This window comes from Streptomyces sp. NPDC048462, from assembly GCF_043200175.1.
In the GTDB taxonomy this organism is placed as follows: Bacteria; Actinomycetota; Actinomycetes; order Streptomycetales; family Streptomycetaceae; genus Streptomyces.
The window spans coordinates 57,672-114,985 of the sequence record NZ_JBICXG010000007.1 but is presented as its reverse complement, the minus strand read 5'-3'; the positions used below and the strand labels follow the sequence as shown (position 1 = coordinate 114,985).

The window sequence follows — 57,314 nt, the reverse complement described above, 5'->3', positions numbered from 1 at the left end:
AGCCAGTTCAACCGGCCGGGCGCCCCTTCGCGTACGTGTCTACGGCGCAGCCGTCACGCCGACTTCTCGTGCCGCCCGTCGTCGCCCTTGCCGATCGTCCGCGGCTCGCGCGGGACCAGGGTGGGGTTGACGTTGTTGCGGACCACGTCCGCCGTGATGACGACTCGGGCGACGTCCTTGCGGGACGGGACCTCGTACATCACGGACTGGAGGACTTCCTCCATGATGGCGCGCAGCCCGCGCGCGCCGGTCTGGCGCAGGATCGCCTGGTCGGCGATGGCCTCCAGGGCCTCGCGCTCGAACTCCAGCTCCACACCGTCAAGTTCGAACAGCCGCTGGTACTGCTTCACCAGCGCGTTGCGCGGCTCGATGAGGATCTGGAGCAGGGCCTCGCGGTCCAGGTTGTGGACCGAGGTCAGGACCGGGAGGCGGCCGATGAACTCGGGGATCATCCCGAACTTCACCAGGTCCTCCGGCATGACCTCCTGGAACTGGTCGCTCGCCTGGATCTCCCGCTTGGAGCGGATCGTGGCGCCGAAGCCGATGCCCTTGGCGCCGGCCCGGGACTCGATGATCTTCTCCAGGCCGGAGAACGCGCCGCCCACGATGAACAGCACGTTCGTCGTGTCGATCTGGATGAACTCCTGGTGCGGGTGCTTCCGGCCGCCCTGCGGCGGTACGGAGGCGGTGGTGCCCTCCAGGATCTTCAGCAGGGCCTGCTGGACGCCTTCGCCCGATACATCGCGGGTGATCGACGGGTTCTCGCTCTTGCGGGCGACCTTGTCGATCTCGTCGATGTAGATGATCCCGGTCTCGGCCTTCTTGACGTCGTAGTCAGCGGCCTGGATGAGCTTCAGCAGGATGTTCTCGACGTCCTCGCCGACATAGCCGGCCTCCGTCAGTGCCGTCGCGTCCGCGATGGCGAACGGGACGTTGAGCATGCGGGCCAGTGTCTGCGCGAGGAGGGTCTTGCCCGAGCCCGTGGGGCCCAGCAGCAGGATGTTGGACTTGGCGAGCTCGATCGCGTCGTCGCGGCTCGCCCCGCCGCCGTTCTCCCCGGCCTGGACCCGCTTGTAGTGGTTGTACACAGCGACCGAGAGAGCCTTCTTCGCGGGCTCCTGGCCTACGACGTACCCCTCGAGGAACTCGTAGATCTCGCGCGGCTTGGGAAGTTCCTCCCACCGCACCTCGGAGGTCTCCGCGAGCTCCTCCTCGATGATCTCGTTGCAGAGATCAATGCACTCGTCGCAGATGTACACACCGGGTCCCGCGATGAGCTTCTTCACCTGCTTCTGGCTCTTTCCGCAGAACGAGCACTTGAGCAGGTCGCCGCCATCACCGATGCGTGCCACGAGGTGCTTCCCCTTCGCCTGGGAGACGCCTGGTTCAGCGGCTCCTGTGCCTCTATCCGACGGTACCTTGCCTGGCCCCCCGTTCGGGCCCCCCTTGGCACGGTTCACACGGCCGGGGCCGGGTGACCCTGCCGTACCAAGGGGTAAAGGCCGACGTCAGGCGGCCGCTCCGGCCGCACTCTTGCGGGTCGCGACGATCTGGTCGACCAGACCGTAGGCCAGGGCGTCATCGGCGGTCAGGATCTTGTCCCGCTCGATGTCGTCGCGGATCTTCTCGATCGGCGTGGTGGAGTGCTTGGCCAGCAGCTCCTCCAGCTGGGTCCGCATCCGCAGGATCTCGTTGGCCGCGATCTCCAGGTCGGAGAGCTGCTCACGGCCGGTCTGCGAAGACGGCTGGTGGATCAGGATACGCGCGTTCGGCAGCGCCAGGCGCTTGCCCGGGGTGCCGGCCGCGAGCAGCACGGCCGCGGCGGAGGCCGCCTGGCCCATGCAGACCGTCTGGATGTCCGGCTTCACGAACTGCATCGTGTCGTAGATCGCGGTGAGCGCGGTGAACGAGCCGCCGGGGCTGTTGATGTAGATCGAGATGTCCCGGTCCGGGTCCATCGACTCCAGGCACAGCAGCTGCGCCATGACGTCGTTGGCGGAGGCGTCGTCGATCTGCACTCCGAGGAAGATCACGCGCTCCTCGAAGAGCTTCGCGTACGGGTCGTACTCACGCACGCCCTGCGAGGTTCGCTCCACGAAGCGCGGCACGATGTAGCGGTTGTCCACCTGCGGGCCGGTGTAGAGGCCGCTCGCGGAGGCGCCGGAGAAGTTGTTCATGTGGGTGTTCACCATCCTGGTGGCGTTCGTCTGGCTGGGTGTCTCGGCGTACGAGAGATGCGGTGCGGTACGGCGCGGTCCGGTGGGAGCCGGATCAGGCGCCGGTGCCGCCGCCGCCCGGAACGCCCGACGCGATCGTGATGATCTCGTCGATGAGGCCGTAGTCCTTGGCCTCCTCCGCGGTGTACCAGCGGTCGCGGTCGCCGTCGCGGATGATCGTCTCCACGGTCTGGCCGGAGTGGCGGGCGGTGATCTCCGCCATCCGCTGCTTGGTGCGCAGCAGGTACTGGGCCTGGATCTTGATGTCCGAGGCCGTACCACCGATACCGGCCGAACCCTGGTGCATGAGGATGTCGGTGTTCGGGAGCGCGAAGCGCTTGCCGGCGGTGCCGCCGGTGAGCAGGAACTGGCCCATCGAGGCCGCCATGCCCATACCGATGGTGACCACGTCGTTCGGGATGTACTGCATGGTGTCGTAGACCGCCATGCCGGCCGTCACCGAACCACCGGGGCTGTTGATGTAGAGGTAGATGTCCTTGTCGGGGTCGGCGGCAAGGAGAAGCAGCTGCGCGGTGATCTTGTTGGCGATGTCATCGTCGACCTGCTGGCCGAGGAAGATGATGCGCTCGCCGAGCAGTCGGCTGTAGACCTGGTCACCGAGGCCTCCACCGAGGGACGGCTCTCCGGCGGCGTAGGGCATCAGATTCGTCACGTATCCACCTGCTCGTCTCTGACGGCTCCGGCCGTCTCAGCGTCTTCGTACCGGGTGGGCCGGGACTCCCCGACCCTTCCTATTCATGGACCCTAACGCGCAGGTGGGACAACGCCATCCCGCTTCCCCAACTGTTCGCTGGGAGCGCAAGCTCCGCAGTCCGCACACGGGTTGTGGGGAGTGTCCACCGATACGACGACGGGCTCCGGACGCGATTGCGTCCGGAGCCCGTCTGCGGGTTCAGCGCGAGGCTCAGGCCTCGGTCTTCTCCTCGGCCGCGGCGTCGGTGGTGCCCTCGGCGGTCTCGACCGCCTCGGTGCCCTCCTCCTCGTCGTCCTCCAGCTCGACGACCTCACCGTTGGTGTCGACGACCTTGGCGGCCTCGACGACCACGGCCAGCGCCTTGCCGCGGGCGACCTCGCCGACGAGCATCGGCACCTGGCCACCCTCGACGACGGCCTGGGCGAACTGGTCGGGGCTCATGCCGGAGGACTGTGCACGCCGCATGAGGTGCTCGGTGAGCTCCTCCTGGTTGACGTTCAGCTTCTCCTTGTTGACGAGCTCGTCAAGGATGAACTGGGTCTTGATGCCCTTGACGGCCTGCTCGGACGTCTCCGCCTCGAACTCCTCGAGGGTCTTGCCCTGGATCTCCAGGTACTTCTCCAGGTCGAGACCCATCTGGCCGAGCTGGTGGTGCTCCAGGTTGTGCTTGCGGGTCTGGACCTCGTCCGCGAGCAGCTTCTCGGGGATCGGGACCTCGGCGAGCTTCAGGAGCTCCTCCAGGACCCGCTCCTGGGCCTGGGTGGCCTGGTCGTACTGCTTGGTGCTCTCCAGCCGCTTGCGGCTGTCGGCCTTGAGCTCGTCGAGCGTGTCGAACTCGCTCGCCATCTGGGCGAACTCGTCGTCCAGCTCCGGAAGCTCACGGGCGGCGACCGCGGTGACCTTGACGGCGACCTCGGCCTCCTTGCCCTCGGCCGAGCCGCCCTTCAGCTCGGAGGTGAAGGTGGCCTCGCCACCCGCCTCCAGGCCGGTCACGGCGTCGTCGATGCCCTCGAGGAGCTCGCCGGAACCGATGGTGTACGAAACACCCTCGGCCACGCCGTCCTCCAGGACCTCGCCCTCGACCTTGGCGGTCAGGTCGATCGTCACGACGTCGCCTTCGGCGGCGGCGCGCTCGACCGGGTTGGTCGAGGCGAAGCGCTCACGGAGCTGCTCCACGGCCTTCTCGACGTCCTCGTCGCTGACCTCGAGGGCGTCGACGGTGACCTCGATGCCGGAGTAGTCCGGAATCTCGATCTCGGGGCGTACGTCAACCTCGGCGGTGAAGGCCAGCAGTTCGCCGTCCTTCAGCTCCGTGATGTCGACCTCCGGCTGGCCGAGGACGTTGAGCTCTCCCTCGTTGACGGCCTCGGTGTAGAACTTCGGGAGCGCGTCGTTGACGGCCTCCTCCAGCACTGCACCACGGCCGAACCGCTGGTCGATGACCCGGTTGGGGATCTTGCCCTTGCGGAACCCCTTCACCGTGACCTGCTGGTTGATCTTCTTGTACGCCGCGTCGAGGCTGTCCTTGAGCTCCTCGAAGGGCACCTCAATGCTGAGCCGAACCCGGGTCGGGTTCAGGGTCTCCACGGCGCTCTTCACGGTTCGGTCTCCTTGTGGCTGACTTCTTGGGGTTCTGCTCCACCGCACACGAGGCGGCTTCGCGGACCGAGCCCGGTACATCAGACACACGGGCACGCATTTTGCATAGTAACGGCAAGGTGGAGAACTCCCACAATGCGATCTTGCCGGTGGTCGGGGTGGCCGGATTCGAACCGACGACCTTCCGCTCCCAAAGCGGACGCGCTACCAAGCTGCGCCACACCCCGTCGGTGCGACACGTAGGGTACATGCAGACCGGCGGTGCATCGGCCGCTTTTCCAAGGGCGTCGCCCGATGCGGCACCGGGTGCGGGATCGGGTGTGCGGGCAGCGCCCGCGACCCGCTACGATGCTTCTCGTGCCGCGGTCCACGTGACCTGCGGTGCGATGCATGCGGGCGTAGCTCAATGGTAGAGCCCTAGTCTTCCAAACTAGCTACGCGGGTTCGATTCCCGTCGCCCGCTCCATGGCTCGGGCCCGGCCCGGCGTCATCCTCTTCGGATGACTGCCGGACCGGGCCTTCTGCATTCCCCGCTCCCCGCGCGCGACGGGGTTCCCCGCATCGCGTCCCGGGCCGGCGTGCGGGCCGGGACGCGATGCGGGTCAGAAGCTGATCTGGTTGATGCTCTGCGCTATCGAGTCCATGAACTTCTGGATCGACGGCGCCATGCCGGTCGACGCCAGGAAGAAGCCGAAGAGCACCGCGACGAGCGCGGGTCCGGCCTTGATGGAGCCGCCTCGGATCAGGACCACCAGGATGATCGCCAAAAGAAGCACCACAGACAGTGAAATGGCCACGACTGATCACACCCTCGGTCGGTCCGCCTTGCCGGCCCGGAAGCATGCGGCCGCGCACACCTCCGTTGTCGTCCATCGTGCCACCAACTCCCCTGTGGTCGCTGCCGCCTGACGAAGCGACCAGTCGGTATCGCGCCATCTTGCGCCGGTTGTGCACCGGCTCGCGGCATCCGGGGGCGGCCGCCGGCCCAGTGCCCGCACGGCGGGTGCGGGACGCGTGCGGAGTAATGATCCGATGAACGGAAATGATCTGCGACGGTGATCGTTTCCTTACCCACACACTTTATTCACATGCAATTTCCGGGACCGATTGCGACGTAATTCTCTGTCGCCAACTGCCTGACGATATGCACCATTTAAGGAGGATTAACACGCCCATACCGGGCAAAAAGAAGGGTTTGCCTTTTGAGCGAACGGGAACACGCGATATCCGATGGCGGTTTTACGAAATGCAATCGAGACGTCTAGGGTGTTTGAGATGTTCCACGCTCCGAACGTATTCCAGAGGGCCCCGCTCCCCCCGGCGACCCGGGAGTCGGAGCCCAGACGCCAAGAGCCGGGCCGGACCCCGGACGCATCTTCCTCGGTGGCGGTGGCGGAACGGCCCGTACAGGCCCCGCCCGCCAAGAAGCGTGACGCCTACTTCGACAACGCCAAGTACCTGGCCATCGTGCTCGTCGCGGTGGCGCACTCATGGGTGCCGGTCATGGAGGGCAGCAGAGCGGCCCGCGCGCTGTACATGGTCACGTACACCTTCCACATGCCGGCCTTCATCATCATTTCTGGTTACTTCTCACGTTCGTTCAGCCTGACCCCCGCCAAGGTGAAGCGCCTGGTGACGGGGGTCGCCGTGCCGTACATCGTGTTCGAGACGGCGTACTCGCTGTTCCGCCGGTACGCGAACGACTCGCCCGACGTGGCGATCAGCCTGCTCGAACCCTGGTACCTCACCTGGTTCCTGGCCGCGCTGTTCATCTGGCGGCTCACCACGCCGATCTGGCAGAACCTGCGCCACCCGCTGGCGGTCTCGCTCGTGATCGCGGTCCTCGCCTCGTTCGCACCCAGCATCGGCGACGACCTCGACCTGCCGCGCGTCCTGCAGTTCCTGCCGTTCTTCGTACTCGGACTCCAGCTCAAGCCCGAACACTTCCGGATGATCAAGCGCCGCGAGGTCCGGCTGCTCGCCCTGCCGCTGTTCGCCGCCGCCGCGGTGTTCGCCTACTGGGCCGCGCCCCGGATGCAGCTGGGCTGGTTCCTGCGTGACTCCAGCGCCCAGGACATGGACGCCCCGTGGTGGTCCGGGGCCGTGATGACCCTCGCCCTTTTCGGCTGCGCCACGCTGCTCACCATCGGGTTCCTGGCCCTGGTGCCGCGCCGCCACATGTGGTTCACGGTGCTGGGCGCCGGGACGATCTGCGGCTATCTGCTGCACGGGTTCCTGGTGAAGGGCGCCGACTACGCGGGCCTCTTCGACAAGAACGACTGGCTGATCTCGCCGACCGGTCTGGTGCTCGTCACCGTGGCCGCCTCGGTCGGGGTGACCCTGCTGTGCACGCCGCCGGTACGGCGGGTCATGCGATGCGTGACCGAACCGGACATGAACTGGGCGTTCCGACGGGACGCCGCCAAGATCTGAGACGGCGGGATTGAGCCAACACGGCGGAGCCGGACCCAGCTGGGTCCGGCTCCGCCGTGTTGGCTCAATCCCGCCGTTCGGTGGGTGATTCCGGTGCGGTGAGCCCGAGCAGGCTCCGTACCTGCGCATACTTCTCTGCCAGCCGGGTACGGGTCGCCGGCTCCAGCACCGCGAGGCGGGCCGGGTCGGCGTTGTGCGCGAGGTCGGACTCCTTGATCAGCAGCGCCCCCGGGGTAGCCAGGATGCGGCGGGCGTACGCCGGCAGCTCCTCGCCGTCGCGCTTGCTGACCGCGAGGACCATGTCCCTGACCTGCTGCGGCAGCGCGGCCGCCGCCAGCCAGTCCTCCGACAGCGCGTCGTCCTCGACCGCGTCGTGCAGCCAGGCGGCGGCGATCTGGTCGTCGCTGCCGCCCCGGGCCCGTACGCCACCGGCGACGGCCGCGAGGTGTTCGGCGTAGGGGCGGCCCGCCTTGTCACGCTGGCCCTCGTGCGCCGCACGGGCGATGCGCTCGACTTCGGCCAGGGTCAGTTGTGCGCGGGGTGGCGTCATGGCCCGACTCTACGGACGGGCCGCGGTCCGGCTCAGGGCGGCGCGGGCCGGCACCAGGGCGGCGGCGAGGCCGAGGCCCAAGGTGGCCGCCAGGAACGATCCGTACAGCGCCGGCGGGACGTACGGGGACTCGCCGGTCAGGCCCCTCATCATCGGGATGAGCGTGGCCAGCGCGATGGCCGTGCCGAGCGCGGCCCCGGCCACGGTGACCAGAAGGGCCTCCCACCGGATCATGCGCATGACCTGGCGGCGGGTGGAGCCGACGAGCCGGAGCATGATCAGTTCCCCGCGGCGGTCCAGCACGGTCATCACCAGCGTGTTGACCGCGGCGACGGCGGCGAATCCGCCGAGGACCGCGGCCATGACGGTGTTGGCCCAGGCGTTCAGCTCGCGGTCCCGGCTCTGCGCGGTGGCATAGCCGGCGGCGTCGGTGACGGTGCCGAGTGCGGCGAGCCGCTCCGCAGCCGCCGGATTGGCCCGTACGAGCACCTCGGAGGCGTACGGCGAGGTGACGTGGCCCCGCAGATCGGCGGCGGGCAGGGTGACGAGGCCGGTGCCCAGGCCCCTGCCGTAGACCGCGACGATCCTCGGCGACGCCTTCGTGCCGTCCGGCAGGCGAAGCGCGAGGCGGTCGCCGGTGTGCCGCTCCGCCGAGCCCGCGAGCGTGGTGTCGATCGCGACGGTGCCGGGGGCCAGGGCGTCGAGCGATCCGGTGCGGACGTCGAGGTCCTGGACCTCGGCCAGTTCACGCCCTGAGCCGATGACTCCCTGCGCGGGCGCGCTCTGCAGCCAGGTGTCGCCGCCCGATCCGGCGGGGACGAGCACGGAGGTCCGGAGCAGTCCGACCGCGGTGGAGACGCCGGGGGTCGCGCCGGCGCGCTCGGTGGCGTCGGAGGCGAGGCCGGCCGGAGCGGAGACTATGCGGTCGGCGGTGACGGCGTCCCGCTGCTGGTGCTCGGTCGCCCGGTCCTCGCTGGTGTGCATGAAGACCAGGGTCGAGGAGAAGGCCATGGCGAGCACGATCGGTGTGATCGCGGAGGCCATCCGCCGGGAGTTGGCGCGGGAGTTGGCCGCGGCCAGCGACGCAGACGGACCGCCGGCCCGTAGCGGGAGGCCGAGCACCGAGGCGCAGATCCGGGCGATCAGCGGGCCGAGCAGGCCGACCGCGAGCATGAAGAGCATGACCACACCGAGTGCGGCGTTCGCCGCGTCCTCGCCGGTCTGCGAGGCGGCGACGCCCGCGAAGACGCCGCCGCCGGCCAGCGCGGCGATGCCCAGCGGGGTGCGGATCCAGCCGACCGGCGGGCGTTCCACGGCGGACTGGGCGAGCGCGAGGCCCGGCTTCGTCCTCGCCGGGCGGCGCGCGGCGATGTATCCGGCGCCCAGCGCGGTGAGCATCGTGGCGGCGACGGCGACCGTCAGCGGCAGCCAGGAGATCCGCAGCCCGACGGCTTCCGGGACGGCGCCCTTCTCCTTGAGCTGCCCGAACCACCAGCCGGCCAGGGCGATTCCGGGCAGGCAGCCGAGCGCCGCGGCTAGCGGTGCGACGAGCAGTGACTCGGTGGCGACGGTGCGGCGCAGCTGGCGCGGGGTGGCGCCGATCGCGCGCAGCAGGGCGAACTCGCGGCTGCGCTGGCCGACGGAGAGCGCGACTGTGCCGGCGGCGGTGAAGACGGCGACCATCGTGGCGATGCCCCCGAAGGATCCGCCGAGCCCGGTGAGGAGTTCCCTGGCGTCCGCGAGGCCCGGATCCTCGACCGCGCCTCGGTCGCTCCCGGTGCTGACCCGCACGCCCGGGGCGTGACCGACCGCGTCGGCGACCTGGCGGGCCAGGACGGACGGGTGGGCGCCGTCGGCGGCGAGCACGGCGATGGCGTCGACCCGGCCGGGGTGGCCGGAGAGCGCCACGGCCTCGCGGTCGGTGAACCACACGGTGGCGTCGTCGGTGGTGGTGCCGGAGACCCGGAAGTCCTTCGGGCCCGCCGGGGTGTCCAGCGTGACGCGGTCGCCGGGGCGGGCCTCGTGGCTGCCGGTGCCGTTGCCGGCCCCGTCGCTGGTCCTGGCGCCGGTGGCATTGCCGGTGCCGGCCGGGACGACGACCTCGCCGGTGCGCGGCGCGTCGCCGGACGCGAGCCGGGTGCCGGTGAGGGCGGCGGAGCCCCAGCCGTGCGCGGTGAGGGGTGCGGCGCCCCGGTGCACGGGGGTGGTTCCGCGCCGGGCGGGCTTCGCGTGCCGCCCGCACGCTCTCCTGCGCTCCCTGCCTGGTGCGCCGAAGCCCCATGTCGTCCGCCTTCCGTAGTCATGCTCAGTCATCCGTGATCGATACCTCGAACGTACGGATCAGCGCGTCTCCGGGGCCATGGCGGCTGCTGGCGGATCGGGGGTGGGGGAAACCCCAGGGTGCCCCGGGCGCGTCTCCGGATCGGCCTCGATACTTGCAACGTCAATCATTCGGTAAACTAATTACTGACGATTTCTTGACGCTCTCTTGACCAAGCGAAGGACTGGGCTCATCGGACACGCAGACACCCTCATCGCCATGGGCGGGGCCTTCCTCGCCGCCGCCGTTCTCGCCCGCGTCGGCAGCCGCATCGGGCTGCCGACCATCCCCCTGTTCATCCTGGCCGGGATCCTGCTCGGCCCGCACACCCCCGGCATCGTCCTCGTCGCCGACCCGCACGACCTGGAGATGCTCTCCGCGCTCGGCCTGGTGCTGCTGCTCTTCTACCTCGGCCTGGAGTTCCACCTCGACGACCTCAAGGCGGGCGGGCGCAGGATGGCGCTCGCCGGGGGCGCCTATCTCGTCCTGAACGTCGGCGCCGGACTCGGCTTCGGCTTCGCGCTGGGCTGGGGTACGTCGGAGGCGCTGGTGCTGGCCGGGGTGCTCGGCATCTCCTCGTCGGCCATCGTGACCAAGGTGCTGGTCGACCTGGGCCGGATCGGCAATCCGGAGACCAAGCCGATCCTCGGCATCATCGTCGTCGAGGACGTGTTCCTCGCGCTGTACCTGGCCGCCCTCCAGCCCATCCTCTCGGGCGCGGACAGCCTCGCGGCGGCGGCGGTCGACGGCGGAAAGGCCTTCGGCTTCCTGCTGGCGCTGGCCCTGGCCGCCCGGTTCGGCACCAGGCTCATCAGCAAGCTGATCAACACGAAGGACGACGAGCTGCTCGTCATCTCCTTCCTCGGTGCCGCGGTCCTGGTGGCCGGCATCTCGGAGTGGTTCGGGGTCGCGGACGCCATCGGCGCCTTCATGGTGGGACTGATGCTCGGCAGCACGTCATCCGGTGAGCGGATCCTCAAACTGGTCCACCCGCTGCGGGACGCCTTCGGCGCGATCTTCTTCTTCGCCTTCGGCCTCTCCATCAACCCCGGCGATCTGCCGGTCGTGCTGTGGGCGGTGCTGGCCGCCGTCGCGGTGACCCTCGCCATGAACGTCCTCGCGGGGATCGCCACCGCCAAGCTGTACGGGTTCGGCCCGCAGGCCACGGCGAACATCTCCACCACCCTGGTGGCGCGCGGCGAGTTCGCGCTGATCCTCGCCACGATGGCGGCGGGCGCGGGACTCGACGAACGGCTCGCTCCGTTCATCGCCGGTTACGTACTCGTCCTCGCGGTCCTGGCCCCGCTGGTGGCCGGACGATCGCACTGGCTGGCCAGGATCCTGCCGGGCGGGCGCGACGCCGCGCCGGCCCCGATCCGGTGACGGGCCGCAAGCTGTTGACGTACGCCCGGTTCGGTCCGGTTGCGTACGGTTCAGGATCTGCGTGACAGCAGGAGCAGTGCCCGGTCGTCGTTGACGTCCTTGGCACACGCCTCGATGAGGTGCCAGGCGGCTCCCTCGAAGCCCGTCGAGACATAGCGGTCGGCCTCGCCGGTCAGCCGGTCGATGCCCTCCGCCATGTCCCGCTCGGACGTCTCGACGAGTCCGTCGGTGAACAGCATCAGCACGTCACCGGGGGCCAGCGAGCCCTTCACGGCGTCGAACTGCGCCCCGTCGTACACCCCGAGCAGAGGGCCCTCCGCCGCCTTCTCCTCCCACCGGCCGCTGCCGGCGTGGAGCTGGAGGGCGGGGGGATGGCCGGCCGAGAGGAGTTCGTAGTCGCCGGATTCGAGGTCCAGGACCAGATGGATCGAGGTCGCGAAGCCCTCGTCCCAGTCCTGGCGCAGCAGATAGCCGTTGGCCGCGGGCAGGAAGCCGTGCGGCGGCAGCGATCCGAGGAGCCCGCCGAAGGCGCCGGACAGCAGCAGGGCGCGGGAGCCCGCGTCCATGCCCTTGCCGGAGACGTCGGTGAGCACGGCCTCCAGGGTGCGGCCGCCGTTGGTCCTGGCCGCCACGACGAAGTCACCGGAGAAGGACTGACCGCCCGCCGGGCGGAGCGACATCTCCCGGTGCCAGCCCTGCGGGAGCCGGGGCAGCGCGCTCTGGACCCGGATGCGTTCGCGCAGGTCGAAGAGCATGGTGCCGCCGCGCCGCCACGGCACGCCGACCCTGGCCCGGAACTGGGCGAGCACCAGCCCGAAGAAGCCGCAGGCCGCGACCGTCAGCACGGTTCCGGGTGTGACCCCCACCGTGCCGTCCTTGAACGGGCCGAGCCAGATGGACTCGACGATCAGAGCGGCGGCGGCCGCCGCGTACAGGCCGAGCAGACTGGCGGGCCGCAGCACCAGACCGCCGGCGACGATCGGCAGCACGAGCGCCGTCGGTGAACACCACACCGGGTTCAGGAGGGTGCCGCAGGTGATGGCCGGGATGATCAGCAACAGGGCGGCCAGGGCGATCCAGTCGGAGCCGTCACCCCGGAAGTAGTCGACGCCGGATCTGCGCAGCGTGCTGCGTACCCGGTGCGCCGATTTCCGCAATCGGGCCGGGTAGGTGTCTGCTCCTGCGCGTCGGGCCATTGCGGGGACCTTATCCACCCGACGGCCTCCGGTGCAGGGGGACCCCTGTGACAATGCGTTCGAAATCGGGTCGCCTGTCCGTCGCGCCCCTGGTAGGCATGGCATATGACTACAGAGCTCCGCGTATTGCGGCCGTCCGAATGGAACGAATGGTTCGAGTGCCTGGAGCTCGCCTTCGGAGGAGTCGCGGAACCGCCTGAGCAGCGTGAGCTGGAGGCGGCGCTGACCGAGCACGAGCGGTCGCTCGGGATCTGGGACGGCCCGGATGTGGTCGCCACCTCGGGGGCGTTCAGCTTCCGGCTGGCCGTTCCGGGCGGTGCGCTGGTGCCGGCCGCGGGCGTGACGATGGTCAGCGTCGCGGCCACCCACCGCAGGCGCGGGCTGCTGACCTCGATGATGCGCCGGCAGCTCGACGACGTACGGGCGCTGGGTGAACCGCTCGCCGTGCTCACGGCGTCGGAGCCGGCGATCTACGGCCGCTACGGGTACGGGGCGGCGAGCCGCCAGATGACGCTGTCGATCGATACGGACCGGGTGCGGCTGGACGTCCCCGAGGGCACGGACGGGATCCGGCTGCGGCACGCCAAGAAGGACGAGGCGGTCGCGGCCTGCGAGGGCGTGTACGCCCGCCTGGTGCCGGGCCGTCCCGGCACCCCGGCCCACGGTCCGGGCTGGGAGCGCAAGTCGCTGGTCGACCCGGTGAGTTCGCGGCAGGGCGGTTCGGCGCTGCAGTGTGTGCTGGCCGAGCGGGACTGCGAGGTGGTGGGGTACGCCAACTTCCACATCAAACCGGACTGGGAGCTGTCGGGCCCCAAGGGCCGGGTCTCGGTGAGCGATCTGGCCGCGCTGGACCCGGCGGCGTACGCGGCTCTGTGGCGGTTCCTCTTCGGCATCGACCTGACGACGACCATCGAGGCGCGGAACCGGCCGGTGGACGACGCGGTGCTGCACCTGGTGTCGGACGTGCGGCGGTGCGAGATCCGGGTCCGGGACTCGCTGTACGTGCGGCTGGTGGACGTGGGCGCGGCGCTGGAGGCGCGGAGCTACCGGGGGCCGGTGGACGTGGTGTTCGAGGTCGAGGACGCGTTCTGTCCCTGGAACGCGGGGCGTTGGCGGCTGACGGCCGACGCGAAGGGGGGCGCGTCGTGCAAGCGCACCGAGGAGGCGGCGGATCTGGCCCTGTCCGTGCGGGAGTTGGGGGCGGTGTACCTGGGCGGTGAGTCGCTGCGCGCGCTGGCCCTGGCCGGGCGGGTACGGGAGCTGCGGACGGGTGCGGTGGCGGAGGCGTCGTCGGCGTTCCTGTCCGACGTTGCGCCGTGGCTGCCCCGGGGGTTCTAGGGCGGGTGCGACCGGCGAGCCGCTTCGTCCTCAATCGCCGGACGGGCTCGAAAATCAAGCCCGTCCGGCGATTGAGGACACCGGCGGCCCGGCGCCGCCTCGGTCAGCGGGGCTGGCAGGTGGGGCACCAGAACAGGTTGCGGGAGGCCAGGTCCGCCGTGCGGATCTCCGTGCCGCAGATGTGGCAGGCCTGCCGCGCACGGCGGTAGACGTAGACCTCGCCGCCGTGGTCGTCCACCCTCGGCGGGCGGCCCATCGCCTCGGGCAGGTGCTCGGGGCGGACCGTGTCGATGCGGTTGTTGCGCACGCCCTCGCGCATCAGCTCGCCCAGGTCCGCCCAGATCGCGTCCCACTCACGCCGCGAGAGGTCCTTGCCGGCGCGGTACGGGTCGACGCCGTGCCGGAACAGCACCTCCGCCCGGTACACGTTGCCGACGCCCGCGACGACCTTCTGGTCCATCAGCAGGGCGGCCACGGTGATCCGGCTCCGGGAGATCCGCAGCCAGGCCCGCTCGCCGTCCTCGTCGGAGCGCAGCGGGTCGGGGCCGAGCCGGTCGTGTATCGCCTGCTTCTCGGCGCCGGTGATCAGGGCGCACGTGGTGGGGCCGCGCAGGTCCGCGTAGTGCTCGTCGTTCAGCAGGCGGAGCCGGACCGTGTCGGTGGGCGGCGGGGCCGGGGCCGTACCGAATCCGAGCTTGCCGAACAGGCCGAGGTGGATGTGGACCCAGCCGGTGCTCTCGAAGCCGAGGAAGAGGTGCTTGCCGTGCGCGTCCACGCCGTCCAGCACCCGGCCGTCGAGCAGGGCGGCGCTGTCGGAGAACTTCCCCTGCGGGCTGCTCGCCCGCACCGGCCGTCCGGCGAACCGGTCCAGGTGGTCCGCCGCGAGGCGGTGGATCGTGTGGCCCTCGGGCACGGCGGCGGCCCTCCTGGATGAGGCGGTGGTGCGGACATGGCTGTGCCGCCGGGGGCTCCGGCGGCACGGCGGGGGCGGTGGGGCGGTCAGCCCTGCTGCGGGTGGTGGGCCGGGACCGGAGGGAGCTCGCCGGTGTTCTCGTACGCCGTGAGCATCGCGATACGGCGGCTGTGCCGCTCCTCGCCGGAGTACGGGGTGGCGAGGAAGATCTCGACGAACTTCACGCACTCCTCCTCGGTGTGCATCCGGCCGCCGATGGAGATCACGTTGGCGTCGTTGTGCTCGCGGCCCAGCGCGGCGGTCTGCTCGCTCCAGGCGAGTGCGGCGCGAACGCCCTTGACCTTGTTCGCGGCCATCTGCTCGCCGTTGCCGGAGCCGCCGATGACGATCCCGAGGCTGTCGGGGTCCGCGGCCGTCTTCTCGGCGGCACGCAGGCAGAACGGCGGATAGTCGTCCTGGGCGTCGTAGATGTGGGGACCACAGTCGACGGCCTCGTGGCCTTGGGCCTTGAGCCACTCGACGAGGTGGTTCTTGAGTTCGTAACCGGCATGGTCGGAGCCGAGGTACACGCGCATGGGAGGAGTGTGGCACGAGCTTCGCCGGGTAACCGACGACGGGGTGCGGTGTGGCCCTGATGTGCGGACCCTGTGTGCGGCGAAGCCACTGAGGCAACGATCGTGTCAACGATGTGGATGCAGGGGTTCCGCTTTCAGGGTTCACCGGGCTTCAATGCAACGCTCGCCGCTCACCACCGTGCCGCGGCGGGCACGCAACCGAGCGATCCGAAAACGTGAGGATTCGATCCATGACGTCGCAGACGACTCTGGCCGGACCGGGCCAACAGCCCGATGGGCCGGACCGCAAGGGCCCCGAGGACGGGCTCCAGGCCGGTCTCAAGAACCGTCACCTCTCGATGATCGCCATCGGCGGCGTGATCGGCGCGGGCCTGTTCGTGGGGTCGAGCGCGGGCATCGCCGCCGCCGGACCGGCCATCCTGCTGTCGTACGCCCTGGTCGGCCTGATGGTCGTCTTCGTGATGCGGATGCTCGGCGAGATGGCCGCCGCCCGTCCGGCGTCGGGCTCCTTCTCCGCCTACGCCGACCAGGCGCTGGGCCGCTGGGCCGGATTCTCGATCGGCTGGCTCTACTGGTTCTTCTGGGTCGTGGTGCTCGCCGTCGAGGCCACGGCGGGTGCCAAGATCCTGGAGGGCTGGGTGCCGGGCGTCCCGCAGTGGGCCTGGGCGCTCATCGTGATGCTGGTGCTGACCGCGACGAACCTGGTCTCGGTCGGCTCGTACGGAGAGTTCGAGTTCTGGTTCGCCGGGATCAAGGTCGTCGCCATCGGCGCCTTCGTGATCGTCGGGCTGCTCGCCGTCTTCGGCATACTGCCGGGTTCGGACAACGCCGGCTCGGGGCTGGCCCACCTCACCGACAGCGGCGGGTTCTTCCCCAAGGGGCCGGGCGCCATCCTCACCGGGGTGCTGATGGTCGTCTTCTCCTTCATGGGCAGCGAGATCGTGACGCTGGCGGCCGGCGAGTCGGAGAACCCGCAGCGCGCCGTCCAGAAGGCCACCAACAGCGTGATCTGGCGGATCGCGGTCTTCTACCTGGGCTCGATCTTCGTCGTGCTGACGCTGCTGCCGTGGGACGACGCCTCGATCATGGAGAAGGGCAGCTACGTCGCCGCGCTCGACTCGATCGGCATCCCGCACGCCGGACAGGTGATGGACGTCATCGTGCTGACGGCCGTGCTGTCCTGCCTCAACTCCGGCCTCTACACGGCCTCCCGGATGGCCTTCTCGCTCGGCGGCCGCGGTGACGCCCCGAAGGCCTTCGCCCGGACCAACAAGCGGGGCGTGCCGCAGGCGGCCATCCTGTCCTCGGTCGTCTTCGGCTTCGTCGCGGTCTTCTTCAACTACCAGTGGCCGGACACCGTCTTCGCGTTCCTGCTGAACTCCTCCGGCGCGGTCGCCCTGTTCGTCTGGCTGGTCATCTGCTTCACCCAGCTGCGGATGCGCGGCATCATCCTGCGCGAGTCGCCCGAGAAGCTCGTCGTGCGGATGTGGCTCTTCCCGTACCTGACCTGGGCGACCATCGCGATGATCTCGTTCGTGCTGGTCTACATGCTGACCGATGACGCGGGACGCGAGCAGGTGCTGCTCTCGCTGCTGGTCGCGGTCCTGGTAGTGGCCGTCTCGCTGGTGCGGGAGGTGCGCGGGCGTCGCCGCGGCGCCCCGGCCGACACCTCCGCCGAATGAGCGCGCACACCTGAACGAGTGCGCATACCTGACGGAAACTGTCAGGTATAGCGGGGAGGCTCTCCCTCGTAAGCCATCGAGCGAGCGAGTGGAGAGCCTCCGCCATGACTGCCTCACCCACCGGCCCCCCGTCCGGTTTCCAGACCGGCTTCCCAGTCCGCCCGGACCTCGTCGTCGCGGCCGCCGGGCCCGATGACGTGCGCGAGGCCGTGGCCCGCGCCGCCTCGGACGGGCTCCGGGTCACCGTCCACGCCACCGGGCACGGGCTGGCGGGCGCCGTGGAGGGCGGGGTCCTGATCGACACCGGCCGGATGGACTCCGTACGGATCGACCCGGTGCGCCGCACCGCCGTCATCGGGGCGGGCACCACCTGGGGGCAGGTGGCCGAGGCGGCCGCACCGCACGGCCTCGCCCCGCTGAACGGCTCCGCGCCCGGCGTGGGCGCCGTCTCCTACACGCTGGGCGGCGGGCTGGGGATCCTGGGCCGGGAGTTCGGGTACGCCGCCGACCACGTGCGGTCGCTCGACGTCGTGACGGGCGACGGGGTGGCCCGGCATGTCGGCCCGCAGGACGAGCCCGAGCTGTTCTGGGGGCTGCGCGGCGGCGGGCACCGGCTGGGCGTGGTGACGGGGCTGGAGACCGGCCTCGTCCCGGTGGACCGGCTGTACGGCGGTTCGCTCGCCTTCGACGGGGACGGCGGGACGGCCGCGCAGGTGGTCCGGCGCTACCTGGAGTGGGTCCGGACCGTGCCCGACGCGCTGACGTCGTCGGTGGCCGCACTCGTCTACCCGGACATCCCGCAGGTGCCGGAGGCGATGCGGGGCCGGTACGTCGTCTCGGTGCGGGTCGCCTGCAGCGGCACCCCGGCCGAGGGCGAGCGCCTGGTCGCGCCGCTGCGGGCGATCGGGCCCGTACTGGCGGACTCGCTGCGGGAGATGCCGTACACCGACAGCCCCGCCATCCACAACGATCCGCCGTTCCCCCACGCTTACTACGGCGACGGGCTGATGCTCAGCGGACTGGACCCCGAGCACGCGGTGCGGGTGCTGGAGCTGACCGGCCGAGGGGCCCCGATGATGACCGTGGTCCAGCTCAACCACCTGGGCGGCGCCCTGGCCACCGCCCCGTCGGCGGGCAACGCGGTGCCGTTCCGCGAGGCGGGGTTCCTGCTCCGACTGCTGTCACCGCTGGACGGTACGGACGTGGCCTCGGTCCGGGCGCTGTACGAGGAGGTGGCCCGGGGCCTCGCCCCGCTCGCCGTGGGCCGTTCGCTGAACTTCTCCTTCGGCGGCGGGGACCGCACGGAGGGCTTCCACGACGCCCGGACGCGCGAGAGGCTCGCCGGTCTGGTGTCGCGTTACGACCCGGCGAGCCTCTTCGGTGGCGCCTACGGCGTCAGCCGCGACGGCCGATGAGCTTCCAGGACGCCGGCAGCGCGCCCATCGCGAGCGCCGCCTTCAGCGCGTCACCGAGCAGGAACGGCGTCAGGCCCGCCGCGATCGCGGCGCTCGCCGACATGCCGGTGGACAGCGCCAGGTAGGGCACGCCGACCGAGTAGATGATGGCCGAGCCGAGCACCATGGTGCCCGCCGTGCGCAGCGCCGAGCGGTCGCCGCCCCGGCGGGCCAGGGCGCCGACCACGGTCGCGGCGAGCAGCATGCCGAGCACGTAGCCGAAGGAGGCACCGCCGGGGCCGGAGCTGCCGGCCGAGAACCACGGCATGCCCGCCATGCCGACGAGCGCGTACACGGCGAGCGCGAGGAAGCCGCGGCGGGCGCCGAGCGCGGTGCCGACCAGGAGCGCGGCGAAGGTCTGGCCGGTGACCGGGACCGGCGAGCCGGGGACCGGCACGGCGATCTGGGCGGCTATGCCGGTGAGCGCGGCGCCGCCGAGCACCAGGGCGGTGTCCACCGCGTAGCGGTGCCGGGCGGCGGGCAGCAGGTCGGCGAGGACCGCTCCGGTGCGGACGGGGGCGGCGGCAGCAGTACTCATCGGGACTCCGCGGGTGAGGGCAGGTGGGTGGAGGGCTGAGCCTGACGCTATCCGACGGAGCGACACTGGATCACCGTCAGCGGCCCACAAAGGGGTGCTTGAGGGCTTAGTGGGATTCGCACAAAGCGCGACACACAATCATCCCTGGACGTGATGCTCATCACGGAGGTCGGAGCGGATCAACCACCCCTCGGCGGGGAGGTGCGGGAGGAGCCGACTGTTGACTCCCTCTAAACGGCGAACCCATGAAGGAAGTTCGGCACCGGGCCGCCCCCGGCAGCTCGGTGCACACCTTGTGTGAGCACCGTGACCGTATAGCGGACGTCCGTTCCGCCTGAGCGGTGCGCGCGTCCAGACTGGGACACGTCCCCCCGTCTCACCGACCGAACAGAGCTCGTCCATGCCTCGGACCACCGTGCCTCCCCCCACCGGCACCCCTGCGGTCACCTCCGGCCACGGGACCGATTCGGCCCTCACCCACGGGCTCAAGCAGCGCCACCTGTCGATGATCGCCCTCGGCGGGGTCATCGGCGCCGGGCTGTTCGTCGGTTCCGGCGCGGGAATCGCCGCGGCCGGCCCCTCGATCGTCATCGCCTACGCCTGCTCCGGGCTGCTGGTCATGCTCGTGATGCGGATGCTCGGCGAGATGTCGGCCGCCAATCCGGCGTCCGGCTCCTTCTCCGTGCACGCCGACCGGGCGATCGGGCCCTGGGCCGGGTTCACGGCGGGCTGGGCGTTCTGGGTGCTGCTCTGCGTCGCCGTCGGCCTCGAAGGGATCGGTGCGGCGAAGATCGTCACCGGCTGGCTGCCCGGAACACCGGAGTGGGCCTGGGTGGCGCTGTTCATGGTGGTGTTCCTGGGGACGAACCTTGCCTCGGTGACGAAGTTCGGTGAGTTCGAGTTCTGGTTCGCCGCGCTCAAGGTCGTGGCGATCACGCTGTTCCTGGTGCTGGGCGTACTGGCGATCCTGGGCGTGCTCCCGGACACGGACGCGCCCGGCACCGCCAACCTCAGCGGCGAGGGCGGCTTCATGCCGAACGGCTCCGAGGGGCTGGTCATCGGGCTGCTCGCCTCCGTCTTCGCGTACGGAGGCCTGGAGACCGTCACCATCGCGGCGGCCGAGTCCGAGAACCCGGTGCGGGGTGTCGCGAAGGCCGTGCGGACGGCAATGTGGCGGATCGCGCTGTTCTACGTCGGCTCGATGGCGGTCATCGTCACACTGGTCCCGTGGGACGACCCGAAGGTCGTGTCGGTCGGCCCCTTCTACGCGGCCCTGGACCACCTCGGCATCAGCGGCGCGGCGGAGATCATGAACGTGGTCATCCTGATCGCGCTGCTCTCCGCGATGAACGCGAACATCTACGGCGCCTCGCGCATGGCCTGTTCGCTGGTGGCCCGGGGGCAGGGCCCGAAGCGGCTGGGCCGGATCTCGTCCGGTGTGCCGCGCCGCGCGGTGCTGGTCTCCTCCGTGTTCGGCTTCCTGTGCGTGCTGCTGAGCTACTGGCGGCCCGACGACGTGTTCCCCTGGCTGCTCAACATGACCGGTGCGGTGATCCTGGTCGTCTGGATCTTCATCGCCGTCTCCCAGCTGATCCTGCGCGCCCGGCTGGAGCGCGAGGAGCCGCAGAAGCTGGTGGTCCGGATGTGGCTGTTCCCGGTCCTGACGGTGGTGGCGCTGCTGGCCATGGTGGAGATCTTCGTCCTGATGCTCCGCCAGCCCGACACCCGCGACCAGCTGCTGGCGACGGGCGCGCTGACGTTGGTCCTGATCGTCATCGGCGTCGTACGCCAGCGGCGGTCGGCGGGCACGGCCGGCTGAGGGGCCCGGCAGCGGGCGCCCCGCCGGGCCGGCGGGGTCAGTTGGTGACACGAACGGCAAGGATCGCCACGTCGTCGCGATGAGGCGTGTCCTGGGTCTCCCGGGACAACGTCTCCAGCAGCAGGGACAGCGGGCGGTCACCGTGCCGGGACACGGCGACCGCCGCCTGCTCGATCCGTGCGTCGATGTCGCTGTCCCGGCGTTCCACCAGTCCGTCGGTGTACAGGACGAGCACGCTGCCCGGGGGCAGCTCGTACACGTGGTCGTGGCGGCCTTGGCCGCTCAGGGAGCCGAGCAGGAGCAGATCGTGTTCCCGCAGGGTCTCCACGCGGCCGTCGGGCAGGCGTAGCAGCGGCGGCGGGTGCCCGGCGTTGGACCAGGTCAGCCGCCAGTGACCGGCGCCCGGGTCCAGGCGGGCGTGCACGGCGGTGCCGCCCGGCCCCAGTGGCAGTACGGCGAAGCTGTGGTCGACAGCCGCCAGCGCGGCGGCGGGCGAGTGGCCGGGGTGCCCAAGGGTGGCCTGGCGGAGCATGCTGCGGACCTGGCCCATCACGGCGGCGGCGGCCATGTCGTGCCCGATGACGTCTCCGATGGACAGCATCAGCCCACCCGGTCCACCGTCCGGGGAGGCCGGAAGCCGGTAGGCGTCGTACCAGTCGCCGCCCACCATGTCCTGGTCGGCGGCGGGCAGATACAGGGCGGCGATCTCCAGTCCCGGCACGGCGGGAAGCTCGGTGAGCATGGCGGCCTGGAGCTGCTCGGCGGCGCTGAGCCGGTTCTCGACGAACAGGGTGCGCTCCACCGCCTGCCCGGCGTACCCGGCGACCGCCGTCAGGACCGCGCGCTCGGTCACGCCGAGGACGTGGGAGTCGGCCCAGCACCACAGCAGCACCCCCCGCGCGTTGGCCAGCGGCACGCACAGTGCGGATTCGAGCGACAACGAGTCGTACCCGGCGACGGCCTCGGGACCGTAGTCGGCGAGCAGGGCCGCCCGGTCGGGGACGAAGATGGTCCGCTGTTCCGCCATCGCGCGCAGGCTGGGAAATCCACGCCCTCCCTCGAAGCGGTGGAGCGTGCTCTCCACCGGCTGTACGCGCTCCGGGTCGATCACCCGTCGCAGCCCCCGCCCGTCGGCGAGAAGCAGCCCCACGAACGGCGGCTGGACCGGGCCCTCGAACAGCCCGCGCAGCCGGCGCACGATGTCGGTCAGGTCATGCCCGTGGGCCAGTTCGACCGAGGCGCGCAGCAGCAGGTCGGCGAGGTCCCGGTCGCGCCGGATCTGTTCGCTGGCGATGCGCAGGCGCAACTCCACGGAGCACGCGGCGGTGAGGTCGTCGAGGTCGCGGAGCTCGGCCTCGGTCCACTCGCGGGGCCGGTGGTCGATGGCGCACAGCGACCCCAGGACCTGGCCGTCGGCGTCGGTCAGCGGCATCCCCGCGTAGGCGATCACCTGGAGGTCGGGGATGGCCAGGCTGGTACAGGTGAGCGGGTACCGCCGTGAGTCGCCGAGGATCAGGGGCTCGCCGCTGGCGACGACATGCTGGCAGAAGGAGTGGGTGAGCGGGGTCTGCCGCCGCCCCGCCCAGGGCTCCTGGAGACCGACCATGCCCGGGAAGACCTGCCGGTCCGTCTCCAGCAGCGACACAAGCGCTACCGGGACGCGCAGGAACCGGGCGACCAGCCCCGCGAACCGGTCCATGCCCGCGTCGGCCGCCGCCGTCAGCCCGGCCAGCCGCAGCGCCTCCAGCCTGCCCAGTTCGCCGGTCAAGGACTCGGCCCTCCGTCGATCGATTATGGAACACGGGGTACGCAAACACTATCTAAAGGTAAATATTAGGACGAAAGGCTCAGCGCTGTATCCCGAGGGCGCGCCGCGGACGGCCACGCACGGCACCTCCACCCTCAGCCGCCCGTCGGAGGGACCCGTCACCCATCCGGCGGGACTCTCCGCGCGCACACCGAGACCCGGGCCGGACCGGACCGGAGACCTGATCCCCCCTCGGACCGGAGACCTGGTCCAAAGGGCTGATCTCCCCTCAGTCGCTCCTGCTGTTAGCCTGCTCCTGCATATAGGTTGCAATAACAACAGGACAGCAGCTGGAGGGTTCGAACCATGGCCACGTACACGCTCCCGGAACTCCCGTACGACTACGCGGCGCTCGAACCGGTCATCAATCCGCAGATCGTCGAGCTCCACCACGACAAGCACCACGCCGCGTACGTCAAGGGCGCGAACGACACCCTGGAGCAGCTGGAGGAGGCACGCGACAAGGAGGCCTGGGGAGCGATCAACGGGCTCCAGAAGAACCTCGCGTTCCACCTCTCCGGCCACATCCTGCACTCGATCTACTGGCACAACATGACCGGTGACGGCGGCGGCGAGCCGCTGGCCGCGGACGGTGTCGGCGGCCTCGCGGACGCGATCACCGAGTCCTTCGGCTCCTTCGCGGGCTTCAAGTCCCAGCTGACGAAGGCCGCGGCCACCACGCAGGGCTCCGGCTGGGGCGTCCTCGCGTACGAGCCGGTCAGCGGCAAGCTGATCGTCGAGCAGGTCTACGACCACCAGGGCAACGTGGGCCAGGGCTCGGTCCCGGTCCTCGTCTTCGACGCCTGGGAGCACGCCTTCTACCTGCAGTACAAGAACCAGAAGGTCGACTTCATCGAGGCGATGTGGCGCGTCGTCAACTGGCAGGACGTGGCGAAGCGGTACGCGGCCGCCAAGGAGCGCGCGGACGTACTGCTGCTCGCCCCCTGACGGGGACCGGAGCGCACCCCTGACGTCCTGCCTCGTGATCGTCTTCTCAACCTTCACCCGGCAGGCGGATGAACGAAGGGCCCCCGCGAGGACATGACTCGCGGGGGCCCTTCCATGCCCGCCCGGCGCGGGCGGCGGCTACTCCGTGACCAGGGCCATCAGCAGGCCGTCGTAGCCCTTGGTGCCGACGGTCTGGAGCGCGGTCGCGGTCAGGGTCGGCTCGGCCGCGACGAGTTCGGTGAACCGGCGCACGCCCCGCACCTTCGGGTCCTCGCTCGTGGCGTCGGCCACCTCTCCGTCACGCACGACGTTGTCCGCGACGATCAGGCTCCCGGGCCGGGTCAGCTTCAGGGACCAGGCCAGGTAGTCGGGGTTGCTCGGCTTGTCGGCGTCGATGAACACGACGTCGAACGGCCCGTACCCCTGCTCCGCGAGGGCCGGCAGCGTGTCGAGGGCCAGGCCGACCCGGACCTCGACGACATCGGACAGACCGGCGCGCTCGATGTTCCGTCGCGCCACCTCGGCGCACTCCGGATCGGCTTCGAGCGTGACGACCCTGCCGCCCTCGGGAAGCGCGCGGGCCAGCCAGATGGTGCTGTACCCGCCCAGGGTGCCGATCTCCAGCACGGTGCGCGCCCCCTGGAGCCGGGCCAGCAGGTTCAGCAGCTTGCCCTGGTTGGCCGCGACCTGGATCGCCGGCAGCCCGGCCTTCTCGCTGGCCTCCACGGCCGCGTCCAGGGCCTCGTCCGAACCCACCAGCAGAGCGTTGAAGTAGTCGTCGACCTCGGCCCACAGCGCCTGCGTCATGGCATGTTCCCCTCTCCGTACCACTTAAGTTCCCAAAGGGAACTTACATCATGCCGAGCGAATGGGATGATGGCGGCCCCAGCGTTTTCCCCGGAGAGGACATCATGACGATCACCGTGCGAGAGCTGGTGTACTACCCGGTCAAGGGTTGCGCGGGGACCGCCACAGAGTCCGCGCAGGTCGTCGGGACCGGCCTCGAACACGACCGGACCTTCATGGTGGTGGACGCCGCCGAAGGCGCCTTCCGGAGCCAGCGCACCCACCCGGCGATGGCCGCCATCAAGGTCGCCGTCCTGCGGTCCGGGGCGGCGCTGGCACTCTCGGCCGAGGGCGTCGAGCCCCTGCTCCTGGACGTCGACCGGGACGGCCCGCGCCGCGACGTCAGCATGTTCGACCGCCCCCTCGGCGCGGCCGTCGATCAGGGGGACGTGGTCGCGGAGTGGTTCTCCGACGTGCTCGGCGCCAAGTCCCGCCTGGTGCGGGCGGCCCCCGGCTTCGACCGGGACGGCTGGGGCGAGACCCCGGGCAAGGTCAACTTCGCGGACGCGCACGCGGTACTGGTGACCTCGACGGCCTCCCTGGACGACCTCAACTCCCGTATCGCCGCACGGGGCGACGCGGCGGCCGTCCCGATGGACCGCTTCCGCCCCAACATCGTGCTGACCGGCAAGGACGAACCGCACTTCGAGGACCGGGTGCGCCGGATGACCCTGGGCTCCGTCGAACTCGCCCACTCGGTACGGGCGACACGGTGCAGCGTCCCGCTCGTCGACCAGCTCACCGGCCTGCGCCGGGGTCCGGAGCCGGTCCGGACCCTGGCGACCTACCGCCGCGAGGCGGAGTACGGGAACCGGGTCAGCTTCGGCGCGAAGAACGCGGTGGTCTGCGAGGGCGTGGTGAGCGTGGACGACCCGGTCACGGTCCAGAGCCTGGTCACCCCGTAGCCCCGGGCGCCGCTCCCCCGCCGGCCGCACCGAAAACCACCTGCCCCCGGCGCGCGAGTCGCCTATCGTCGACGTCGTTTGCCGGTACGGGGCCACTGCCCCCGGCCGGCCCGGACGATGACGTGGAGGATGGCTGTGCGCTACCGCGAGCTGGGACGCAGCGGAATGTCGGTGTCCGAGATCGGCTACGGCGCCTGGGGCATCGGCGAGTCCAGCTGGGTGGGCGCGACGGAGGACGAATCCCTCCGCGCCCTCCACCGGGCCGTCGACCTCGGCGTGAACTTCATCGACACGGCACGCGGCTACGGCGAGAGCGAGCGCATCGTCGGGCAGGTGGTACGGGAACGGGCCGGGGACGAGGTACTGGTCGCGACCAAGGTGCCGCCGAAGAACGGGGTCTGGCCCCCGGCGGACGGCACGGACCCGGCACAGGCGTTCCCGGGCGAGTACATCCGCGCGACCCTGGAGACGAGTCTGCGCGCGTCCGGCCTGGACCACTTCGACGTGCTCCAGTTCCACGTCTGGCACGACGAGTGGGTCGGGCGCGGGGACTGGCTGGAGACGGTCACCGAGCTGAAGCGCGAGGGGAAGATCCGCCTGTTCGGCGTCTCCGTCAACGACCACCGGCCCGAGAGCGCGCTCGCGCTGGTCCGCAGCGGTGCGGTGGACAGCGTGCAGGTCATCTACAACGTGTTCGACCAGTCACCGGCCGACGAACTGCTGCCCGCCTGCGAGGAGCACGGTGTCGGGGCCATCGTCCGGGTGGCGCTCGACGAGGGCGGGCTGACCGGCCGGATCACCGCCGGCACGACGTTCCCCGAGGGCGACTGGCGCAACCGCTACTTCCGCGACGACCGCCCCGCCCAGGTCGAGCGCCGGGTGGCGGCGATCGTCGCGGACCTGGGCATCGAACCGGACGCCGTCGCGGAGCACGCGCTGCGGTTCGTACTGAGCTCGCCCGCGGTCTCCACCGTCATCCCCGGAATGCGCAGCGTGCGCAACGTGGAGTGCAACACCGCGCTGAGCGACGGGCATCCGCTCACCGAGGACCAGCTCGCCGTACTGGCGAAGCACCGTTGGCAGCGGGACTTCTACGCCTGAGCCGGGAGCCGGAAGGGGGCCGGGCGGCCCTGGGTAGGGTCCTGGCCCATGGTGATACGGAAGCGGTGCGCGTCCCGGGTCCTGCTGACCGACGAGCGCGACCGGCTGCTGTTGCTGTGCGGCCGCGATCCGCGCCGGGTGGGGGCGCGTTGGTGGTTCACGGTCGGCGGCGGGGTGGAGGCCGGTGAGGACTACGTGGCGGCGGCGCTGCGCGAGGTCCGCGAGGAGACAGCGCTGGAACTGGCCGCCGCCCGGCTGGGACCGGTCGTCTGGACCCGGAAGATCCTGTTCGGGGTGGACGGCCGGCACTACGACCAGTACGAGGAGTACCGCCCGGTCCGGGTCTCGGCCGCCGAGGTGTCGGGGATGCGGGTGGCGACCGACGAGGGCACGTACGGCCATCACTGGTGGACGGTGGACGAGCTCCGTACCACCTCGGAGTCCGTCCATCCGGAGGGGATGGGCGGGCTGCTCCCCCCGGTGCTGGCCGCGGCCGGGCTCCCCCACCCGCCTGTGCACCTAGGCGACTTCGACGTGGACGAGGAGCGCGACGCGGGCTGAGACGGCCCGCTCAGATCCGGAACACCGATCCCACGAACTCCGCGAGCAGCCGTTCCTTCAGCGGTCCCGGCAGGGCGTCCAGGAGGATCAGGACCGGGGCCATCCTGGCGGGCAGGCCGCCCTCGCCGGTGAGACCCGCGAAGGCGAGTACCGCGTCGATCTCGTCCGGGCCGAGCTTCGACGGGTCGAGGCCTGCGGCCAGTTCGGCCAGGGCCGGGTCCACCGCCACCGGGGGCAGGGCGCGGGCGGCGTGCAGCGCGGTGTCCAGGTCGGCGAGCAGGGCGTCCACCTGGCCGACCGTGGCCGGGGTCAGGGTGAGGTGGAGGTTGGGCGGCAGCCCGTCGAAGGAGAGCTGCGGCTGGAGGTACCAGCCGCGCTCGCGCATCTCGTCCGCCAGGTGCAGCAGCAGGCTCAGGTCCGGGGCGCCGTCCGGCCCGCCCAGGACCGTGAACGCGACGAGTCCCGCCGAGGGGTCGCCGAGCACCCGGACGTCGGCCGTCGCGCGCAGCCCCGCGAGCAGCCGGCCCGAGGACTCGGCGACCCGGGCGGCCAGTGCGGTGTAGCCGTCGTCGCCGACGTACCGCAGGACGGCCCACGCCTGCGCCAGCAGCCCGGCCGACTTGGTGCCCTGGACGGTCGGGTTGACGACCGGGTAGCCGGGCCAGCCCGCGTGGGCGAAGTACTGGTGGCGGCGGAGCTCCGCGTCCCGGTAGAGCACCACGGAGGCGCCCTTGTCCGCGTAGCCGTATTTGTGCAGGTCGACGGAGAGCGAGGTGACGCCGGGGACGGAGAGGTCGAACGGCGGTATCTCCTGTCCCGCGCGCCGCAGATGGGGCAGCAGCCAGCCGCCGATGCAGGCGTCCACGTGGCACAGGACGCCCCGTTCGGCCGCCGCCGCCGCGATCTCGGGGACCGGGTCGAGGACCCCGTGGGCGTACGAGGGCGCCGAGGCGACGACGAGGGCGGTGCGCGGGGTGATCGCGGCGGCCACGGCGGCGGCGTCGGCCCGGTAGGTGGAGCGGTCCACGGGTACCACGACCGGTTCCAGGCCCAGGTAGGCGGCCGCCTTGTGGAAGGCCGCGTGGGCGGTGGACGGCAGCACCAACTGGGCTTCGCTCACACCGCGTTCGGCCTTCGCGTGGTCGCGGGCGGTCTTCACCGCCAGCAGGATCGACTCCGTGCCGCCGCTGGTGAACGTGCCCTGCGCGCCGGTTGCGCCCAGCAGCGCGGCCGCCGCGCCCACCACGTCGTTCTCCAGCCGGGCGACGCTCGGGAAGACCGTGGGGTCCAGGCCGTTGACGGTCGCGTACGCCGAGTACGCGGCGGCCGCCAGCTCGTCGAGGCCCGCCAGCCCCGCGTCATAGACGTAGGCGAAGGTCCGGCCGCCCCGGGTGGGGGCGTCGGCGCCGCGCAGGGCGGTGAGTTCGGCGAGTACGGCCTCGGCGGGAACGGCGGGTGACGGGTCAGTCGGCATGGGCGGGCTCTTCCTGGAGTGGGTCTTCGTAGCGGTGCAGCATCCACAGGCTCGCTGCGGCCAGGACGGCGGGCAGCACGCTCATGCCGAGGGCGATCCCGGTCAGCGCCGCGCCGGGCTGTTCCACCCGGTGGCCTGAGTCGGAGGAGCGGAACCCGGTCGCGGCCAGGACGAGCGCGAACAGCCCGGCGCCGAGCGCGAAGGCCAGGGTCTCGGCGGCGGTCCAGAGCCCGGTGAACGTCGCGGCGCGCCGCTTCCCGGTGCGTGCCGCATCGTCGGCGATGGTGTCCGCCAGCATGGTGAGCGGCAGCAGCTGGAGCCCGGCGTAGGCGATGCCGATGACCGCGGTGGCCGTATAGCCGAGGGCCGGGCCGCCCTGCCGGGTGAAGGCGAGCGCGAGCGCTCCGGCGAGGTAGAGCGCCGAGGCGCACCCCTGGGCGTACTTGGTGCCGCACAGCCGGGCCAGCCGGTTCCACAGGGGCATGAACAGTACGAGCGGGCCGATCAGGCAGGCGAAGAGCGGGGTGACGGCGCCGGGTGAGCCGAGGGTGTACGTGGCGAAGTACTGGACGCCCGCGAGCATCACCCCGATCGCCAGGGCCTGGAGCGTCCACATGGCGGCGAGGTCGCGGAACGGTCCGCTGGTGCGGACGGCGGCGAGCTGGGCCCGCAGCGAGGGTTCGGCCTCGCTGCGGGCGACGGCCGGGGCCCGGCGGGTGGTGAACCAGGCGCCGAACATGCCGGCGGCGAGCAGCGCGGCGACCGCGAGGCCCATCAGCCGGTAGCTCGCCGGGGTGTCGCCGTCGGCGTGCGCGATGGCCGGGGCGAGTGCGCCGGACAGCAGGATGGCGACGCCGAGGAAGGTGACCCGCCAGCCGAGCACCCGGCGTCGTTCGCCCGGGTCCTCGGTCATCTCGGCCGGCATCGTCACGTACGGCACCTGGAAGACGGCGTAGGCGGTGGCCGCCAGCAGGAACAGCGCGGCGACGTACCCGGCGGCGGCCGCGCCCCGCAGCGGCGGTGCGGCGAAGATCAGCGCGAAGATTGGCGGCAGGGTGCAGGCGCCGATCAGCAGGAACGGCCGGCGCGGGCCGCCGCGCAGTCGGCTGCGGTCGGACAGGGCGCCGATGAGCGGGTTGATCAGGACGTCCCAGGCCTTGGGCAGGAACACCGCGGCGCCCGCGACGGCGGCGGGCACGGCCAGGACGTCGGTGAGGTAGTAGAGCAGGATCAGTCCGGGCACGGTGGCGAACGTGCCGGTGCACAGCGAGCCGAGCCCGTATCCGATCCGGACCTGTCGCGGCAGGCGCGGGCCCGGTACGGGATCCGGGTCCGGTGTCACGTCGGTACGGACGTCGGCTGGCATGCCGCCGATCATGAACGAGAGTTCGAGCCCCCGGCAAGGGTTCGGCGTGACGCGAGTGTGAACTCCAGCAGCGGCAGTTCGCGGCCCGGGATCGATCCGGACGGCGTCGCGCCGATGCGGACCGCGCCCATGGCCCGGTAGAACGGTTCGGCGTTCGGGTCGGCGTCGATCGTGAACCGGGCGAACCCGAGCCTGCGGGCCTCGGCGACGACGTGCCCGAAGAGCAGCCGGCCCACCCCGCGCCCGACCGCGTCCGGCTCGGCGAACATCATGCCGAGCACCCCGGCGGGCGGCGCGCCCTCCAGGGTGGTGAAGCCGAGGATCCGGCCGTCCTCCTCGGCGACCTCGGTCCGGCGGGGACCGATGTCGTCGGGGGCCATGGTGAGTTCGGCACGGCAGGCGGCGATGAACGCCTCGTCGTATCCCCAGTACGCCTTGGAGCGCAGGGCGATTTCGGTGAGCGCCCCGGCTTCGGAGGGGCGTGCGGGCCGTGTTCTCATGCGGTGCTCCGTCTCTCGGGCCGGGTGCCCGGGTGCCGGCGGCCCGGTGATGTCAGACCCCTCCGTCATGCTTCCCACTATGGACTCCAAGGACTTCTGGAAGCTGATCGACGACGCCCGCGCCCTGGTCAGCGACCCGGCGGACGCGGAGGGCGTGGCCGACCGGATCTCGGATCTGCTCACCGAGCGGCCGGCGCACGAGATCGTCGCGGCGCAGCAGTGGCTGTGGGACCTGATGGCGGCCTCCTACCGGGCGCCGCTGTGGGCGGCCGCGTACGTGGTGAACGGCGGCTGCTCGGACGACGGGTTCGACTACTTCCGGGGCTGGCTCATAGCGCAGGGCCGGGAGGTGTTCGAGCGGGCGGTCGCGGATCCGGACGCGCTGGCGGAGCTGCCGGTGATCAAGGAGGCCTCGGCCGAGTACGAGGAGCTGGAGTGCGAGCGGATGCTCGGGGTCGCGTGGGACGCCTACCGGCGGGCGACGGGCGAGCAGCTTCCCCGCGGCTCGTTCACCGTCGATCTCCCGGACCTGGACCCCGAGTGGGACTTCGACTTCGACGACGAGGAGGAGCTGGCGGAGCGGCTGCCGGGGCTGGACGCGCTGTACGGCTGAGACGGCCGGGGAAGGGCCCCGTGGCACACGGAACCCTTCCCCGTCGCGGTCAGGAGAAGTCGGGCCCGGCCGTGCGGGTCCGCTTGATCTCGTAGAAGCCGGGGATCGAGGCGACGAGCAGGGTGCCGTCCCACAGCTTCGCCGCGTCCTCGCCCTTCGGGGCGGGGGTGACGACGGGGCCGAAGAAGGCGATCTGCTCGCCGTCCGCGCCGGGCACGGCGATGACGGGCGTGCCGACGTCCTGGCCGACCTTGTCGATGCCCTCCTGGTGAGAGGCGCGCAGCTCGGTGTCGTACGCGTCGGAGTCGGCGTACTCCGCGAGCTCGGCGGGCAGGCCGACGTCCTCCAGAGCGCCCACGATCGCCTCGCGGGTGGGGCCCTCGCCCTTGTTGTGGAAGCGGGTGCCGAGCGCGGTGTAGAGGGGGCCGACGATGTCGTCGCCGTGCTTCTGCTGGGCGGCGATCACCACCCGGACCGGGCCCCAGGCCTTGTTCTCCAGGAGGTCGCGGTACTCCTCGGGCAGCTCGTCCAGCCGGGGCTCGTTGAGTACGGCCAGGCTCATCACGTGCCAGCGGACCTCGACGTCGCGGACCTTCTCCACCTCCAGCATCCAGCGGGAGGTCATCCAGGCCCAGGGGCAGAGCGGGTCGAACCAGAAATCGGCGGGGATCTTGCGGGTTGCCGTGCTGTTCTCAGACATGTCTCTCCTCAGGCGGACCGATCTCCTTCTGTGCGCGAGAACACCGCGGGACGCTCCGGCCATTCCCGCATGCCGGGCCGGGAAGCGGCATGGGAGGATCAAAGTATTCGAACGTGACACAAAGGAGTGTGCTCGTGCCCGGTGAAAACCTGTCCCGCGACGAGGCCCGCGAGCGGGCCGAGCTGCTGAGAGTCGACGGTTACGACGTCGAGCTCGACGTCCGCTCCGCCATCGGCGAGCCCGGCGGGGACGGCGGTCCGGACTCCGGTCCCCGGACGTTCCGCTCGGTGACCACGATCCGGTTCCGCGCGGCGCGCGGCGGTGCGTCGACCTTCGCCGATCTGATCGCCCCGGCCGTGAACGCGGTGACGCTGGACGGCACGGTGCTGGACCCGGCGGCCGTCTTCGACGGGACGCGGGTGACGCTGGCGGATCTGGCGGAGGGCGAGCACGTCCTGGTGGTGGACGCGCAGTGCGCGTACAGCCGCACCGGTGAGGGCATGCACCGCTTCGTCGACCCGGAGGACGGCGAGGTCTACCTCTACACGCAGTACGAGCCGGCGGACTCGCGGCGGGTCTTCGCCAACTTCGAGCAGCCCGACATGAAGGCTCCCTTCCGCTTCCGGGTGACGGCGCCCGAGGCGTGGACGGTGTGGAGCAACGGGGCCGAGGAGTCGCGGGACGGCGGGGTCTGGCGGTTCGCCGAGACGAAGCCGATCTCCACGTACATCACGGCGGTCGTGGCCGGTCCGTACCACTACGTGACCGACTCCTACAGCCGTACCTTCGACGACGGCACGAAGCTGGAGATCCCGCTCGGCGCGCTGTGCCGCAAGGGGCTCGCCCGGCACTTCGACGCCGACGACGTCTTCCTGATCACCAAGCAGGGCCTGGACTTCTTCCACGACAACTTCGACTACCCGTACCCGTTCGGGAAGTACGACCAGGCGTTCGTGCCCGAGTACAACCTCGGCGCGATGGAGAACCCGGGCTGCGTCACGTTCCGCGAGGAGTACATCTTCCGCGGGAAGGTGACGCGCGCCGCGTACGAGGGCCGGGCCAACGTCATCCTGCACGAGATGGCGCACATGTGGTTCGGGGACCTCGTCACCATGCAGTGGTGGGACGACCTGTGGCTCAAGGAGTCGTTCGCGGACTTCATGGGCGTCTTCGCCATGGTGGAGTCGACCCGGTTCGAGGACGGCTGGATCACCTTCGCCAACAACCGCAAGTCCTGGGCCTACCGCGCCGACCAGCTGCCGTCCACCCACCCGGTCACGGCCGACATCCGTGACCTGGAGGACGCCAAGCTCAACTTCGACGGCATCACCTACGCCAAGGGCGCCTCGGTGCTCAAGCAGCTGGTGGCGTACGTGGGACGGGACGCGTTCCTGGAGGGCGCCCGGCGCTACTTCAAGAAGCACGCGTACGGCAACACCCAGCTGGGCGACCTGCTGTCGGTGCTGGCCGAGACGTCCGGGCGGGACATGACCGGCTGGTCCCGCTCCTGGCTGCAGACGGCGGGCGTCAACTCGCTGACCCCGCTGGTGACGTACGACGCGGCGGACCGGATCACCGAACTGGCGGTCCTCCAGGAGGCGGCCGAATCACACCCGGAGCTGCGCCCGCACCGGGTCGCGGTCGGCCTGTACCGGCGCGACACCGAGGGCGCCCTGGTGCGCTACGCACGGGCCGAGGCGGACGTGGCGGGGCCGCGCACGGTGATCGGGGAGCTGGCCGGGGCCGAGCGGCCCGAGCTGATCCTGGTCAACGACGACGACCTGACGTACTGCAAGGTCCGCTTCGACGAGGTGTCGCTGACCACGCTGCGTTCGCACCTCGGTGACATCGCGGACCCGCTCGCACGGGCGCTGTGCTGGTCCGCGCTGTGGAACCTGACCCGGGACGCGCTGATGCCGGCCCGCGACTTCGTGTCGCTGGTGCGGGACTTCTCCGGCCGCGAGACGGACATCGGCGTCCTGCAGATGCTGCACGCCTGGACCCGGACCGCCCTGGTGCACTACGCGGCGCCGGACTGGCGCGAGGAGGGCGGCAGGGCGCTGGCCGAGGGCGCGCTGCGCGAGCTGCGGCTCGCGGCTCCGGGCAGTGAGCACCAGTTGGCCTGGGCCCGGTTCTTCGCGGCGGTCGCCGCCTCGGACCCGGACTTCCAGCTGCTGTCGGGGCTGCTCGACGGCACGGCCCGGATCGACGGGCTCGACGTCGACCAGGAGCTGCGGTGGGCGTTCCTGTCCCCGCTGGCCTCGCACGGTCTGGCCGACGAGTCGGTGATCGGCGCCGAGCTGGCCCGCGACGACACCGCGTCCGGCAAGCGCCACCAGGTGCGCTGCCTGGCCTCGCGTCCTTCGGCCGCCGTCAAGGCGCAGGCCTGGGCGGGCGTCGTGGAGTCGGACACGCTGTCCAACGCGCTGGTGGAGGCCACCATCCTGGGCTTCGCGCAGTCCTCCCAGCGGGAGCTGCTGGCGCCGTACGGCGCCAAGTACTTCGAGGCGATCGAGCGGGTGTGGGCCGAGCGGTCGATCCAGATCGGGATGGCCGTGGTGAAGGGCCTGTTCCCGGCGCTCCAGGGCGACGCGTCCACCCTCGCGGCGGCGGACGCGTGGCTCTGCGCGCACGCGGACGCGGCGCCCGCGCTGCGGCGGCTGGTGCTGGAGGCCCGCGACGACCTCGACCGGGGTCTGCGTGCGCAGGCGTGTGACGGCGGAACCGTCTGAGCCGGTCCGTCCGGCGTGAGGCCCTCGCCGGGGTGCCCGGCACCCCGGCGGGGGTTCCGCCCTTCCGTCCTCGAACGCCGGACCGGCTGGGATTCGCCGGGTGCGAGCCGGTTGTGGTGCGGCGTGCGCGCCAGGCGCTCGGCGGCGCCGGTGCGCTCCCCCCGGAGCGTTCATAATCCCCGGCGGGACGGGCCTTTTCGGCAGTCGAACGTCCGTACTTTAGGACGGCGTTGTCCTGGAATGTCGACGGGCCTGTAACAGGGGTTACGGGCCCGTCGGCGAGCGGGATACCCCGGAGCATGACCCAGAACACCCCGCTCCCTCCCTGCCACCTCCGCATCACCTCCGATGTACGGCAACGCGTTCTGTCCGCGGCCCAGCTGAAGGCCCGGGGCATCTCCGCCGCGCAGGCCGCCGGACAGTGCCGGACCGGTGGTCCGTGGCAGCAGCCGCTGCCCGGTGTCTATGTGCTGCACCCGGGACCGCTCAGCGGCCGGGAGCGGCTGCGGTCCGCCCTGCTGCACGCGGGACGCCCGCCCGCCTCCGGCCGGCGGGCCGCTCCGGCGGGGACCGGCGGCGCCGACCCCGCGTACGGCGAGGCGATGGTCACCGGGCTGGCCGCACTCGCGCTGCACGGCTTCGCCGCCGCGCCGGCCGCCGTCTCGCTGGACCGGATCGACGTACTGGTGCCAAGGGTCCGCCGGCTGAGGTCGGTCCGGTACGCCCGCCTGGTGCGCACGCCCGAGCTGCCGGCGGCCGAGGTGCTGGACGGGCTGCCGGTGGCGCCGGTGGCCCGCGCGCTGGCCGACGCCGTCGCCGGGCTCACCGATGCCTTCGCCGTGCGCCGGCTGCTCACCGAGGCGGTCCGCGACGGCCACTGCGAACCGGCCGTCGTGGTCGGTGAGCTGAACCGGGCCAACGTCCTGTGCCGCCCCCAGGTGGTGGACGCGGTGGACTCGCTGCTGGCCGAGGGCCGGGCGCTGGCGGAGGACCGGCTGTACGACCTGGTGCGCGCGCACGGGCTGCCGGAACCGCTGTGGAACGTGGACCTGCGGCTGCCCGGCGGGCCGCACCTGGGCGGGGTCGACGCCTACTGGCCCGAGGAGGCGGTCGCGCTCGAACTGGACACGAGAGCCCCGCGCCACACCCGGCTCGACGACGACCGCCGGCAGGAGGAGCACGAGGCGGAGTGGTCCGCGTACGCCACCCGGCGCGAGCACCTGGAGCGGCTGGGCGTCACCGTCGTCCACCTCTCCCCTCGCAAGCTGCGCGACGCGCTGGAACAGCAGGCGGTCGTGGTGCGGACGGCGCTGATGGCGGCATCCGCGCGGGAGCCGGCCGCGTACGTGATGGTCCTGCCCAGGTGAGCGCCCCAGCAGCCACGTATGCACCTTTTCGTCCCGGGTGACGCATCGGCACCAGTGGCGGAATTCCGCCATGTACACAACTCACCCACCCCAACTCTCCACAAACCCCTGTCATTTACGAAAGGGTGAGCGGTCATCCGGTACCGATTTCCGGACTCTCTCTTTCACATACAGGGATGCTGATGACCTCCGAATCCCCCGGTTACATACCCGGAGCGAGACGCGTGGCCCGAGTCGCGGCCGCCGCCGGCCTGGTGGCCGCACTGGCCGCCACCGGCGTCGCCCCCGTCTTCGCCGCCGACGACCCGGCCAACGCCCCCGTCAAGGCCGCCACCGGCGACGCCTCGGCGGACAAGCTCGGCACGGCCGACGCCGATGTGCTCGCCAAGGCGCGGGCCAAGGGCGAGAAGAACGTCACGATGATGGTCGCCACCGCACCCGGTGCGACCGAGCAGGTCAGCAAGCAACTGGGCGCCGTCAAGGGCTCCGTGCTGGGGCGTGCGTACGACAGGCTCGGCTACGTACGGGCGACCGTACCGACCGCGAGCGCCGAGGCCACCATCAAGGCGGCGTCGAAGCTGAGCTCCGTCCACGGCATCGATCTCAAGCAGGAGATCATGCTGGACGACCCGACCCCCGCGGCCGACCGGGCGACCGGCAGCAAGACCAGGGCGAAGTCGACGGGCAGCTACGCGGCGCCGAACAAGAAGACCCCGGCGAAGAACCCGTACAACCCCTCCTTCGAGACGGGTGCGGTCGACTTCGTCAAGCAGAACCCGAAGGCCGACGGCCGCGGCGTCACCATCGGCGTCCTGGACGCGGGCGTCGACCTCGGTCACCCCGCGCTCCAGAAGACCAGCACCGGCGAGCGCAAGATCACCGACTGGGTGACGGCCACCGACCCGGTCAGTGACGACGACGGCACCTGGCTGCGGATGACGGACACCGTGTCCGGCCCGACGTTCACCTACAAGGGCCGCACCTACTCGGCGCCCAAGGGCTCGTACCGGATCAGCCTGTTCGCCGAGGCCGCCACCAAGGGCGGCGACATGGCGGGCGACCTGAACCGCGACGGCGACACCACCGACGTGTGGGCCGTGCTGTACGACCCGGTCACCGGCGCCACCCGGGTGGACCTGAACGACAACGCGGACTTCCGCGACGACACCGCCATGAAGCCGTACAAGGAGAAGCACCAGGTCTCCTACTTCGGCAAGGACAACCCGCGCACCGACGTCGTCGAGCGCATCCCGTTCGTCGTGGAGAACCGCAAGGGCGTCGTCTACAACGCCGCCGGCGACACCTCCGACTACGTCTCCATCGGGGTCATCGAGTCCGAGCACGGCACGCACGTCGCGGGCATCACCGCCGCGAACGGCCTGTTCGGCGGCAAGATGAACGGTGCCGCGCCCGGCGCGAAGATCGTCTCCTCGCGCGCCTGCACCTGGTCCGGCGGCTGCACCAACATCGCGCTCACCGAGGGCATGATCGACCTCGTCGTGAACCGCGGGGTCGACGTCGTCAACATGTCGATCGGCGGCCTGCCGCCGCTGAACGACGGCAACAACGCCCGCTCGGAGCTGTACAAGCGGCTCATCGACATCTACGGCGTCCAGCTGGTCATCTCGGCCGGCAACGACGGTCCGGGCGTCAACACCATCGGGGACCCGGGCCTGGCCGACCACGTCATCTCGGTCGGCGCGTCCATCTCCAAGGAGACCTGGGCCGCGAACTACGGCTCGGCCGTCACCAAGAAGTACGACATGCTGCCCTTCTCCTCGCGCGGTCCGCGTGAGGACGGCGGCTTCACGCCGACCCTGACGGCCCCCGGCGCGTCGATCAACTCGACGCAGACCTGGCTGCCCGGTTCGCCGGTCAAGGAGGCGGGTTACTCCCTCCCGGCCGGCTACTCGATGCTCCAGGGCACCTCGATGGCCTCGCCGCAGGCCGCCGGCGCCACCGCGCTGCTGCTGTCCGCCGCGAAGCAGAAGCACATCGAGGTTCCCCCGGCCGACCTGCGCACCGCGCTGACCAGCACCGCCACCCAGATCAAGGGTGTGCCCGCGCACGCCCAGGGTGCCGGCCTGATCAACATCGTCGATGCCTGGAAGCAGATCAAGAAGCAGGGCGCCCCGGCGCACGAGTACACGGTCAAGGCCCCCGTCGACACCGCGATCGACTTCGCGCTGAAGACCCCGGGCTTCGGCACCGGCCTGTACGACCGCGAGGGCGGCCTCAAGGCCGGCCAGAAGAAGTCGTACGACGTCACGGTCACCCGCACCACGGGCCCGGACAGGAAGGTCGAGCACAGGCTGTCCTGGAAGTACAACGACGGCACCTTCTCGCTGACCGGCCCGAAGACCGTCTCGCTGCCGCTGGGCAAGCCGGTGACGGTCAAGGTCCAGGCGAAGCCGGGCAGCGCGGGCGTGCACAGCGCGATCCTCCAGGTCGACGACGCCAAGACCTCCGGCATCGACCAGCAGATCCTGGCCACGGTCGTCGTCGCCAAGGAGCTGACGAAGCCGGGCTACGCGTACAAGGCGTCCGGCTCGGTGCAGCGCAACGGCACCACGTCGTACTTCGTGAACGTGCCGGAGGGCGCCAAGACCCTTGAGGTCGCGATGAGCGCCCTGCGCTCGGGCAGCCAGACCCGCTTCATCTCCATCCACCCGTACGGGGTCGCGGTGGAGGACAGCGGGACGCCGTTCTGCTACCCGAACTACGACAACCCGGCCAACACCTGCCGCCCCGACGCCCGCTCGTACGCCGACCCGCAGCCCGGTGTCTGGGAGATCGAGGTCGAGGCCCGCCGCACGTCGCCGCTGCTGGACAACCCGTACAAGCTGGATGTCTCGCTGCTCGGCGCCACCTTCGACCCGGCGGTGCAGACCATCCCCGAGGCGAAGATCGGCACCCCGGCCACGGTGGACTGGACGGTCACCAACAACGCGGGGCCGCTGGAGGGCAAGCTCAAGGGCGGCTCGCTGGGCTCGGCCGACGTCGAGCGTCCGTCGATCTCCACGGGCGGCGAGTACGTCAAGGAGGTCACCATCGGTGAGGGTGTCGAGAAGCTCGACGTCGCCATCGGGAACACCTCGGACGCCAACGCCGACCTCGACCTGTACGTCTACAAGGGCACGGCCCAGGTGGGTGCCTCCACCACGGCCGGCTCCGAGGAGGCCGTCAGTCTGGTGAAGCCCGCCGCGGGCACGTACCAGGTCGTCATCCAGGGCTACGACGTCCCGGCCGGCACCACCGAGTACGACTACCGCGACGTGTACTACTCGCCGTCGCTCGGCACCATCTCCGTCGACGAGTCGAAGGCCGTGAACCTGGCCGCCGGCGCGTCGGCACAGGTCAGCGCCGAGGTCGCGGTCGCCGGAGCGGCCCCCGAGGGCCGGCAGTTCTTCGGTGAGGTCCAGCTGGTGAACGCCCGGGGCACCGCGGCGGGCACCGGCAGCGTCGTGATCGAGAAGGTCACGCCGTAACCGCGTCACCGTAGGCATGTGATTCGTACGACAGTGGGGCGGGCGCTCAAGGGGCGCCCGCCCCATCAGTCTGTTCGACTGTTGCCCGTTTGCCGGACAATGGATTGAAATGCATATCCGTGGACATACGCATCGTGACTCCTCCTCCTCGCGAACGAGGCGGCTTCTCACTCGGCTCCAAAGCCATGTGACGGCCAAGCCCTGACCGCTGCCCGCAGGCAGGGGAGGAGCATACTGTGCCACTCGCCGTGGCACCAAATAGCCGCAAACCCACCCAGCCCAAGGGCCTGGGGTCGCCTGCGAAGATGTAGAGAGGGAGCGGCACCGTGCCCGTTCGTACGCTTGAAGGAGTTCCTGTGAAGGTCGGAATCGTCGGCGCCACCGGTCAGGTCGGCACAGTCATGCGCAGGATCCTGGCCGAGCGGAAGTTCCCGGCCGACGAGCTGCGGCTGTTCGCCTCCGCGCGCTCCGCGGGCTCCACGATCGAGTGGGAGGGCCGCAGCATCACCGTCGAGGACGCCTCCACCGCCGACTACACCGGCCTGGACATCGTGCTGTTCTCGGCCGGTGGCGCGACGTCGAAGGCGCTCGCCGAGAAGGTCGCCGCACAGGGCGCCGTCGTGATCGACAACTCCTCCGCCTGGCGCAAGGACCCCCGGGTCCCGCTGGTCGTCTCCGAGGTCAACCCGCACGCGATCGCGGACCGCCCCAAGGGCATCATCGCCAACCCGAACTGCACCACGATGGCCGCCATGCCGGTGCTGCGCCCGCTGCACGACGAGGCCGGTCTGGAAGCGCTGACCGTCGCCACATACCAGGCGGTGTCCGGCTCCGGGCTGGCCGGCGTGGCCGAGCTGCACGGCCAGGTCTCCAAGGTCGTCGCCGACGCCGACAAGCTCACCCACGACGGCGGCGCCGTCGACTTCCCCGAGCCGGACATCTACAAGCGTCCGATCGCCTTCAACGTGCTGCCGCTGGCCGGCGCCATCGTCGACGACGGCTCCTTCGAGACGGACGAGGAGCAGAAGCTCCGCAACGAGTCCCGCAAGATCCTGGAGATCCCGGAGCTGAAGGTGTCCGGCACCTGTGTCCGGGTCCCGGTCTTCTCCGGCCACTCGCTCCAGGTCAACGCCCGCTTCGCGCGGCCGATCGGCGTGGAGCGCGCCTACGAGCTGCTCGGGGCCGCCCCGGGCGTCGAGATCTCGGAGATCCCCACCCCGCTGCAGGCCGCCGGGCAGGACGCCTCCTTCGTCGGGCGGATCCGGGCCGACGAGACCGTGGAGCACGGCCTCGCGCTGTTCGTCTCCAACGACAACCTGCGCAAGGGCGCCGCGCTGAACGCGGTGCAGATCGCGGAGCTGGTCGCGGCGGAGCTCGCGGGCTGAGAAATCAAGCCCCTCCGGCGATTGAGGAGCGGGGTCCGGGGCGGAGCCCCGGGGTGGCTCAGGGCCGCCGGACCGGTGTGCCGCTGCGCTGAGCCGTCCCCTCCCCGCCCCTTCCCGAAACCGGGGGCAGGCCCCCGGGCCGCTTTGTCCTCAATCGCCGGACGGGCTTGAGTTCCCGCCCCCGCGGGGGCTCAGGGGCGCCTCACTTCGAAGTGCCAGCAGCCGTACTCCACGGCCCGCACGTGCACCAGCGCCACCTCCGGGTCCGCGAAGGCCTCAGCGATGGCCTCGTCGAAGCCCCGCTCCTGGTCCGCCGGGATCTCCAGCAGCCGGCCGCCCACGATGTGCCCGTCCCCGTCGTACCGCCGCACGGTGCGCAGCGCCCCCGCCCGCGAGAACGGGTAGCCGGAGCGGCCGGCGTCCGGGCCCTCGCACTCCTCGGCGTGGATGAAGACGGGACCCTGCTCGTCGTACGCCCCCGGCCTCGCCCAGGCCGCCGCCCAGCGGCGCAGCGGCGCGTAGGAGACGAGGGCGATCCGCTCCCCCGCCTCGTTGCCCCGCAGACAGCAGCGCAGCGGGCTGCCCGCGTCCTCGGCGGCGTACGGGACACAGGGGCGCCCCGCGTCGTCGGTCTCCCGGAGTTCCCTGAGCGCGGCCCCGTCGATCGCGCGTGCCTCGTAACTCGTCATATGACGAGAGTGGCCCGCCCCACCTGCACGGTCCGGCGGAAAACGGACATCGCATTGGGTACGGGTCACGTGGAAGGATGACCGGAAACATCACACATCAAGGAGATGACCGCGTGCCTGGCACGAATCTGACCCGCGAAGAGGCACAGGAGCGGGCGCGCCTGCTGACCGTGGACGCGTACGAGATCGATCTCGACCTCTCCGGAGCGCAGGAGGGCGGGACCTACCGGTCCGTCACCACCGTGCGCTTCGACTCCGCCGAGGCGGGGGCGCAGACCTTCATCGATCTGGTCGCCCCGGCCGTGCACGAGGTCGAGCTGAACGGCAGGACCCTGGACGTCGCGGCGGTGTTCCGCGATTCGCGCATCACCCTGCCGCACCTGGCGGCGGGCTCCAACGAGCTGAAGGTCGTCGCGGACTGCTCGTACACCAACACGGGCGAGGGCCTGCACCGGTTCGTCGACCCGGTCGACCAGCAGGCTTACCTCTACACCCAGTTCGAGGTGCCGGACGCGCGCCGCGTCTTCGCGAGCTTCGAGCAGCCCGACCTGAAGGCGACCTTCCGGTTCACCGTGAAGGCCCCGGCCGGCTGGACCGTCATCTCCAACTCCCCGACGCCGGAGCCCGCGGACGACGTCTGGTCCTTCGAGCCGACGCCGCGCATCTCCACGTACATCACCGCGCTGATCGCCGGCCCGTACCACTCGGTGCACAGCAGCTACGAGAAGGACGGCCAGTCCGTCCCGCTGGGCATCTACTGCCGCCCGTCGCTCGCCGAGTACCTCGACGCGGACGCGATCTTCGACGTGACCCGGCTGGGCTTCGAGTGGTTCCAGGAGAAGTTCGACTACGCGTACCCCTTCGCCAAGTACGACCAGCTGTTCGTTCCGGAGTTCAACGCGGGCGCGATGGAGAACGCGGGCGCGGTCACCATCCGCGACCAGTACGTGTTCCGCTCCAAGGTGACGGACGCGGCGTACGAGACGCGGGCCGAGACGATCCTGCACGAGCTGGCCCACATGTGGTTCGGCGACCTCGTGACCATGGAGTGGTGGAACGACCTGTGGCTGAACGAGTCGTTCGCCACCTACACCTCGATCGCCTGCCTGTCGTACGCCGAGGGCTCGCAGTGGCCGCACTCCTGGACCACGTTCGCCAACTCCATGAAGACGTGGGCGTACCGGCAGGACCAGCTGCCCTCGACGCACCCGATCATGGCCGACATCAGTGACCTGGACGACGTCCTGGTCAACTTCGACGGCATCACGTACGCCAAGGGCGCCTCGGTCCTGAAGCAGCTGGTGGCGTACGTCGGCATGGACGAGTTCTTCAAGGGTGTCCAGGCCTACTTCAAGGCGCACGCCTTCGGCAACACCCGGCTCTCGGACCTGCTGGGCGCGCTGGAGGAGACCTCCGGCCGCGATCTGAAGACCTGGTCGAAGGCATGGCTGGAGACGGCCGGCATCAACATCCTGCGCCCGGAGATCGAGACGGACGGCGAGGGCAAGGTCACCTCGTTCGCCGTGCTCCAGGAGGCGCCCGCGCTGCCCGCCGGTGCGAAGGGCGAGCCGACACTGCGGCCGCACCGGATCGCGATCGGCTGCTACGACCTCGACGGGAGCGGCAAGCTGGTCCGTACGGACCGGATCGAGCTGGACGTCGACGGCGAGCGCACCGTCGTGCCGTTCCCGGCCGGGACCGCGCGTCCCGCCGTGGTGCTGCTCAACGACGACGACCTGTCGTACGCGAAGGTCCGCCTCGACGAGGAGTCGCTGCGGATCGTCACGGAGCACCTGGGCGACTTCGCCGAGTCGCTCCCGCGCGCCCTGTGCTGGGCCTCCGCCTGGGACATGACCCGCGACGGCGAGCTGGCCACCCGGGACTACCTCTCGCTGGTCCTGTCCGGGGTCGGCAAGGAGTCGGACATCGGCGTCGTCCAGTCGCTGCACCGCCAGGTGAAGATGGCGCTCGACCTGTACTCGGCGCCCGAGTGGCGCGAGGCGGGCCTGACGCAGTGGACCGAGGCGACGCTCGCGCACCTGCGCGCGGCGGAGCCGGGCAGCGACCACCAGCTGGCCTGGGCGCGTGCGTTCGCGGCCACGGCGCGCAACCCGCACCAGCTCGACCTGCTGCGGTCGCTGCTCGACGGCGGCGAGGCGATCGAGGGTCTGGCCGTCGACACCGAGCTGCGCTGGGCCTTCGTGCAGCGGCTGGCCGCGACGGGGCTGCTGGACGAGGACGAGATCGCCGCCGAGTACGAGCGCGACCGGACGGCCGCGGGCGAGCGCCACGCGGCGTCGGCGCGTGCGGCGCGTCCCTCCGAGGAGGCGAAGGCGGAGGCGTGGGCCTCGGTCGTCGAGTCCGACAAGCTGCCGAACTCGCTCCAGGAGGCGGTGATCGGCGGCTTCGTCCAGACCGACCAGCACGAGCTGCTGGCGCCCTACACGGAGCGGTTCTTCGCCGCGGTGAAGGACGTGTGGGACTCGCGCAGCCACGAGATGGCCCAGCAGGTCGCCATCGGTCTGTACCCGGCGCTCCAGGTCTCGCAGGAGACCCTGGACGCCACGGACGCCTGGCTGGCCTCGGCGGAGCCGAGTGCGGCCCTGCGCCGGCTGATGTCGGAGTCCCGTTCGGGTGTGGAGCGGGCGCTGCGGGCCCGTGCGGCGGACGCGGCGGCGGCGACCGCCTGACCCTCGCCCCACCACATGGAAACCGCCCGGCGGGCAGGCGCAGAAGCGCAGCCGTCCGCCGGGCGGGAGTCTTTTACGGACAGCCCTCAGGCACCCGACTCCTCGTAGCGGGCGGTCAGGGCGGCCGCTCCGGACTCGGTCAGCGAGCCGTGCAGGCGCATCCGGGCGACGCCGCCGTCGGGGAAGGCGTCGAGCCGGACGTGGGTGACCACGGCCTGGGCGCGGAGCGGGAAGCGGTGCAGGGTGTCGGGCTGGAGGCGGGTGCGGGGGATGATCTCGAACCACTCGCCCGTCTCGCCGTTGCGGCCCTGGAGGGCGATCCAGCCGGCCGCGTTGCCCTTGAGGTAGGCGGTGTCGATCTCGACCGCGCGGACGGCGCCCTGGGCGGGCAGCCGGAAGCGCACCCAGTCGTTGGTGTCGCGGACCCGGCGGCGGCGGTTCTCCCAGCCGTCGTCCATCTTGCGGGAGGTGCCGGGCAGGATGATCTGGGTCGGCGAGGAGTAGAAGCGGTCGGAGGCGTCCTCGTAGCTGCCGCCGTTCAGGACCGAGATCAGGTCGAAGGTGCCGAGCGCCGCGAGCCAGGACGGGTCGGGGACGACCTCGCCGTGCACGCGCAGGCGGGCGATGCCGCCGTCGGGGTGCTGGCAGAGGCGGATGTGGGTGTAGCGGCGGTCGCCGGTTATCTCGAAGCCGTTGGCGGCGTGGCCGCGTACGGGGGTCGGCGGGACGATCTCGTCCCACTTGACGTCTTCCGCGAGGAGGGCTTCGGGGCTGGGCGAGCCGGGGACCGATGTCGCCTGGACCGAGACGCGCTGCGGGTAGTTGCCGCGGAAGTGGGCGGTGTCGATGACGAGGCCGCGGATGATGCCGGGGGCGCCGAGCCGGATCAGGGCCCAGTCGTGCTCGTCGGGGGTGGGGAAGGGATGGGCGGCGTCCGCGCCGCGGCGGCGGCGGGTCTCCCAGCCGTCCATGATCTTGCCCTTGTGGCCGAAGTGCTCGGGGTCGAAGACCGCGCGCTCCCTGAGCAGGAGGTTCTCGCGCTGGGCGAAGAACTCGTCGTTGGCGGCGATCACGCCCGCGCCGAGGCGCCGGTCCGCGAGGTCGACCAGCTCGGTGAACGGCAGGTCGGTGGTGAGGTAGTCGGCGTACGGGTCACCGCCGCCGTAGGGGGCCGCGTCATTGGCGTGGGGGTCGTTGTCCAGGGCGGGGGTCTCGCTCGCGTCGAAGGTCATGTACCCACTGTCCAACAGACTCATCGATCAGGTCCATCGAAAGTTTTCGCACATTTCATTCAGCTCAGCTGAACGATGCCTCGCGCGCGGCGCTGACCTCCTTGAGCGCGGCCAGTACCCGGGCCACCGCCGGACCGGTCTCGGCCCCCTGCCGCACCGCCGCCACCACGTGGCGCCGGGGCAGATCGGCGTCCAGAACGCGCAGGGCCACCCCCTTGCGGCGTTCCGCCGACGCCATCCGGGGGATCAGCGCGACGCCCATGCCGGCCTCCACCATGGCCAGGATCGCGGTCCACCCGGAGGCGCTGTGGGCCTGCTCGGGGACGAACCCGGCGGCCTCGCAGGCGGCGGTGGTGATCTCCGACCACGGGCCCGAGCCGCCGAAGATCCACGGCTCGGCGGCGAGGTCGGCCAGCCGGAGTCCGGGGGCGCCGGCGAGCCGGTGCCCGATGGGGAGGGCGACGTCGAGCGGGTCCGCGAGCAGCGGCAGCAGGGCGAACCGGGTGTCGCGTGCCGTCGGGGCGTGCGCGGCCAGGGAGAGCGCGAGGTCGACGTCACCGGCCGCGAGGAGCTCGTAGGCCTCCGCGGCCTCCGCCTCCCGCACCCGCACCTCGGGCCCGGGGCGGCCGTCGGCGCCCAGCAGCTGGACGGCCGGTACGACGAGGGCGGGCACCGCGGTCGAGAACGCGCCGACCCGCACCTCCCCCGCCTCTCCCCGCAGGTATCCGGTCAGCTCGGCCTCGGCGCGCTCCAGCTGGGCGAAGACCACCTCGGCGTGGCGGAGTACGAGGTGCGCGGCGTCGGTGAGCCGGACCCGCCTGCCCTGCGCCTCCAGCAGCGGCACCCCGAGCTGCCGGCCCAGGTTCGACAGCTGCTGGGACACCGCGGAGGGGGTCATCAGCAGCGCCTCGGCCGTCGCCGTGACGGTCCCGCGTTCGCTCAGCACCCGCAGGATCCGGAGCTTCTTGATGTCCCACTCGGTCATGTCCGCACACTAGCCGCCGGCCGGTCCCCGGCCCGCCCCGAGCGCCACTCCGCCGAGGATCAGGACCAGGCAGAGGATCTGGACCGGCCCCGTCGACTCACCCAGCAGGGCGAAGGAGAGCCCGGCCACGCAGACCGGCTGGAGGTAGTAGACGATCCCGGTGCGTGTCGCGCCGATCAGCGCGACGGCCCGGTTCCAGGCGAAGAACGCGAGCGCCGACGAGAGGACACCGACGTACAGCAGCGGCCCGACGGTGCCGGCCGTCGGCTCGAAGCCGCCCTGGACGGCGACGCTGACCGCGAAGGCGGGCGCCAGCATCAACGCGCCCAGCACGAAGGTGGCGAGCAGGAAGGCCAGTTGGCCGATCTCCGCCGGACGGCGGCGCAGCAGTGCGCTGTACGAGGCGAAGCTGAGCATCGCGGCGAACATCCACAGGTCGCCGGGGGCGAAGTGCAGGGCCAGGGAGCCGTTGCCGACCAGCAGCAGAACTCCGGTGCAGGCGACGGCCATTCCGGCGATGCGGCGCCCGCCGAGCCGCCGGCCGCCGAGGCGTTCGTACACCGCCATCACCACCGGCGACGCGGCCATGATCATGCCCATCTGGCCGGCCGATGTGGACATGCCCGCCTGGTTGACCAGGGTGTTGTAGACGGTGATCCCGAGCAGCGCGGAGAGGGTGACGAAGCCCAGGTGCCGGCGGATCAGCGCGCGCTGCCGCCAGGTCTCCCGCGCCGCGAGGGGTGCGACCGCGACGACGGCGACGATCCAGCGCCAGAAGGCGGCCTGGACGGGCGGGACGGTGTCGTGCAGGGCGCGCGCGGAGACGAAGCTGCCGGACCAGACGACGGTCGCGACGAGGGCGAGCAGCAGTCCGGTCCCGGAAGCCCACCGGGCTCCTGCCGGTCCTGCCGTTTTCGGGGGAACCTCTTTGACGTCGGTCACGGAGCCACCGTCACACCGGCAAAGCATTCAGGTCCATCGAATACTTCCGATGATTTCCTGAAGCAGAACTTAACGATGAGGAGAGTGAGCGGCTCACTGACGCGCGACAGGGCGCCCCGGCGCGTTGTGCACGTCGGGACGCCCTGGGGCGGGGCTATGGGTGCCGAGCAGGCCGGTGTGCCTGCTCAGTCCTGGTGTCAGGCCTGCTTCTTGGACTTGTCGAGGACCATGACCAGGCCGGCGATGACCCCGAACAGCACCAGCGGGGCCAGCACGAACAGGCCGATCGTGTCGATCACGCTCAGGCCGGGACCCGGGTCGTCGCCGTCGTCGCGGGTGAGCGCGAGCGCGGGGGACGTCATGAGCAGCATCATCAGCGTCGTTCCGGCGGCGACGGCACCGGCGCGCATAGCGTTCTTCTTGTCCACGGTACAAACGTAGCGAACGGCTACGAGGGCCGCGCGCCCGGGGGTGCCGTACGGGTCCCCGGGGGCTCCTGACGGGGGTTGAGCACCTCCATCAGCCGGTGCAGCCGGGGCGAGGCGGCCAGTTCCTCCAGGGTGACCGGATGCCCCTCGGCGTCCGCGATGGGCAGCCGCCAGTTGGGGTACTCGTCCCAGGTGCCCGGCAGGTTCTGCGGGCGGCGGTCGCCGATCGTGTCGGGCAGCCAGACCCCGGCCATCCGGGCCGGGGTGCGCAGCAGGAAGCGGTGGACGGCACGGACGGCCGCCTCCTCGTCGCCGCCGCCCTCGGGGAGCAGGCCGAGCCGGGAGAGCAGGCCGAGCCACTCCGCGGTGTCGGCGCCGTCCTCGGTGCGCTCCTGCTCCAGCGGGCGGGTGAGCAGGCCGAGGCGGTGGCGCAGCGTCACATGGTCACCGGTCAGCCGGGCGGCGGTGGAGGGCAGATCGTGGGTGGTGGCGGTGGCCAGGCAGTCCTCGCGCCACTCCTCGGGGGCCAGCGGGCGGCCGGTGCCCGACCAGTCCCGTTCGAACCAGAGGACGGAGGTGCCGAGGACGCCCCGTCGGGCGAGCGCCTCGCGGACGCCGGGTTCGACGGTGCCGAGGTCCTCGCCCATGACGACGGCGCCCGCCCGGTGGGCCTCCAGGACGAGGACGGCGAGCATCGCCTCGGCGTCCTGGCTGACGTAGGTGCCCTCGGTCGGCGGGTGCCCCTCGGGCACCCACCAGAGCCGGAACAGGCCCATCACGTGGTCGATGCGCAGGGCGCCTGCCCGGCCGAGGATCCCGCGCAGCAGACCCCGGAACGGGGCGTAGCCGGAAGCGGCCAGCGCGTCGGGGCGCCAGGGCGGCAGCCCCCAGTCCTGGCCGCGCGCGTTGAACGCGTCCGGGGGCGCGCCGACGGACATGCCGTGCGCGAAGGCGCCCTGCTGGGCCCAGGTGTCGGCGCCGCCGGGGTGCACGCCGACCGCGAGGTCGTGGACGATCCCGACGGCCATCCCGGCGTCCCGGGCGGCGCGCTGGGCCTCGGCGAGCTGAGTGTCGGTCAGCCAGGCGAGCCGGCAGTGGAAGTCGACCCGGTCGAGCAGTTCGCCGCGGGCGCGGGCGGTCTCCCGGGAGCGGGGATCGCGCAGGCCGGCCGGCCAGGTGTGCCAGTCGGAGCCGTGCACCTCGGCCAGGGCGCACCACAGGGCGTGGTCCTCCAGGGCCGGTCCCTGCCGGGCGAGGAAGTCGCAGTAGTCGGCGCGGCGGCCGGGGGTGAGGGGGACGTCGACGAGGATGGCGAGGGCCTGGCGCTTGAGCTCCCAGACGGCGTCGCGGTCGATCAGGGCGCCCTTGCTGAGCACGCCGTCGCTGAGCTCTCCGGCCCGGCGGCGCAGCTCGTCGAGCGCGGCCCGGTCGGAGGCGTGCCCGTACTCCGGGACCGACTCGACGCGCAGGTGCACGGGGTCGGGGAAGCGCCGCGAGGAGGGGCGGTAGGGCGAGGGGTCGGTGGGGGTGCCCAGGACCGCCGCGTGTAGCGGATTCACCTGGACGAAGCCGGCCCCGAGGCAACGCCCGGACCAGGACGCGAGGTCGGCGAGGTCACCGAGGTCGCCCATGCCCCAGGAGCGGGCGGAGAGCAGCGAGTAGAGCTGGACGAGGAAGCCGTGGCTGCGGGGCGGCGGCTGCGGGACGCGGGCCGGGGCGACGATCAGCGTGCAGGACTCGGCGGTCCGCTCCGGCGCGCGGGCGGTCAGCCGGTGCACCCCGAGCGGGGGTTCGGTCCACCAGCCGGGCGCGGGCGCACCGGGCGCCGCGTCACCCGTTCGGCGGGGCGCGCGGGAAACGGCCGGAACCGTATCCCCGGCGGGGGTCCGCATCCGGGCCGGGCGGGCGGGGCCGGGCTCCTCGGGGCGGGCGGTCAGCTCCGTGCCCGGGGGCAGCGCGGTCAGGGCCGGGGGCAGCGGCTCCCCGGTCCACACCACGACCGTGGGCGGGAGCAGCCGGGAGCCGGCCGCGGACTCGGCAGCGGCGAGCGCCTCCTGGACCGCCTCGGGCGTGGCCGCGTCGACACCGAGCGCGGCGAGCACCGCGACGACCGTGCCGTCGGGGACGGCCACCGTGACGTCGGCGGACGGGGAGTACGAGGTGGCGACGCCGTGCAGTGCGGCGAGCCGGGACAGGCCCATTCAGACTCCTGGGGACTCCATGCCCCAAGCGCTGCCGGACGAGGCCGGCTCACTGGTCAGCGGGGCGAGGACGGCGAGCGGGGGCTCACTGGTCAGGGGCGTGGCGTCGGCGAGCGGGGGCTCGCTGGTCAGGGGTATGGCGTCGGCGAGCGGGGCCTCGCTGGTGAGCGGGCCGGGGGTGGTGGCGGGGCACGCACTGATCATCGGAGCGGGCCCCGGCACCTGTTTGGTCAGGGCGGAGAGCAGGAGCTGCGCGGCAGCGGGCATGGTGGCCTCCTGGCCGTGGAGAGCAGGACACAGCAGACCTACCCAGCGGACGCGTCCGCAGACGTAGGCGTTATGACAACGAGTTCAACGTGCTCTGGGTCACAATCCGTTCCCCGGAGGCCGGTTCTCCGCAAGACGTCCGTCGTTTTCGGCCATTCGGCGCCGTCTTTCGCGTGACGCGACGCCAGCCACACGCGCCCCACCCCATCCGCCACATCGGGCATTTGCACCACAACGACCACGCACATTGACACCCTCGCGCGCGGGTGGTGGGCTCGGAGCCCACCAGTGGGAACGAGGGGAGAACGGGCATGCGGCTCAGGGGCAGGAAGCAGGCCGCGGCGGTCGCGGTGGCCGTGCTCGGCGGACTCCTCTCCACCGGAGCCCCGGCCGCCTTCGCCGCTCCCGCACCGCCCGGAACGCCCGGAACGTCCGTCGCCGACACCCCCGACCGCGCGGACGAGGGCGCGCTGCCCGCCGTGTGGCCCCGGCCGCAGAGCATCAAGGCCTCCGGCTCCTCGGTCCCCCTGTCCGGCGAGGTCACGCTCGTGGCCGGCGCCCAGGCCGACCCCTACGCCGTCGCCGCGCTCCGCCAGGTCCTGCGCGACGCGGGTGTGCGGACCGTCCACGAGAGCCTGCCGGGGCGCGGCCCCGTCATCCGGTTCGGCGGCGACGGGGCCCTGGACGCGCTGCGCACGCTGCGCGCCCCCGACCGGGGCGATCTGCCCGCCGGCGGCTACCGGATCGCGGCCGGCCACGTCGCCGGCCGGGACACCGTCGCCGTGGACGGCCTGGGCGACGACGGGCTGTTCCACGCGGTGCAGACCCTGCGTCAGCTGATCCGGGGCGGCACCGTCGCCGGGGCCACCGTCCGCGACTGGCCCTCCAGTGCCGTGCGCGGGATGACCGAGGGCTTCTACGGGCAGCCCTGGACCCAGGCGGAACGCCTGTCCCAGCTCGGCTTCATGGGGCGCACGAAGCAGAACCGGTACCTCTACGCGGCGGGCGACGACCCTTACCGGCAGGCCCGCTGGCGCGACCCGTATCCCGCCGACCGGCGCGCCGACTTCCGCGCGCTGGCCGAGCGGGCCGAGGCCGAACACGTGACGCTCGGCTGGGCCGTGGCGCCCGGCCAGTCGATGTGCCTGTCCTCGGAGCGCGACGTGAAGGCGCTGACGAAGAAGGTCGACGCGATGTGGGCCCTGGGGGTGCGGGTCTTCCAGGTGCAGTTCCAGGACGTCAGCTACAGCGAATGGCACTGCTCGGCCGACGCCGAGGCCTTCGGCGACGGTCCAGAGGCGGCGGCCAGGGCGCAGGCCCGCGTCGTGAGCGCGGTGGCCCAGCACCTCGCGGACCGCCATCCGGGCTCGCAGCCGCTGTCAATGATGCCGACGGAGTTCTACCAGGACGGGGCGACCGACTACCGCACGGCGCTCGCCAAGGAGCTCGACGACCGGGTGCAGGTCGCCTGGACCGGCGTCGGGGTCGTGCCGAAGACCATCACCGGCGGCGAACTGGCCGGTGCGCGCGCCACGTTCCGCCATCCGCTGGTCACGATGGACAACTACCCGGTCAACGACTACGCGCAGGACCGGATCTTCCTCGGCCCCTACACCGGCCGCGACCCGGCGGTCGCCATCGGTTCGGCGGCGCTGCTCGCCAACGCGATGGAGCAGCCGTCCGCCTCCCGGATCCCGCTGTTCACCGCCGCCGACTTCGCCTGGAACCCGAAGGGGTACCAGCCGCAGGAGTCCTGGCAGGCGGCCATCGACGACCTCGCGGGCGCGGACCCGGGCAGCCGGGACGCGCTGCGCGCCCTGGCCGGGAACAGCGCGGCCTCCGTGCTGGGCGGCGACGAGTCGGCGTATCTGAAGCCGTTGCTCGCCGCGTTCTGGAAGGCCCGCGGCGGTACGGACGCCGAGGCGCGCGACAAGGCGGCGACCCGGCTGCGTTCCGCGTTCACCGTGATGCGCGAGACCCCGCAGCGGCTGGCCGGTCTTGCCGACGGGCGGCTCGACGACGAGGTGCGGCCGTGGACCGAGCAGTTGTCCCGGTACGGCAGGGCCGGTGAGCTGGCCGTCGATCTGCTCCAGGCCCAGACCCGCGATGACGGGTCGGCCGCCTGGCAGGCGTCGCTGGCCCTGGAGCCGGTGAGCAGGTCCGTGAAGGCGAGCGGCGCGACGGTCGGCAAGGGGGTGCTCGGCCCGTTCCTGGACCGGGCGCGCAAGGAGGCCGACGCCTGGACCGGAACGGACCGCGACAACGGCACGGTGACCGAGGCGCAGGGCAGCTACACGGTGCGCCTGGGCCGGGTCCGTCCACTGGAGGCCGTCACCGCGACGGCCCTGCCGGGCGGCGGCGCCACCCCGGCGGACGCGACGGTCCAGGCGCATGTGCCCGGCGAGGGCTGGCACAGCCTCGGCCCGCTCTCGTCGAGCGGCTGGACCCAGACCGGCGGCCAGGGTCTGCGGGCCGACGCGGTCCGGATCAGCTGGCCGACAGCCACCCCGTCGGTCACCGGCGCACCGCCCCTGATCATCCCGCCCCTCGCGGGCGCGGCCCCGTCCGCCGGGACGGCGCCCCGGGTGCGCTCGCTGGTGCCGTGGTTCGGCGACGAGCCCGCCGCCCGGCTCGACCTCGCGCACGGCGAGACGGACGCCGAGATCGGCGGCAGGCCGCAGCGGGTCGAGGCGCGGCTCTCGCCCGGCCGCCCGGCCGAGGTGAAGGGCGCGCTCAAGGCGAAGGCCCCCAAGGGCATCAAGGTGCGGCTGCCCAAGCAGACGACCGTCCAGCGCGGCTCCCGCACGGACGTGCCCGTGGAGATCACCGTGCCCGCGGACACCCCGGCGGGCGAGTACGAGGTGCCGTTCTCCTTCGGCGCCGAGGAGACCACCCTGACCGTCCGGGCCTTCCCGCGCACCGCGGGCCCCGATCTGCTGCGCACGGCCACCGCCTCCTCCTCGGGCGACGAGACCGCGGACTTCCCCGCCGCCGCCGCGTCGGACGGTGACCCGGAGACCCGCTGGTCGTCCCCGGCCGAGGACGGCGCCTGGTGGCAGGCCGAACTGTCCGCCCCGGTCCGGGTCGGGCAGGTGGTCCTGGACTGGCAGGACGCGTACGCCTCCCGCTACCGCGTACAGGTCTCGGCCGACGGCCGCACCTGGCGCACCGCGGCCACCGTCCGCAACGGCCGGGGCGGGCACGAGGCGGTCCGGATGGACGAGAAGGACACCCGGTTCATCCGGGTCCAGGGCGACGGGCGGGCCACCGAGTACGGCTACTCGCTCTGGTCGGTCCAGGCGTACGCGGTGGCCGAGTAACTCCACCCGCCCGACGCCGCAGCCCCGGGGCAGGCGTCCATCGCGTTCGGACACTGCCTGCTGAACCAGCCCGGCCAGCGCACCGGCGTGGTGGCCACGCTGCTGCTCCTGCTCATCCCCGTGTTCGGCTTCCTGGGCCAGTGCGCCCGGATCGGCGCCGTCCACCGGGACCGGCGGATGGCGGCGCTGCGGCTCGCCGGGGCGTCGCCCCGGCAGGTGCGGCGCATCGCCGCCCTGGAGTCCGCTCCCGCGTGCCTGGTGGGCGCGGTCGCCGGCTGCGCCGCGGTTCTCGCCGGCTCCGGCCGTACGCCGCCACCCGAGGCCTGGGCGGGCTTCGTGGTGGTCGTGGTTGCCGTGCCGGTGGTCGCCGCGCTGGTGAGCGGGTTCGCGCTGCGCAAGGTGATCGCAGAACCGCTCGGCCGGCTGCGCCGGACGGGGTACGAGCCCGACCGGCGGACGGCCCTCGCGTTCGTGCTTCCGGCGATCGCGGTCGCCGCGGCGGCCGCCGTCCTCCAGCTCTCGGACGACAGCTCCCGCGGCGGCACGTTCCCGCCGCTGGTGCTCCTCCTGGTGCTCCTCTTCTCGGCGGGCGCGCTCTGGGCGGCCGGGGCCTCATCCGCCTTCATGGGCCGCCGCCTGACGGCCGGTGCGAAAAGCCCCGCGGTGCTGATCGCCGCGAGCAGGCTGCGGGAGGACCCGTGGGCCGCCGCGCGTGCCCACGCCGCGCTGCTCCTTGTCACCGTCGTCGGCACGGGCTTCGTGGGAGTCCGGGAGGTCATGCTCGCCGTGCTGCGCGAGCGGGGCGGCTACTCACCGGTGGCCCTGCTCCTGGAGACCGCGCTCCCGCTGGCCCCGGCGACGCTGCTGGCGGGCGTCGGCGGCATGGCGGTGCACCTCGTGTACGCCGTCTTCGTCACCCCGGACAGCTTCCCGTCGATGCTCCCGCTCCTGGTGCCCGTGGGGGTGTACGCCGCCTGCCTGCTGGCCGCCGCGACGTCGCTGCCGCTGCTGCGGCGCATGGCGCACCCCGCGGAGCTGCGGTTCACATAGGGCCCGGCCGGGTGATCGGTGCCGGCCGCTCAGGCGGAGATGCCATCGATCCGGGCCATCGCGTCGTCCGCCCCGAACGGCTGGAGATAGGGCAGCCAGCGCGGGTCGCGGTGGCCCGTGCCGATGATCCGCCAGGCGAGTCCGGTCGGCGGGGCGGGCGGCTGGTGGAGCCGCCAGCCGAGCTCGGGCAGATGCCGGTCGGCCTTGACGTGGTTGCAGCGGCGGCAGGCCGCCACCACGTTCTCCCAGGCGTGCTGTCCGCCTCGGCTGCGCGGGATGACGTGGTCGACGCTGGTCGCGGCGGCGCCGCAGTACATGCAGCGCCCGCCGTCCCTGGCGAAGAGCGCCCGCCGGGTCAGCGGGACTGGCCCCCGGTAGGGGACGCGCACGAACCGCTTCAGGCGCACGACGCTGGGGGCCGGGACGGCCCGGGTGGCACTGTGCATGAAGGCGCCGGATTCCTCGAGGCAGATGGCCTTGTTCTCCAGGACGAGGACGAGCGCGCGGCGGAGCGGTACGACGCCGAGCGGCTCGTACGACGCGTTGAGAACCAGGACGTGCGGCACGGTTGATGCCTCCTTGTACGCCGGCGGCGCGTGGCTCGCGCCGGGACGATCCGATCTCAGTCTCCCCTCCTGCCTGGTCAAAGCGCCACCACGTCCGGGTAACGGGCCGGAAGGATTTTCTTTCCTCCGCCCGCACCGTCCGTACGGCACAGACGCACCGGAACAGGTGCTTCGGAGCCCTGCCGCCCGCCGTCGCACCCGGTGTGCGATCGGCCACCCGCGGTACTGCCGGCCGGGTCCTTACCTGCTCCATATCCCCGGGTGAGACGCGTCTCTCCCCCTGATCACGGCAACGGAGCACGCCCGATGCCCCGTTAGTGTGGTTGGTCAGCGCTCGCCCAACCGGAGGTTTCGCCGTGCCCCTGTCCGCCCTGTTGGCCGCAGCACAGTCTCCCGAGCCAGGTGGCTCGCTGGACGAAGCCGCCAAGCAGGCAGGCAACGCCGCGGGCTGGGTGGAGCAGAACTGGTCCACCTGGCTGAACACCGGTCTGCGGATCGTGCTCATCGCCGCCATCGCGATCGTGTTGCGCATAGCGATCCGCCGTGCCCTGACCAAGCTCATCGAACGCATGAACCGCAGCGCCCAGGCGGTGGAGGGCACGGCACTGGGCGGTCTGCTGGTCAACGCGGAGCGCCGCCGCCAGCGCTCGGAGGCGATCGGCTCGGTACTCCGTTCGGTGGCCTCGTTCCTGATCCTCGGCACCGCCGCGCTGATGATCCTGGGCGCCTTCCAGATCAACCTGGCCCCGCTGCTGGCCTCCGCCGGGGTCGCCGGGGTGGCGCTCGGCTTCGGTGCCCGCAACCTGGTCACCGACTTCCTCTCCGGCGTCTTCATGATCCTGGAGGACCAGTACGGCGTCGGCGACACCATCGACGCGGGCGTCGCCTCCGGCGAGGTCATCGAGGTCGGCCTGCGGGTGACCAAGCTGCGCGGCGACAACGGCGCGATCTGGTACGTCCGCAACGGCGAGGTGAAGCGGATCGGCAACCTCAGCCAGGGCTGGTCCACCGCGGGCGTCGATGTGATGGTGCGCCCCACCGAGGACCTGGAACAGGTCGGTGCGGTCATCACCGAGGCCGCCCAGCAGATGGCCAAGGAGGACCCGTGGACCGAGCGTCTGTGGGGTCCGGTGGAGATCCTGGGCCTGGACACGGTGCTGCTGGACTCGATGACGGTCCGGGTCACCGCCAAGACGATGCCGGGCCAGGCCCTGGGCGTGGAGCGCGAGCTGCGCTGGCGGATCAAGCGTGCCTTCGACGAGGCGGGCATCCGGATGATCGGCGAGCTCCCGGCGCAGGCCGCCGAGGCCTCGGCCGCCGACCCGACGGCCGGGATGGCCGCCCCCTCGGCGTACGCCTCGGCCATCTCGCCGCAGTCCCTGGCGGCGACCCCGATAGTGCAGCCCCCGAACATCTCCAAGTAGCGAGCGGCCGCTCGCCGCACGGTCAGGGGCGCCCCGCGAGTTCCGCGGTGGCGCCCCTCGCCGTTTCCGGGCCAGCGGCCGATCGGCCCGCCTGCGATGGATACGGGCCAACTCGGTTCACCGGCGGCCCTGTTGGGAATGCACCCCGGCAGGGCGCCGGTGGGGCACCGGAGCGCCGGCGGCGTCGCCTGCCACCGCCCAGGTAACGCTTTGGTTGCCACAGCGGTGCGGACCATTGACGCCCAGGTGACGTGCGCCCTACGGTCCTCTCACCGAATAGGAAACTTTCCTAACAGAGGGCAGGTGCAGTGATCATGGCCGGAACCACGCCGGGTACCCCCCGCGTTCTGCGGGCCATGAACGACCGGGCCGCCCTCGACCTGCTGCTGGAGCACGGACCCCTCTCGCGGACCAGGATCGGGAAGCTGACGGGCCTGTCCAAGCCCACCGCCTCCCAGCTGCTCGCCCGGCTGGAGGCGGCCGGCCTGGTCGTCGCCACCGGGACCGCGGCCGGGCGGCCGGGCCCCAACGCGCAGCTGTACACCGTCAACGCCTCGGCCGCCCATGTGGCCGGGCTCGACGTGAACGCCCAGCGCATTCTCGCCGCCGTCGCCGACGTGACGGGTGAGACGGTCGGGGAGTTCGAGCTGCGGACCCCGGGGCGGCGCGCCGACAGCGTGGTGCGCCAGGTGGCGGACGCACTGGACGGGGCGGTGAAGGACGCCGGGCTGACCCGCTCCGACGTGCACCGGCTCGTCATCGGCACACCGGGCGCCTTCGACCCGGGCACGGGCAGGCTGCGGTACGCCTCGCACCTGCCGGGCTGGCACTCCCCGACCCTGCTGGACGAGCTGGCCGCCTTCCTGCCGATGCCCGTGGAGTACGAGAACGACGTGAACCTCGTCGCGGTGGCCGAACAACGGCTCGGCGCGGCCCGGGGCCACGACGACTTCGTCCTGCTGTGGAACGAGGAGGGCCTCGGCGCCGCCCTCGTCA

The 57,314-nt window shown here is 71.7% G+C and carries 45 protein-coding genes and 2 tRNA genes (1 of these 47 only partly in view); 21 read left to right on the top strand and 26 right to left on the bottom strand.

Annotation, left to right across the window (positions count from 1 at the left end):
* Positions 1–53: 53 nt before the first annotated feature.
* The 5 genes from clpX to ACGFU6_RS14820 all read right to left on the bottom strand — a co-directional run bounded on the left by clpX (position 54) and on the right by ACGFU6_RS14820 (position 4,757).
* On the bottom strand, positions 54–1,352 hold the full coding sequence (clpX, locus tag ACGFU6_RS14840) for an ATP-dependent Clp protease ATP-binding subunit ClpX (protein ID WP_393610952.1): 1,299 nt from the start codon (positions 1,350–1,352) through the stop codon (positions 54–56).
* Positions 1,353–1,508: 156 nt separating this feature from the next.
* Positions 1,509–2,192: an ATP-dependent Clp protease proteolytic subunit gene (locus tag ACGFU6_RS14835; RefSeq protein WP_024492986.1), complete on the bottom strand. Its 684-nt coding sequence runs from the start codon at positions 2,190–2,192 to the stop codon at positions 1,509–1,511.
* Positions 2,193–2,271: 79 nt separating this feature from the next.
* Positions 2,272–2,877, bottom strand: a complete 606-nt coding sequence (locus ACGFU6_RS14830) for an ATP-dependent Clp protease proteolytic subunit (RefSeq protein WP_164494417.1) — start codon at positions 2,875–2,877, stop codon at positions 2,272–2,274.
* A gap of 264 nt (positions 2,878–3,141) precedes the next feature.
* The gene (tig, locus tag ACGFU6_RS14825) at positions 3,142–4,530 is read right to left on the bottom strand and encodes a trigger factor (protein WP_393610950.1); all 1,389 of its coding nucleotides are present in this window, start codon (positions 4,528–4,530) and stop codon (positions 3,142–3,144) included.
* A gap of 150 nt (positions 4,531–4,680) precedes the next feature.
* Positions 4,681–4,757 (bottom strand) — tRNA-Pro (locus ACGFU6_RS14820).
* Positions 4,758–4,922: 165 nt separating this feature from the next.
* Here ACGFU6_RS14820 and ACGFU6_RS14815 point away from each other — a divergent pair.
* A tRNA-Gly gene (locus tag ACGFU6_RS14815) sits at positions 4,923–4,996 on the top strand.
* Positions 4,997–5,132: 136 nt separating this feature from the next.
* Here the strand turns inward: ACGFU6_RS14815 and ACGFU6_RS14810 are convergent.
* Positions 5,133–5,327 carry a hypothetical protein gene (locus ACGFU6_RS14810; protein WP_123526003.1) on the bottom strand — a complete coding sequence of 65 codons (195 nt, stop codon included), beginning with the start codon at positions 5,325–5,327 and terminating at the stop codon, positions 5,133–5,135.
* A gap of 478 nt (positions 5,328–5,805) precedes the next feature.
* On the opposite strand from ACGFU6_RS14810, the gene ACGFU6_RS14805 reads away from it, so the two are divergent.
* Positions 5,806–6,963, top strand: a complete 1,158-nt coding sequence (locus ACGFU6_RS14805) for an acyltransferase family protein (RefSeq protein WP_393610947.1) — start codon at positions 5,806–5,808, stop codon at positions 6,961–6,963.
* 64 nt (positions 6,964–7,027) lie between these two features.
* Here the strand turns inward: ACGFU6_RS14805 and ACGFU6_RS14800 are convergent, their stop codons facing one another.
* Both ACGFU6_RS14800 and ACGFU6_RS14795 read right to left on the bottom strand, forming a co-directional pair.
* Positions 7,028–7,513 (bottom strand): HD domain-containing protein, encoded by a 486-nt coding sequence (locus ACGFU6_RS14800; RefSeq protein ID WP_393610945.1) that lies wholly within the window; start codon positions 7,511–7,513, stop codon positions 7,028–7,030.
* A 9-nt stretch (positions 7,514–7,522) separates the two neighbouring features.
* Complete coding sequence (locus ACGFU6_RS14795) at positions 7,523–9,826, bottom strand: FtsX-like permease family protein (RefSeq protein WP_393610943.1); 2,304 nt, start codon at positions 9,824–9,826, stop codon at positions 7,523–7,525.
* Positions 9,827–10,052: 226 nt separating this feature from the next.
* Between ACGFU6_RS14795 and ACGFU6_RS14790 the strand changes: the two genes are divergently transcribed.
* A complete protein-coding gene (locus tag ACGFU6_RS14790) occupies positions 10,053–11,216 on the top strand; it encodes a cation:proton antiporter (RefSeq protein ID WP_393610942.1) in 1,164 nt (387 codons plus the stop codon).
* A gap of 50 nt (positions 11,217–11,266) precedes the next feature.
* On the opposite strand, the gene ACGFU6_RS14785 is transcribed toward ACGFU6_RS14790, so the two are convergent.
* Positions 11,267–12,412 carry a PP2C family protein-serine/threonine phosphatase gene (locus ACGFU6_RS14785; protein ID WP_393610940.1) on the bottom strand — a complete coding sequence of 382 codons (1,146 nt, stop codon included), beginning with the start codon at positions 12,410–12,412 and terminating at the stop codon, positions 11,267–11,269.
* 105 nt (positions 12,413–12,517) lie between these two features.
* On the opposite strand from ACGFU6_RS14785, the gene ACGFU6_RS14780 reads away from it, so the two are divergent.
* A complete protein-coding gene (locus tag ACGFU6_RS14780; RefSeq protein WP_393610939.1) occupies positions 12,518–13,750 on the top strand; it encodes a GNAT family N-acetyltransferase in 1,233 nt (410 codons plus the stop codon).
* Between the two features lie 103 nt (positions 13,751–13,853).
* Here ACGFU6_RS14780 and ACGFU6_RS14775 read toward each other — a convergent pair whose 3' ends face one another.
* Positions 13,854–14,663, bottom strand: a complete 810-nt coding sequence (locus ACGFU6_RS14775) for an Fpg/Nei family DNA glycosylase (RefSeq protein ID WP_393610937.1) — start codon at positions 14,661–14,663, stop codon at positions 13,854–13,856.
* An 86-nt stretch (positions 14,664–14,749) separates the two neighbouring features.
* Positions 14,750–15,238: a ribose-5-phosphate isomerase gene (locus ACGFU6_RS14770; protein WP_123525994.1), complete on the bottom strand. Its 489-nt coding sequence runs from the start codon at positions 15,236–15,238 to the stop codon at positions 14,750–14,752.
* A gap of 230 nt (positions 15,239–15,468) precedes the next feature.
* Between ACGFU6_RS14770 and ACGFU6_RS14765 the strand changes: the two genes are divergently transcribed.
* Positions 15,469–16,920, top strand: coding sequence for an amino acid permease (locus tag ACGFU6_RS14765; RefSeq protein WP_393610935.1), 1,452 nt, complete (start codon positions 15,469–15,471; stop codon positions 16,918–16,920).
* A 104-nt stretch (positions 16,921–17,024) separates the two neighbouring features.
* Positions 17,025–18,335 carry an FAD-binding oxidoreductase gene (locus tag ACGFU6_RS14760; protein WP_393610934.1) on the top strand — a complete coding sequence of 437 codons (1,311 nt, stop codon included), beginning with the start codon at positions 17,025–17,027 and terminating at the stop codon, positions 18,333–18,335.
* Here ACGFU6_RS14760 and ACGFU6_RS14755 read toward each other — a convergent pair.
* On the bottom strand, positions 18,316–18,912 hold the full coding sequence (locus ACGFU6_RS14755; RefSeq protein WP_123525991.1) for a biotin transporter BioY: 597 nt from the start codon (positions 18,910–18,912) through the stop codon (positions 18,316–18,318). The two genes, ACGFU6_RS14760 and ACGFU6_RS14755, sit on opposite strands and share 20 nt — an antisense overlap.
* Positions 18,913–19,312: 400 nt before the next feature.
* Here ACGFU6_RS14755 and ACGFU6_RS14750 point away from each other — a divergent pair, with 400 nt between their 5' ends.
* Positions 19,313–20,731, top strand: coding sequence for an amino acid permease (locus tag ACGFU6_RS14750; RefSeq protein WP_393610933.1), 1,419 nt, complete (start codon positions 19,313–19,315; stop codon positions 20,729–20,731).
* 37 nt (positions 20,732–20,768) lie between these two features.
* Here ACGFU6_RS14750 and ACGFU6_RS14745 read toward each other — a convergent pair whose 3' ends face one another.
* Positions 20,769–22,430 carry a GAF domain-containing SpoIIE family protein phosphatase gene (locus ACGFU6_RS14745; RefSeq protein WP_393611196.1) on the bottom strand — a complete coding sequence of 554 codons (1,662 nt, stop codon included), beginning with the start codon at positions 22,428–22,430 and terminating at the stop codon, positions 20,769–20,771.
* 414 nt (positions 22,431–22,844) lie between these two features.
* Here ACGFU6_RS14745 and ACGFU6_RS14740 point away from each other — a divergent pair, with 414 nt between their 5' ends.
* Complete coding sequence (locus ACGFU6_RS14740; RefSeq protein WP_024492596.1) at positions 22,845–23,486, top strand: superoxide dismutase; 642 nt, start codon at positions 22,845–22,847, stop codon at positions 23,484–23,486.
* A 138-nt stretch (positions 23,487–23,624) separates the two neighbouring features.
* Here the strand turns inward: ACGFU6_RS14740 and ACGFU6_RS14735 are convergent, their stop codons facing one another.
* On the bottom strand, positions 23,625–24,293 hold the full coding sequence (locus tag ACGFU6_RS14735) for an O-methyltransferase (protein WP_393610932.1): 669 nt from the start codon (positions 24,291–24,293) through the stop codon (positions 23,625–23,627).
* A 104-nt stretch (positions 24,294–24,397) separates the two neighbouring features.
* Between ACGFU6_RS14735 and ACGFU6_RS14730 the strand changes: the two genes are divergently transcribed.
* The 3 genes from ACGFU6_RS14730 (at position 24,398) to ACGFU6_RS14720 (ending at position 26,899) form a co-directional block, all read left to right on the top strand.
* Entirely contained in the window at positions 24,398–25,237 is an 840-nt protein-coding gene (locus ACGFU6_RS14730) for an MOSC domain-containing protein (protein ID WP_393610930.1), read from the top strand.
* A gap of 135 nt (positions 25,238–25,372) precedes the next feature.
* The gene (locus ACGFU6_RS14725) at positions 25,373–26,338 is read left to right on the top strand and encodes an aldo/keto reductase (protein WP_393611195.1); all 966 of its coding nucleotides are present in this window, start codon (positions 25,373–25,375) and stop codon (positions 26,336–26,338) included.
* Positions 26,339–26,386: 48 nt separating this feature from the next.
* Positions 26,387–26,899, top strand: a complete 513-nt coding sequence (locus ACGFU6_RS14720) for an NUDIX hydrolase (protein WP_393610928.1) — start codon at positions 26,387–26,389, stop codon at positions 26,897–26,899.
* Positions 26,900–26,909: 10 nt separating this feature from the next.
* On the opposite strand, the gene ACGFU6_RS14715 is transcribed toward ACGFU6_RS14720, so the two are convergent.
* From ACGFU6_RS14715 to ACGFU6_RS14705, 3 genes are read right to left on the bottom strand one after another with little or no spacing between them, the layout of a single operon-like run.
* Positions 26,910–28,373: a pyridoxal phosphate-dependent decarboxylase family protein gene (locus tag ACGFU6_RS14715; protein WP_393610926.1), complete on the bottom strand. Its 1,464-nt coding sequence runs from the start codon at positions 28,371–28,373 to the stop codon at positions 26,910–26,912.
* Positions 28,363–29,739, bottom strand: a complete 1,377-nt coding sequence (locus tag ACGFU6_RS14710) for an MFS transporter (protein ID WP_393610924.1) — start codon at positions 29,737–29,739, stop codon at positions 28,363–28,365. Before ACGFU6_RS14710 ends, ACGFU6_RS14715 begins: the two co-directional genes overlap by 11 nt.
* Positions 29,740–29,747: 8 nt before the next feature.
* Positions 29,748–30,239, bottom strand: coding sequence for a GNAT family N-acetyltransferase (locus ACGFU6_RS14705; RefSeq protein ID WP_393610922.1), 492 nt, complete (start codon positions 30,237–30,239; stop codon positions 29,748–29,750).
* A gap of 79 nt (positions 30,240–30,318) precedes the next feature.
* Between ACGFU6_RS14705 and ACGFU6_RS14700 the strand changes: the two genes are divergently transcribed.
* Positions 30,319–30,852 (top strand): DUF4240 domain-containing protein, encoded by a 534-nt coding sequence (locus ACGFU6_RS14700; RefSeq protein ID WP_393610920.1) that lies wholly within the window; start codon positions 30,319–30,321, stop codon positions 30,850–30,852.
* 49 nt (positions 30,853–30,901) lie between these two features.
* On the opposite strand, the gene ACGFU6_RS14695 is transcribed toward ACGFU6_RS14700, so the two are convergent.
* Positions 30,902–31,552, bottom strand: a complete 651-nt coding sequence (locus ACGFU6_RS14695; RefSeq protein ID WP_393610918.1) for a DsbA family protein — start codon at positions 31,550–31,552, stop codon at positions 30,902–30,904.
* A gap of 134 nt (positions 31,553–31,686) precedes the next feature.
* Between ACGFU6_RS14695 and pepN (ACGFU6_RS14690) the strand changes: the two genes are divergently transcribed.
* The 4 genes from pepN (ACGFU6_RS14690) to ACGFU6_RS14675 all read left to right on the top strand — a co-directional run bounded on the left by pepN (ACGFU6_RS14690) (position 31,687) and on the right by ACGFU6_RS14675 (position 40,524).
* Entirely contained in the window at positions 31,687–34,284 is a 2,598-nt protein-coding gene (gene pepN, locus ACGFU6_RS14690) for an aminopeptidase N (RefSeq protein ID WP_393610916.1), read from the top strand.
* A 299-nt stretch (positions 34,285–34,583) separates the two neighbouring features.
* The gene (locus tag ACGFU6_RS14685) at positions 34,584–35,651 is read left to right on the top strand and encodes a hypothetical protein (protein WP_393610915.1); all 1,068 of its coding nucleotides are present in this window, start codon (positions 34,584–34,586) and stop codon (positions 35,649–35,651) included.
* A 176-nt stretch (positions 35,652–35,827) separates the two neighbouring features.
* The gene (locus tag ACGFU6_RS14680; RefSeq protein WP_393610913.1) at positions 35,828–39,139 is read left to right on the top strand and encodes a S8 family serine peptidase; all 3,312 of its coding nucleotides are present in this window, start codon (positions 35,828–35,830) and stop codon (positions 39,137–39,139) included.
* A 356-nt stretch (positions 39,140–39,495) separates the two neighbouring features.
* Positions 39,496–40,524 (top strand): aspartate-semialdehyde dehydrogenase, encoded by a 1,029-nt coding sequence (locus ACGFU6_RS14675; protein WP_393610911.1) that lies wholly within the window; start codon positions 39,496–39,498, stop codon positions 40,522–40,524.
* 191 nt (positions 40,525–40,715) lie between these two features.
* On the opposite strand, the gene ACGFU6_RS14670 is transcribed toward ACGFU6_RS14675, so the two are convergent.
* Complete coding sequence (locus ACGFU6_RS14670; protein ID WP_393610909.1) at positions 40,716–41,213, bottom strand: DUF1203 domain-containing protein; 498 nt, start codon at positions 41,211–41,213, stop codon at positions 40,716–40,718.
* A gap of 113 nt (positions 41,214–41,326) precedes the next feature.
* On the opposite strand from ACGFU6_RS14670, the gene pepN (ACGFU6_RS14665) reads away from it, so the two are divergent.
* Positions 41,327–43,903: an aminopeptidase N gene (gene pepN, locus ACGFU6_RS14665; RefSeq protein ID WP_393610907.1), complete on the top strand. Its 2,577-nt coding sequence runs from the start codon at positions 41,327–41,329 to the stop codon at positions 43,901–43,903.
* A gap of 86 nt (positions 43,904–43,989) precedes the next feature.
* On the opposite strand, the gene alc is transcribed toward pepN (ACGFU6_RS14665), so the two are convergent.
* The 6 genes from alc to ACGFU6_RS14635 all read right to left on the bottom strand — a co-directional run bounded on the left by alc (position 43,990) and on the right by ACGFU6_RS14635 (position 49,958).
* Entirely contained in the window at positions 43,990–45,135 is a 1,146-nt protein-coding gene (gene alc / locus ACGFU6_RS14660) for an allantoicase (protein ID WP_393610905.1), read from the bottom strand.
* Positions 45,136–45,199: 64 nt separating this feature from the next.
* Positions 45,200–46,120: a LysR substrate-binding domain-containing protein gene (locus ACGFU6_RS14655; RefSeq protein ID WP_393610903.1), complete on the bottom strand. Its 921-nt coding sequence runs from the start codon at positions 46,118–46,120 to the stop codon at positions 45,200–45,202.
* A 9-nt stretch (positions 46,121–46,129) separates the two neighbouring features.
* Positions 46,130–47,089 carry a DMT family transporter gene (locus ACGFU6_RS14650; protein ID WP_393610901.1) on the bottom strand — a complete coding sequence of 320 codons (960 nt, stop codon included), beginning with the start codon at positions 47,087–47,089 and terminating at the stop codon, positions 46,130–46,132.
* Between the two features lie 170 nt (positions 47,090–47,259).
* Positions 47,260–47,490 (bottom strand): hypothetical protein, encoded by a 231-nt coding sequence (locus tag ACGFU6_RS14645; protein WP_078617786.1) that lies wholly within the window; start codon positions 47,488–47,490, stop codon positions 47,260–47,262.
* Between the two features lie 20 nt (positions 47,491–47,510).
* A complete protein-coding gene (gene malQ / locus ACGFU6_RS14640) occupies positions 47,511–49,691 on the bottom strand; it encodes a 4-alpha-glucanotransferase (protein WP_393610899.1) in 2,181 nt (726 codons plus the stop codon).
* Positions 49,692–49,958 (bottom strand): hypothetical protein, encoded by a 267-nt coding sequence (locus ACGFU6_RS14635; RefSeq protein ID WP_393610898.1) that lies wholly within the window; start codon positions 49,956–49,958, stop codon positions 49,692–49,694.
* Between the two features lie 311 nt (positions 49,959–50,269).
* Here ACGFU6_RS14635 and ACGFU6_RS14630 point away from each other — a divergent pair, with 311 nt between their 5' ends.
* Entirely contained in the window at positions 50,270–53,278 is a 3,009-nt protein-coding gene (locus ACGFU6_RS14630) for a beta-N-acetylglucosaminidase domain-containing protein (protein ID WP_393610896.1), read from the top strand.
* Positions 53,279–53,365: 87 nt separating this feature from the next.
* Positions 53,366–54,328, top strand: coding sequence for an FtsX-like permease family protein (locus tag ACGFU6_RS14625; RefSeq protein ID WP_393610894.1), 963 nt, complete (start codon positions 53,366–53,368; stop codon positions 54,326–54,328).
* 29 nt (positions 54,329–54,357) lie between these two features.
* Here the strand turns inward: ACGFU6_RS14625 and ACGFU6_RS14620 are convergent, their stop codons facing one another.
* Entirely contained in the window at positions 54,358–54,894 is a 537-nt protein-coding gene (locus ACGFU6_RS14620; protein ID WP_123471109.1) for an HNH endonuclease, read from the bottom strand.
* 356 nt (positions 54,895–55,250) lie between these two features.
* On the opposite strand from ACGFU6_RS14620, the gene ACGFU6_RS14615 reads away from it, so the two are divergent.
* Together ACGFU6_RS14615 and ACGFU6_RS14610 are read left to right on the top strand one after the other, a co-directional pair.
* On the top strand, positions 55,251–56,318 hold the full coding sequence (locus ACGFU6_RS14615; protein ID WP_393610892.1) for a mechanosensitive ion channel family protein: 1,068 nt from the start codon (positions 55,251–55,253) through the stop codon (positions 56,316–56,318).
* A gap of 314 nt (positions 56,319–56,632) precedes the next feature.
* Positions 56,633–57,314: the 5' portion of an ROK family protein gene (locus tag ACGFU6_RS14610; RefSeq protein WP_393610891.1), read on the top strand. 542 nt of this gene lie beyond the right edge of the window; 682 of the gene's 1,224 nt are visible here — the first part of the coding sequence; it begins with the start codon at positions 56,633–56,635; its stop codon lies beyond the right edge, outside the window.

Coding starts and splice junctions, on each gene's coding strand:
- ACGFU6_RS14670 (WP_393610909.1), bottom strand. CDS start 41,213: ATGACGAGTTACGAGGCACGCGCGATCGACGGGGCCGCGCTCAGGGAA.
- ACGFU6_RS14720 (WP_393610928.1), top strand. CDS start 26,387: ATGGTGATACGGAAGCGGTGCGCGTCCCGGGTCCTGCTGACCGACGAG.
- ACGFU6_RS14740 (WP_024492596.1), top strand. CDS start 22,845: ATGGCCACGTACACGCTCCCGGAACTCCCGTACGACTACGCGGCGCTC.
- ACGFU6_RS14650 (WP_393610901.1), bottom strand. CDS start 47,089: ATGCTTTGCCGGTGTGACGGTGGCTCCGTGACCGACGTCAAAGAGGTT.
- ACGFU6_RS14730 (WP_393610930.1), top strand. CDS start 24,398: ATGACGATCACCGTGCGAGAGCTGGTGTACTACCCGGTCAAGGGTTGC.
- ACGFU6_RS14630 (WP_393610896.1), top strand. CDS start 50,270: ATGCGGCTCAGGGGCAGGAAGCAGGCCGCGGCGGTCGCGGTGGCCGTG.
- ACGFU6_RS14655 (WP_393610903.1), bottom strand. CDS start 46,120: ATGACCGAGTGGGACATCAAGAAGCTCCGGATCCTGCGGGTGCTGAGC.
- ACGFU6_RS14805 (WP_393610947.1), top strand. CDS start 5,806: ATGTTCCACGCTCCGAACGTATTCCAGAGGGCCCCGCTCCCCCCGGCG.
- ACGFU6_RS14685 (WP_393610915.1), top strand. CDS start 34,584: ATGACCCAGAACACCCCGCTCCCTCCCTGCCACCTCCGCATCACCTCC.
- ACGFU6_RS14750 (WP_393610933.1), top strand. CDS start 19,313: ATGCCTCGGACCACCGTGCCTCCCCCCACCGGCACCCCTGCGGTCACC.
- ACGFU6_RS14795 (WP_393610943.1), bottom strand. CDS start 9,826: ATGACTGAGCATGACTACGGAAGGCGGACGACATGGGGCTTCGGCGCA.
- ACGFU6_RS14780 (WP_393610939.1), top strand. CDS start 12,518: ATGACTACAGAGCTCCGCGTATTGCGGCCGTCCGAATGGAACGAATGG.
- ACGFU6_RS14705 (WP_393610922.1), bottom strand. CDS start 30,239: ATGAGAACACGGCCCGCACGCCCCTCCGAAGCCGGGGCGCTCACCGAA.
- ACGFU6_RS14680 (WP_393610913.1), top strand. CDS start 35,828: ATGCTGATGACCTCCGAATCCCCCGGTTACATACCCGGAGCGAGACGC.
- ACGFU6_RS14800 (WP_393610945.1), bottom strand. CDS start 7,513: ATGACGCCACCCCGCGCACAACTGACCCTGGCCGAAGTCGAGCGCATC.
- malQ (WP_393610899.1), bottom strand. CDS start 49,691: ATGGGCCTGTCCCGGCTCGCCGCACTGCACGGCGTCGCCACCTCGTAC.
- alc (WP_393610905.1), bottom strand. CDS start 45,135: ATGACCTTCGACGCGAGCGAGACCCCCGCCCTGGACAACGACCCCCAC.
- ACGFU6_RS14790 (WP_393610942.1), top strand. CDS start 10,053: ATGGGCGGGGCCTTCCTCGCCGCCGCCGTTCTCGCCCGCGTCGGCAGC.
- ACGFU6_RS14835 (WP_024492986.1), bottom strand. CDS start 2,192: ATGGTGAACACCCACATGAACAACTTCTCCGGCGCCTCCGCGAGCGGC.
- ACGFU6_RS14695 (WP_393610918.1), bottom strand. CDS start 31,552: ATGTCTGAGAACAGCACGGCAACCCGCAAGATCCCCGCCGATTTCTGG.
- ACGFU6_RS14760 (WP_393610934.1), top strand. CDS start 17,025: ATGACTGCCTCACCCACCGGCCCCCCGTCCGGTTTCCAGACCGGCTTC.
- ACGFU6_RS14635 (WP_393610898.1), bottom strand. CDS start 49,958: ATGCCCGCTGCCGCGCAGCTCCTGCTCTCCGCCCTGACCAAACAGGTG.
- ACGFU6_RS14715 (WP_393610926.1), bottom strand. CDS start 28,373: ATGCCGACTGACCCGTCACCCGCCGTTCCCGCCGAGGCCGTACTCGCC.
- ACGFU6_RS14745 (WP_393611196.1), bottom strand. CDS start 22,430: ATGGACCGGTTCGCGGGGCTGGTCGCCCGGTTCCTGCGCGTCCCGGTA.
- ACGFU6_RS14765 (WP_393610935.1), top strand. CDS start 15,469: ATGACGTCGCAGACGACTCTGGCCGGACCGGGCCAACAGCCCGATGGG.
- ACGFU6_RS14755 (WP_123525991.1), bottom strand. CDS start 18,912: ATGAGTACTGCTGCCGCCGCCCCCGTCCGCACCGGAGCGGTCCTCGCC.
- ACGFU6_RS14710 (WP_393610924.1), bottom strand. CDS start 29,739: ATGCCAGCCGACGTCCGTACCGACGTGACACCGGACCCGGATCCCGTA.
- ACGFU6_RS14770 (WP_123525994.1), bottom strand. CDS start 15,238: ATGCGCGTGTACCTCGGCTCCGACCATGCCGGTTACGAACTCAAGAAC.
- ACGFU6_RS14735 (WP_393610932.1), bottom strand. CDS start 24,293: ATGACGCAGGCGCTGTGGGCCGAGGTCGACGACTACTTCAACGCTCTG.
- ACGFU6_RS14700 (WP_393610920.1), top strand. CDS start 30,319: ATGGACTCCAAGGACTTCTGGAAGCTGATCGACGACGCCCGCGCCCTG.
- ACGFU6_RS14830 (WP_164494417.1), bottom strand. CDS start 2,877: ATGCCCTACGCCGCCGGAGAGCCGTCCCTCGGTGGAGGCCTCGGTGAC.
- ACGFU6_RS14785 (WP_393610940.1), bottom strand. CDS start 12,412: ATGGCCCGACGCGCAGGAGCAGACACCTACCCGGCCCGATTGCGGAAA.